A 56,405-nucleotide genomic window follows, 5' to 3' on the forward strand; every position below is an offset into this window, starting at 1 on the left:
ACTCCGGGCCAAGGCCGAACAGGCCGCCACCGAACTCACCGAACGCACCACCGCCGAGACGACCGAACAGCGCGAGGCGACCGAACAGCACGTCGCCGAGCTGCGCGCCCTCGCCGAACGCGAGACCACCGAACTGCGCGAGCTCGCCGAACGGGAGAGCGCCGAACTGCGCGAGCTCGCCGAGCGCGAGACCACCGAGCAGCGCACCGCCGCCGAGGCGTACGCCGCCGACGTCCGGGCCAAGGCCGAACAGGCCGCCACCGAACTCACCGAACGCACCACCGCCGAGACGACCGAACAGCGCGAGGCGACCGAACAGCACGTCGCCGCCCAGCGCGCCGAAGCCGAGGAACTGCTGGAGGGCGCCCGGAGCGCCGCCGAGCAGCGCCAGGCCGAGGCCGCCCGGGACGCCAAGGCCGTCCGGGAGAAGGCCGCCGCCGAGCTGGCGTTCGCCGCCGAGCAGGCCGAGACGGTCCGCGCCGAGGCCGGCCGCGAGCTGTCCGAGGCCCGCGCCACCGCCGACAGCATCCGGGCCGAGGCCACCGCCGTCCTGGAGCAGGCCCGGGTCGACGGCGAGGAGCTGGTCGCCGCCGCCGGTGTCGAGGGCGCCGCCCTGGTCGAGGCCGCCGAGGAGGAGGCCGCCGAGGTCCGCCAGTCGGTGGCCGGCATGCACGAGGCCGCCGCCGAGCAGATCGCCGAGCGGAAGGCCGCCGCCGAGCGGGAGGCCGCCGAGGTCCGCGACCGGGCCGAACAGGCCGCCGCCGAACTGCGCGAGCTGGCCGAGCGCGAGACCGCCGAGCAGCGGGCCCTCGCCGTCGCCGAGACCACCGCCCTGCGCGAACTCGCCGACGCCGAGACCGCCGAGCAGCGGGCCCTCGCCGACCACGAGACCGCCGAACTGCGCGCCCGTACCGACGCCGAGACCACCGCCCTGCGCGACCTGACCGACCGCGAGCTGGCCGCCGAACGCGAGGCCCACGAGGCCGAGTTGGGCCGTCAGCGCGCCGAGGCCCAGGCCTACGACGAGCACCTGCGGGCGGAGGCCGACGCCGTACTGCACGCGGCCCGGGAGGCCGCCGGGCAGTTGCGCGCGGACGCCGAGGCCCAGGCCGCCCGGACGATGGCCGCCGCCGACGAGCGCTCGGCCGGCCTGGTCGCCGACGCCGAGGAGCTGGCCGCCGCCCTGCGCGCCGAGGCCGAGGAGTACGCGTTCGCCACCCGGACCCTCGCCGACGAGTACGACGCCGCCGCCCACGGCCGCGCCGACGCGTACGACGCGGAGACCCGGGAGGCCGCCGAGCAGTTCGACAAGGCCACCCGCGAGCAGGCCAACTCCGTCCTGGAGAAGGCCTTCGCGGACGCCGAGTCGCTCGGCGAGGACGCCCAGACCACCGCACTGGCCACCACCGCCGCCGCCGAGGAGCAGGCGGACGCGATGGTCGCCGCCGCCCGCAAGGAGGCCGACCGGCTGGTCGCCGCCGGCGAGGCGGCCGGCCAGGCCGAGGTGGAGAAGGGCCGGTCCGACGCCGACACGCTGCTCGCCGAGGCCCGCCGGGACTCCACCGCGATCCGCGAGCGCGCCGAGGAGTTGCGCGAGCGCACCGACGCCGAGGTGGAGGCGCTGCACGAGCGCGCCCGCAAGGAGAACGCGGCGGCCATGAAGTCGGCCGGCGAGCGGGTCGACGCCCTGGTGACGGCCGCTCAGGAGCAGCTGACCGAGGCCGAGGAGCAGGCGGTGGCCACCGTCGCCGAGGCCGAGGACCGGGCGGCGGCGCTGGTCGCGGCCGCCGAGGACCGCGCGGGCGAGCTCACCTCGGAGGCGTCCGCGGAGGCCAGCAAGGTCCGGATCTCGGCCGTCCGCAAGGCCGAGGGGCTGCTGAAGGAGGCGGAGACCAAGCTCGCCGACTCCACCAGCCGCGCCGAGGCGCTGATCGTCAAGGCCGAGGCCAAGCTCCAGTCGGCCGAGGCCGAGGCCGAGGAGCGGCTGGAGACCGCCGCCACCGAGGCGGAGAAGCGGCTGCGGGACGCCGACCGCAGCGCGGACGAGCAGGTCGAACTGGCGAAGGCGGAGGCCGAACGGCTGCTCGCCGAAGCGCAGGCCGAGGCGAAGCGGGTCACCGACGAGGGCCGTCGCGAGCTGGACGAACTGGTGCGGCGGCGCAAGGACATCAACACCGAGATCTCCAGGGTGCAGGACGTGCTGTCCGCGCTGGAGGCGTTCGAGGCACCGGCACCGGTCGCCCAGACCAACGGGGGAAGCAGCACCAAGAAGGACGGGGGTGCCAAGGCGGGTGCCGGAATTGGTTCCCCCCGGTCGGGCGGCAATCGTTCCAAGAACGCACCACCCGATTGAGCGGACATTGTCCGCGGGACGACGGCATCTCGCCGTCGACACTCCGGTACCGTGTCAGGATTCCCTCAACCACCTCAGCGGTTTGACGACAGGAAGCCCAGAACCCCATGAGCGACAGTCACTCCCCTCACGGCTTCGACCTGGTGCGCCGTGGGTACGAGCGCGCCCAGGTCGACGAGCGGATCACCAAGCTGGTGGCCGACCGTGACAGTGCCCTGACCCGGATCAGCGCGCTCGAGAAGCGCATCGAGGAACTCCACCTGGAGACCCAGACCGCGCAGGCGGCGGTCACCGAGGCGGAGCCCTCGTACGCCGGTCTCGGCGCCCGGGTCGAGAAGATCCTGCGACTGGCCGAGGAGGAGGCCAAGGACCTGCGCGACGAGGCGCACCGCGCCTCCGAGCAGCACCGCGAGCTCGCCGAGGCCGCTGCCCAGCAGGTCCGCACCGAGGCCGAGAACTACGCCAAGGACCGCAAGGCCAAGGCGGAGGACGAGGGTCTGCGGATCGTCGACAAGGCCAAGAGCGACAGCGCCCAGCTGCGCGCCGAGGCCAACAAGGACGCCCAGAACAAGCGCGAGGAGGCGGACGCCCTCTTCGAGGAGACCCGCACCAAGGCCGCCCAGGCCGCGCTGGAGTTCGAGACCAACCTGGCCAAGCGCCGCGAGCAGTCCGAGCGTGACCTGGCCGCCCGTCAGGCCAAGGCCGAGAAGCGCCTGGCCGAGATCGAGCACCGGGCCGAGCAGCTGCGCCTGGAGGCCGAGAAGCTGCGCACCGACGCCGAGCGCCGCGCCCGCCAGACCGTCGAGACGGCGCAGCGCCAGTCCGAGGACATCGTGGCGGACGCCAACGCCAAGGCCGACCGGATCCGCAGCGAGTCCGAGCGCGAGCTGGCGGCGCTCACCAACCGCCGCGACAGCATCAACGCCCAGCTGACCAACGTCCGCGAGATGCTGGCGACGCTGACCGGCGCGGCCGTGGCCGCCGCCTCGCTGCCGGGCGACGACACCATGGGCGTGCCCGCCCAGCAGTCGCGCTGACGCCGCCGCCGGGCGCCGGCGCCCGGCGGTACGTGCGGTACGTGCGGAACGTGCGGAACGGACGGCACGTGCGGCACGTGCGGAACAGCGGACAGGCCCTCACCCACCAGGGTGAGGGCCTGCCGTCTTTCCACCGTCATCATCTCGGGTGACCTGGGTGAGCGGGCGTCACCTGGGGTAGGCCCCGTCGGGCCGCTGGTGCCCGCTGCTGAGCTGGTTGCCCTCGTCGTCGGAGACGGTGCCGAACCACGAGGTGCACCAGACCGACACCGAGTCCGGCCAGTACTGCACCTCGAACGGGTGGCCGGAGCCGTGGTCGCCGTACGAGGTGACGATGAAGGTCTCGCCGGGGCGCAGCCAGTAGTCCTCGCCGAGCGGTTCCAGGGTCAGTTCGACCAGGCCCTCGCCGCGGTTGGTCACGGGCATCCGGCCGGTCACCTCCAGCGCCGAGAAGTCCCAGCCGGTCGCTTCCTCCCTCATCCCGCCGTCACCCGGGCCAGCAGGTCGCGGACGGCGGTGTTGAACGCCTCCGGTGCCTCCAGGGCGCTCAGATGGCCCGCCCCGGGAATGACGGTCAGTTCGGCGTCCGGCCGGGCCCGGAGCATCGGTTCGGCCTCCTCCGGCGCCACCAGGCCGTCCTGCGCGCCCGCGACGACGGCGGTGGGCACCCGCAGCCCGGCCAGCACGTCCAGCGCGTCCGGCCGGGCCGCCATGGCCCGCTGGGCCCAGGCGACGGCGGCCGGCGACGCGGCCGCGACCAGCGACCGCACCCGCTCCACCAGGTGCAGCGAGTCCGGCCCGAGCTGCCCGGCGGCGACCTCCTCGTCGAGCAGCAGTTGGACGCTGCCCCGGGCGGTGACGGCGGCCGCGATCCGCTCCCGGTTGGCCCGGACGGCGTCGGTGTCGGCGGTGGCGCGGGTGCTGGCCAGCAGCAGTCCGGCCAGCCGGTCCGGGTGGCGGCGGGCGAAGGCCAGCGCCACGTAACCGCCCATGGAGAGCCCGCCGACCACCGCGCGCTCGATCCCGGCCGCGTCCAGCAGCAGGGCGAGGTCGTCGGCGACCAGGTCCAGCGAGGGTTCGTCGGCCCCCAGCTCGGTGCCGCCGAAGCCGCGCTGGTCCGGGGCGAGCACCCGGGCCTCGTCGCCGGTCAGACCGGGCAGCGCGTCCAGTTGGGCGGACCACATCGAGGCGTTCAACGGAAAGGCGTGCAGCAGCACGAGGGGTGTTCCGGTGCCGCTCTCGCGGACCGACACTGCGGAGGGGGGCTGGGTCATGGGCCCACCGTATTCCGGCACGCCCGGCGGGCCCACTCAGCGGGCCGTGATATCCGCTTTGTCCTAGCCTTACCAGGAGTAAGGGAGCGCGAATGATCGAGTTGCACGACCTGACAAAACGTTACGGCAGGACCCTCGCGGTGGACCGGCTCAGCTTCCAGGTCCCCCAGGGCGTGGTCACCGGCTTCCTCGGCCCCAACGGCGCAGGCAAGTCCACCACCATGCGCATGATCCTCGACCTCGACCGCCCCACCAGCGGCCGGGTCACCATCGACGGCAAGCGCTACGGGCAGCTCAGCGAACCGCTCAAGTACATCGGCGCGCTGCTGGAGGCCAAGGCCGTCCACCCCGGCCGCACCGCCCGCGACCACCTGCTCTGGCTCGCCCAGAGCAACCGCATCCCGACCCGCCGGGTGGACGAGGTGCTCAACCTGGTGGGCCTCACCCCGGTCGCCCGCAAGCGGGCCCGCGGCTTCTCGCTCGGCATGGGCCAGCGCCTGGGCATCGCCTCCGCACTGCTCGGCGACCCGGAGATCGTCATGTTCGACGAGCCGGTCAACGGACTGGACCCGGAGGGCATCCTCTGGATCCGCAACCTGATGAAGCGGCTCGCCACCGAGGGCCGGACCGTCTTCGTCTCCTCCCACCTGATGAGCGAGATGGCCGTCACCGCCGACCACCTGGTGGTCATCGGCAAGGGCCGGCTGCTCGCCGACCTGCCGATGCCGGAGTTCATCCGGCGCAACTCCCGCTCCGCCGTCCGGCTGCGCACCCCGCACCCCGAGCGCCTGCTCGACGCCCTGTCCGGCGCCGGGCTCCGGTCCGAACCCGGGCCCGGCGGCTCCTACGAAGTGGTCGACGGCGATCTCGCCCGGCTCGGCGACCTGGCCGCGGCCCACGGCGTCGTCCTGCACGAACTCAGCCCGCAGCAGGCCTCGTTGGAGGAGGCGTTCATGCAGATGACGGCCGACTCGGTGGAGTACCACGCGGGCGACGGCCCGGGCCGGGACGCGGCCGGCGCACCCGGCGTCTGGGGCGCCGGCTGGAAGGCGGACGGCGCCCCGCAGACCGCGGCGGCCCGGCAGGAGGAGAACTGAGATGACGTCCTTCCCGGCGATCCTGCGCTCCGAGTGGACGAAGATCCGCAGCGTCCGCTCGACGATCTGGACGCTCGCGCTGACCTTCGTCGTCACCGTCGGCATCGGCGCGCTGCTGTCCCTGCTCACCAACAGCAACTTCGGCGAGTTCCGGCGGGGCGACCAGTCCGTCTTCGACGCCACCGGCACGGCCTTCTCCGGCATCATGCTCGGCGAGCTCGCCATCATCGTGTTCGGCGTGCTGGCCATCGGCAACGAGTACAGCACCGGCATGATCCGGGTCACCCTGGCCGCCGTCCCGCAGCGCGGCACCCTGCTCACCGGCAAGGCGGTGGTGCTCGGCGCGATGGCCCTGGCGGTCTCGGTGGTGACGGCCTTCGTCACCTTCTTCACCGGCCAGGCGCTGCTCGGCTCGCACTCCACCAGCCTCGACCAACCGCACGTGCTGCGCGCGGTGTTCGGCGCCGCGCTGTACCTGACGATGCTCTGCCTGTTCTCGGCCGGCGTCACCACGATGCTGCACAGCCAGACGCTGGCACTGGGCGTACTGGTCCCGTTCTTCTTCCTGCTCTCGCCGATCCTCTCGGCGGTGCCGAAGGTCAAGACCCTGGCCCACTACTTCCCGGACTACGCGGGCTCGCGGATGCTGCTGGTGTACGAGCAGCACGGCCAGCCGTACGGGCCGTGGGAGGGCTTCGTGATCTGCCTGGCCTGGACGCTCGCCGCCCTGCTCGGCGGCGCGCTGGTGCTCAAGAACCGGGACGCCTGACCGGCTCAGTACCGCGGAGCGCCGCGGCCCCGCAGGACGTTGGAGGCCCGGCGCTCCCGCGCGCCCCAGCAGGCGCGGTGCCAGTGCCGCCGGTCGTCCACGCCCGCGCCGTACATCGGCCAGGCCACCACGTGGCCCATCCCGGGCGGGATCTCCTGGTCGCAGCCCGGGCACCGGTAGTGCCGCCCGGCCGTCCCGGCGACCGTCTGGACCACCCAGTCGTCGCCCTGGTGGCTCTCGGTGCGGCGCAGCGATCCGCCGAGCGGGGAGGCCTGCTCGGCGCTCCCGCCCGGGTCGGCGCTCTTGATCCGGTTGCGGCGCGGCGACACGTCGGACTACCTCTCTTCCGGGATTTCGGGTCGTTCCAGCCTACGGCCGGCCGCCCCTCCGGCAGGCCACTATCACGGCATCGTCCGACGCTCCCGCGTTTTTGCCGAGATCCACCCGATCTTCGACGAAATCCGGGTTTCCGCGTGCCATTGGCACATGACATCGGATACCCACAAGGGGAACAGGCGGGGCCCGCAGACCCTGCGCGCACCCGAGGAGGCCCCACCATGACCAAGACCAGCGCCCGCGCCGAGACCCGTCGGCCCGTCGGAGTCCGGCCGCCCGCCCCCGGGCCGGTGCTGACCTCGCCCATCCCGGTCACGGCCGCGGCGGGCGAGCCGCTGCCCGTGCCGCAGCGGGCGGGCGCGCTCCCGCCGGACACCGCGCCGGTGCGGGTCGGCGCGTTCCTGCTGTCCGCGCAGTTCCCCGGGCAGAGCCACCGCGAGGCGCTGGACCGCACCGTCCGGGCCGCCGTCGAGGCCGAACGCGCGGGCCTGGACAGCGTCTGGCTGGCCGAGCACCACTTCGTCCCGTACGGGGTCTGCCCCAACGCCGCCACGCTGGCCGCGCTGCTGCTCGGCCGCACCCGCCGGATCGGCGTCGGCACGGCGGTCAGCGTGCTCTCCACCGCCCACCCGGTGGCGCTCGGCGAGCAGGCCGCGCTGCTGCACCTCACCTCGGACGGGCGCTTCACGCTCGGGGTGGGCCGCGGCGGCCCCTGGATCGACCTGGACGTGTTCGGCGGCGGCGTGGACGCCTTCGAGAACGGCTTCCCTGAGCGGCTGGACCTGCTGCTGCGCTGGCTGCGCGGCTCCCGGGTCGGCGCGGACGGCCCGCAGTTCGCCTTCCCCGAGGTGGCGGTGGTGCCGCGCGCCACCGAACCGGTGCGCCGGTCCGGACTGGGCAGCTGGCTCGGTCTCGACGAGCGGTCCGGCCCGGTGCGCTTCCCGCGCCAGCGCCAGGACGTCGAGGGCCTCGGCGAGGGCTTCGGTGAGGAACTCGACCCGTCCGGGCGGCCGGTGGCCGGACCGCCGATGGTGGTCGCGTGCACCTCTCCGAGCGGGGTGCGGCTGGCCGCCGAACGCGGCCTGCCGATGCTGCTCGGCATGCACTCCGGCGACGACGACAAGCTGCGCATGCTGGAGCTGTACCGCAGCGCCTGGCTGGCCGCCGGGCGCGGCGAGGAGCAGCTGCGCCGGGTGAACCGCCGGCACGTCGCGGCCGGGGTGGCCCAGGTCGACGACCGCACCTCAGCGGCCCGCGCCACCCTGCTGAACGCCATGCCGGGCTGGTTCGAGTACGGGCTCGGCGCCCACCGCACCGTGGACGGCCGGGAGCGCAAGATGCGCGACCCGCGCGAGTACACCGAACTCCTCTGCGACCTGCACGCGGTGGGCACGCCGCGGCAGTGCGCCGACCGGCTGCTGGCCACCGCCGAGCGGACCGGCATCCGCCGCTTCGCGCTGCTCGCGGAGGGCAGCGGCGACCGCGAGGCGACCCTGCACAACATCGCCCGGCTCGGCTCCGAGGTGCTGCCGCAGCTGGGGTGAGCCCGGGGGTGGAGCGGCCGGGCCCGGTCCGGGCCGCCGCCCCTCCCCCCGCACCGGGGGACGGGGGCGGCCCGACGACCTTCCGGGCCGCTAGGTCCTATCCGGTCGATCGGGCCCGGCAAGGTCGGCCGGACAGGACCTAGGGCCCGGCATCGGCGGTGCTGCCGGGTCAGCAGTCCCGCAGTTCCTCGGACTGGTTGAGCAGCTGCTCCCGGACCGAGGTGAAGCGTGCGTGCCGTGCCTCGTTGGCGTCCGACGGCAGGAAGACCGCCACCCGGTGACAGTTCTGGAAGGCCAGCCGCACCCCGAAGTGCCGCTGCAGGGCCCCCCGGATGGCGTCGCTGGCGAGGGCCCGCAGGAGCTGGCCGCGGGCCTGCTCGCTGGGCGGCGGTACCTGGTTGTCGGCGAAGTCGGTACCGTCGACCTTCGCCTGGGCGACCAGCGAGCTGATCAGGTCCCAGGCGTACGGCAGCGAGACGCGGACGCAGTCGACGAATTCCCGCTCGTCGACCTCGCCCCGCTCGGCCTTTTCCAGCAGGGCCGGTGAGACGTCGAGCGACATGGATTCTCCTCTCGCGGTCCACCCGCGCGGCGCCCGGGTGGTCGTGCGTAGTCCAAGCTCACAGTGAGGGTGGGCGGATCGCGCGTGGTGTCCGGAACGCCGTGGAACGGGCGTTTTTGACACCCCGCGAAGGCGGCGGCACCACGGGACGTGACGTCCCGGACACCGACCGCGCTCGGAACAGCGTGGCAGTCAACGGCGGGACGGGCCGGTCATTCCTGTGGATTGCTTCGGAAATACGCGGCGGTGCACCACATTGGCCGGATCCCGTCGGATCGTTCATCTGAAGTCTCCGTCCCCGTTGACAGCGATCCCGCACGCGTGCCGTCACGTACGGTAGCGACCCCAGGACGTGGGCGCCAGACCGCGACGGGAGGTGAGCGGAATTGCCGAGCCTCCATGTTCGCGGGGTTCCCGGTTTCTTCACCCGGTCGTCGTGGAATCGCATCAACTGGCCCCGGTGGGCTAGCGTGGTCGACCGTGCGTCTCGTAATTGCCCGCTGCTCAGTCGACTATGCCGGTCGGCTCTCCGCCCATCTGCCCTCCGCCACCAGGCTCATCCTGGTCAAGGCCGACGGCAGCGTCAGCATCCACGCCGACGACCGCGCCTACAAGCCGCTCAACTGGATGTCCCCGCCGTGCGCGCTCAAGGAGGCGGACGGGGTCTGGACGGTGGAGAACAAGGCCGGCGAGAAGCTCATCATCACGCTGGAGGAGGTGCTGCACGACTCCTCCCACGAACTCGGGGTGGACCCGGGCCTGATCAAGGACGGCGTCGAGGCACACCTCCAAGAGCTGCTCGCGGACCGGATGGAGGTGCTCGGCGCCGGCTGGTCCCTGATCCGCCGCGAGTACCCCACCGCGATCGGCCCGGTCGACATCCTCTGCCGCGACTCGGACGGTGCCACGGTGGCCGTCGAGATCAAGCGCCGCGGTGAGATCGACGGCGTCGAGCAGCTCACCCGCTACCTCGAACTCCTCAACCGGGACCCACTGTTGGCCCCGGTCAAGGGCATCTTCGCCGCCCAGGAGATCAAGCCCCAGGCCCGCGTGCTGGCCACCGACCGGGGCATCGGCTGCGTGGTGCTGGACTACGACGAGCTGCGCGGCATCGACGACGACAAGCTCAAGCTGTTCTGACCGGTCAGCTCGCGGACGGCGAGGGCGTCGTCGGCGGAGGACTGGACGTCCCGGTCGTGGGGCCCGTCGTGGCGGGCGGCGGTGTGGTCGCGGTCGCCGAGGGCGACGTGGTCGACGGCTTCGGCGGGGGCGGCGTGCTGGCGCCTCCGCCGGGCTGAGTGCCCCCGGAGTTGCCACCGCTGCCGCCGCCGGTGCCGCCGCCGCTGCCACCCTGCGGCGGGCCGGACTGCTGGGCCGGCGGCTGCGACTGTCCCGGTGCGGGCGGCTGCGGCTGCTGCGCCTGCTCGGTGGTCCCCGCGGTCTCGCTCGGCCCACGGCTCGGCTTCTTCGACGCGCTCGGCGAGTGCGAGGCGCCGCTCGCCGACGGCTCCGGGCTGGTCCCGCCCGCCGCCGCACCGACCCCCGCGTCCGTCCCCGGCGCTCCCGTCCCTGACACCCCCGTACCGGTGGCACCGGCCCCGGCGGTCGGGCCACCGACGTGCGGGGACGGGAGCGGCCCGCCCTGCCCGCCGTCGGGGTCGTCGAGCCGGGTGTGCGGGTCGTTGCCCGGGTGCTGCTCCGGACCGGTGGCGCTCATCGCCACCGCTGTCCCGAGCGCCCCGAGCGCGAGGACGGCCGCCGACGCGGCGATCACCCGACGCCTGGTCCCGGAGCGCAGGCTGGACGGCACCTTGGCTATCGCGCGGATGACGGGCCGCCGCACGGGCGCCGGCCCGGGGGACGCCGCGGGCGGCAGCTGCCGCCCGTCGGCACGCAGCAGGTCCAGCATCCGGCCGGCTGCCGCGACGCCGCGCTGCTCGCCGGCGGCGGACCGCAGGGTGAGCGCCGTCTCCAGCTCGGCCATCGCCCGGGACGGCTCCCGGACGCAGAACGCGTGCACGCCCGCCTCGTGGTGGAACCAGGCCTGGTCGGTGCCGGAGCCCGTCCGGCGGGCCGCCTCCAGCCCCAGCTCCAGGACCCTCTCCCAGGCGCCCCAGCGCAGCGCCAGCGCCAGCGCGGGCGCGGCCGCCCGGGCCAGGCGCACGACGGCGTCGTGCCGGCCGGCCGCCCGGTCCGCGACCAGCACGCCGACCACGACCTCCGCCTCGGCCGCGACCTGTTCCAGCGACACCGAGCTGTGCCCGACCCACCAGGCGAAGTGCTGGGCGGCGCCGTCCAGGCAGCCGCGGGCCGGCCAGTGCGGGGCGAGCAGGTCCAGCACCCCGGCGGTCAGCCGGTGGTGCCCGCCGATGGACACCGCCAGCCCGGCGTCGGCGAGTTCGGCGAGGGCGCTCTCGCCCTGGCCGACGTCGATCAGCGCGGGCAGGTGCGGCGCGGTGGGACACTCGCCGCCGAGCGCGACGGCGAGCCTCAGGACGGCCTGGGCGGGCTCACTCAGCCCCTCCGCGAGCCGGACGGCGGGTGAGGCGGTCTCGGCGACGGACGGCAGCGGGACGGTGCGGCGCAGCGCGTTCTCACGGACGGCCGGATCGGGGTCGTGGACGGGCTCCTCGACCGCGCCGAAGACCCCCATCCGGTCCTCCTCGGCGGCGACCAGCGCGTCCACCGCCACGTCCCGCTGGCGCAGCAGCGCGGCGGCCTGGACGAAGCGCAGCGGCAGCCCCTCGGACTCGAACCAGAGGTCGACCGCCCAGGCCTTCTCCTCGACGTCCAGCGGCCGCCCGGCCTGGCGGGCGGCGAGGGCGAGGCAGGCGGAGCGGGAGAGCCCGGCGACCAGGTGGTCCTGCAAGCGGGAGCCGGGTGACGGCGCCGGGCTCCCGGGGGCGGCGGAGATCAGGAAGGCGCAGCCGGGGGCGAGGGCGAGCAGGTCCTCCAGCTCGGCGCCGGACTGCTCCGCGCCGTCGACGACCACGATCGCGCCGACCTCGGCGAGGTGCACGGCCAGCTGGCCAGGGTCGGGCCGGTAGCCGGGGGCGTGGTGGGTGGCCGCGAAGAGGTCCTGGAGCAGGTCGGCGGCGGTGCGGCGGTGCCCGCAGAGCTGGACGACGCCGCCGGGGGCGAGGTCGGCGGCGGCCTCGGCGACGGCCGACAGCAGCGCGCTGCGGCCCGAGCCGGCCTGGCCGACCAGGCGTATCGAGCGGCCCTCGGCGAGCAGGCCGAGGAGTTCGGCGACGTCGGCCTCGCGGTCGAGCAGCGGCAGGTCGGCGGGCCCGGCACCGAGGGCGAGCGGGCCGACCGCGCGGCCGACGCCGCCGACCGGGCCCCGGGCGGGCTCGCTGCGCTCGATCCGGCGCGGGCGGGGCCGCCACTCCTCGGGGCAGGGCCTGACCTCGGAGCCGTCCGGGGCGCCGACGCCGACCAGCAGGGCGCCGGAGACGAGTTCGCCGCCTCGGGTGCGGGCGGCCTCCTGCCGGAACTCCCCGGTTGGCTGTGCCACGTTCTGCTCCGCATCCTGCTCGGCCGCCGGCGTCCCGCGCCGGCCGGCTGACGTCTCGGTCGCGGCCGCGCGCGGGCTGGGGGCAGCTGGCTGGGGCGGCCGTCATCTGACGGGCAGACTCTTGCACATCCGGGCCCGCCCGCGCAGGGGCGGCCCGGTCGGGGGCCGGGCGACGGCCGATCAGAGCCAGGTCGGGGCCCGGACGACGGCTGATCAGAGCCAGGTCGGGGGCCGGACGAAGAGCGGGCGGGGAACGAACGAAGGCAGGGAACGAACGAGCACCGGGGCCGGACGGGGGCAGGAGCGGCCAGGCCCTAGAGGGCGATCCCGTGGGCCTCGGTGACGCCGTCCACGGCCAGGATGCGGTGCAGCTTGGTGGCCACCAGCAGTCGCTGGAGCTGGGCCGGGACGGAGCGCAGCACCAGCCGCCGGCCGATCCGGCCGGCCCTGCGGTGGGTGCCCATGATCACGCCGAGGCCGGTGGCGTCCCAGAACTCCAGCCGGGCGAGGTCGAGCACGAGGTCGCCGAGGCCGCCGTCCACGGCCTGGTGCAGCCGGGCGCGCGCATCGGCGGCGGTGCGCACGTCGAGGCGGCCTTCGATGGCCAGCGCCCTGTGGTCGCCGGTGATGCGCATGCTCTCCTCCTTCGCCTGACCGGTCCGGTACGGGGGTGGTCCGACCCGGCCGTGCCGGGGCGGGGGGTGGGGGTGTCCATCCGGGCGGGCCGTGGCCCCTCGCCCGGGTCCGGTCGCAGCCTCGTCGTGCTGGGCCGGGTCTCCCTCTTCTGACGGCGAACCAGCAGCGCAGGTTGCTGGTTCCGGCCAGATCTGAAGCAACTTCACTCGTCCGAGGGAATATACGCAGTCAGTCTCCACACCTACGCTCGATTACCGCCCAAATCACCCGTCTGCGGCACCTGGCGTGAGGAAACTCACCCGCCCCCGAGCGGGCGGGCCGTACGGTGTTCCGCCGCACGGCCCGCCCGGTCGCCGGGCGTCGTCGTTCACCCGTTCCGGCGGGGGCTCACTTGCCCTCGTACGGGTAGAAGCCGCGGCCGCTCTTGCGGCCGAGGTCGCCGGCGGTGACCATGCGCGCCATGATCTCCGGGGCGGCGAACTTCTCGTCCTGGGTCTCGTCGTAGATGTTGCGGGCGGCGTGCAGCAGGATGTCCACGCCGGTCAGGTCGGCGGTCTCCAGCGGGCCCATCGGGTGGCCGAAGCCGAGGCGGCAGGCGGTGTCGATGTCCTCGGCGGTGGCGACGCCCGACTCGTACAGCTTGGCGGCCTCGACGACCAGCGCGGTGATCAGGCGGGTGGTGACGAAGCCGGCCACGTCCCGGTTGACCACCACGACGTCCTTGCCGACGCCCTCGGCGAAGGCGCGGGCGGCGGCCAGGGTCTCGTCGCTGGTCTTGTAGCCGCGGACCAGCTCGACGAGCTTCATCAGCGGCACCGGCGAGAAGAAGTGCACGCCGACGACCGACTCGGGGCGCCGGGTGGCGGCGGCGATCCGGGTGATCGGGATGGCGGAGGTGTTGGAGGCCAGCACCGCGCCGTCCTTGGCGAGCTTGTCGAGCTCCCGGAAGACGCCCTCCTTGACCTCGAACTGCTCGAACACGGCCTCGACCACGATGTCGGCCTCGGCGACGGCGCCCAGGTCGGTGGTGGTGGTGATCCGGCCCAGCGCGGCCTCGGCGTCCTCGGCGCTCAGCCGGCCCTTGGCGACGAACTTCGCGTAGGAGGCACGGATGCCCGCGAGACCGCGCTGCAGGGCCTCCTCGGTGACGTCCCGCAGCACCACCGGGTGGCCGGCCTGCGCGGACACCTGGGCGATGCCGGCGCCCATCAGGCCGGCACCGATCACGGCGATCTGCTTGCTGGACGCATTGCTCATGGCTGGGTCTCCCGATGCCGTCGCCGCCCTGGGGCGGGCCCTGAAGGCGGCTCAGGGCAGGGGTCACCGCCGGAGAGCCGCGTCGCTCGTTGCCGGGACTCTAATGCCCAATCCGGCCCCGTGGTGTCAATCGGGAGTGTGATCTGCGCCCGACCTGGTCGGGCGACCCAGACCCACCGTGACCAGCCGATCAGACCGGCCGATCGGACCATCTGACCGGACCGGCCGACCGGACCATCAGACGGTCAGACGGTCAGCCCGAGGTCCTGCGCCAGGATCGCCGCCTGCACCCGGTTGCGCAGCCGCAGCTTCGCCAGGATCCGGCTGACGTGCGTCTTGGTGGTCGCCTCCGCCATCTCCAGCCGGGCCGCGATCTCCCCGTTGGACAGCCCGGCCCCGATGCAGGCCAGCACCTCCCGCTCACGCGGGGTCAGTCCGGCCACCGCCTCCCTGGCTTCCGGCCCGACCGCCCGGTCCGGCCGGGCGAAGGCGCCGATCAGCCGCCTGGTCACCGAGGGCGCCAGCATGCCGTCCCCGCGCGCCACCGTCCGGACGCCCTCGACCAGGGTGTCCGCCTCCAGGTCCTTGAGCAGGAACCCGGCCGCGCCGGCCCGCAGCGCGCCGTAGACGTACTCGTCCAGGTCGAAGGTGGTCAGCACCAGCACCTGGCCGGCCCCGGCGGCGACCACCTGCCGGGTCGCCGAGACGCCGTCCAGCCGGGGCATCTGCACGTCCATCAGCACCACGTCGGGCCGCAGCTCCAGCGCCAGCCGGACGGCCTCCTCGCCGTCGGCGGCCTGCCCGACCACCTCGATGTCCGGCTCGGCCCGCAGGATCATCACCAGCGCCGCCCGTACCGCCGCCTGGTCCTCGGCCACCAGCACCCGGATCGTCATGCCCCTGCCCCGCTCTCCCGCCCGCGCGGCAGTACCGCGCGCACGCTCCAGTAGTCGTTCCGCGGCCCCGCCTCGAAGCTGCCGCCGAGCAGCCCGGCCCGCTCCGCCATGCCGACCAGCCCGGCCCGGGCGCCGGGCAGTTCGCGGCCCGGTCCGTGCCGGTACGGGCTGTCGACGGCGATCCGCAGTTCCTCGGGGCCGAACTCCATCCGCACGCTGACCAGTCCGGGCCCGGCGTGCTTGAGCGCGTTGGTCAGCGACTCCTGGACGATCCGGTACGCGGCCAGCCGGACCGGCACCGGGACCTCCCCGCGCTCGCCCCGCTCGGCGAGTTCGAAGTCCAGCCCGACGTCCTGGCCGGCCGCCCGGGCCTTGGCCAGCAGGGCGTCCACGGCGGCCAGGTCGGGCGCCGCGTACGACTCGTCCGCCTCTCCCCCGCCGCTGTCGCGCAGCAGTCCGATCATGCGGCGCATTTCAGCCAAACCCTGGACGCTGCTCTCCCGGATCACCGCCAGCACCTCCACCAGCGGGTCGTCCCCGGCCAGCCGACGGCGCCGGGCGACGGACTGCGCGCCGGTCGCGTGGATCGCGATCGCCGACAGGTGGTTGGCCACCACGTCGTGCAACTCCCGTGCCATCCTCGCGCGTTCGGCGACGACGGCCTCACGCCGGTCCATCTCCGAGAGCAGCGCGGTCTGTTCGGCCCGCAGCCGCTCGCTCACCGCCCGGTCGCGGTGCTTGCGGACCACGTCCCCGGTCCAGACCGGCGCCAGGTAGATCAGCACGGTGAGCACCACCACCGCCACCGCGTTCGAGGCGTCGCTGTAGATCAGCACCAGGGTGGACAGCACCAGCACCGAACCCGTGCCGGTCAGGTGCAGGATCCGGGACATCCTCGGGGTCCCGTAGAGCACCGCCGCGTAGAGCAGGTCGGTGTACATCAGGCTGGTCGCCAGCAGGGCGCCGGTGAAGATGCTGTACCCGAAGGCGAGCCCGCCCAGCGTCGTGGTGAGCACCGGCCTGGTCCGGCGGAACAGCTCCAGCACCGCCATGACCAGCAGCGCCGGCACCACCGCCCCGCGCGGGATCCGCGAGGAGTTGTCGTAGACCTGGAGCGCGATCAGCAGCGCTCCGCCGAACAGACCGAGCAGGGCGATCCCCCGGTCCTCCTGGCGCGGGGTGAGGGTCGGTCTCAGCACACCTCCATCTCACCATCCCCGGGCGCCGCCCGGCTCCGGTCCCCGGAGGAGCCGCCGTACATCGAAAGGTGCAGGCCGGGACGGCACCCGGCGACGACGACGCGGCCACGCCCGCGCGCCAGGCTGGAGGCACCGCCGACCGCCCGGGAGCACAACGTGATCGTCACCCTCATCGTCGCGGCCGAGATCTCCTTCTGGATCCTGCTCGGCCTCGGTCTCACCGCCCGCTACCTGCTGCGGTGGCGCCGCACCAGCACCGCCCTGCTGGTCGGCCTGCCGGTGGTGGACCTCACCCTGTACGTGCTCACCGTGCTCGACCTGCGCGGCGGCGCCGCCGCGAGCTGGACGCACGCCCTCGCGGCGAGCTACGCGGGCTTCTCGATCGGGTACGGGCCCTCCCTGGTCCGCTGGGCCGACCGGCACTTCATGTACCGCTTCGCCGGCGGCCCCAAGCCGCCGCGCTCACCGAAGTACGGCCTGGCGCGGTCCCGGTACGAGTGGCAGATCTGCCGCCGCACGGTGGTCTCGGCCGCGATCACACTGAGCCTGATCACCCTGCTGGTGCCGCTGTCGGGAGGCTCCGCACACTTCGGCACCTTCCTCCAGTGGTACCTCAAGCTGGGCATCGCCGCCGTGGTCAACGTGGTCATCGCCGTCAGCTACACGCTCTGGCCGAAGCAGCCGCCGGCCGGCGAGCAGGACGCGGACGACCCGATCGCCGAGCAGCCCGTCGCCGGCGTCCCGGAGAAGCGGCTCTGAGGGGCTTGCCGGCGGTTCTGAGGGACCGCTAGCGGTTCTCGCCCGGAACCCAGAGCACGTCGCCGCGCTCCTTGTTGGCCGCCCGGGCCAGGATGAACAGCAGGTCGGAGAGCCGGTTGAGGTACTTCGCGGTCAGCGGGTTGACGCTGTCCCCGTACTCCGCGATCGCCGCCCAGGTGGCCCGCTCGGCCCGCCGCACCACCGTGCAGGCCAGGTGCAGGTAGGCCGCGCCGGGCGTACCGCCGGGCAGGATGAAGCTGCGCAGCTTCTCCAACTGCTCCAGGTAGTGGTCGCAGTCCCCCTCCAGCCGGTCGACGTACGACGGCAGCACCCGCAGCGGCGGGTACTTCGGGTCCTCGACCACCGGCGTGGACAGGTCCGCGCCGACGTCGAACAGGTCGTTCTGGATCCGGACGAGCACCGTGACGATGTCCTCGGGCAGCGATCCGGCGGCGACGGCCACGCCGATCGCCGCGTTCGCCTCGTTGGTGTCGGCGTACGCGACCAGGCGGGGATCGGTCTTGGTGGTCCGGCTCATGTCGCCTAGCGCGGTGGTGCCGTCGTCGCCGGTGCGGGTGTAGATGCGCGTCAGATTCACCATGCGGCCAGCGTAGCCGGACGGGTTAGGCGGCGTTAACCCCGAACCCGGCGATCGCCGCTACGCGACGTTGACCTCCCCCAGCCTCCGGCCGGGGGTACCCCCACCCCGAGGGTCCCGCCGCTACGCGACGTTGACCCTCTGCCCGGGCGGGGCGGCCTCCAGCCAGGCGAGGAAGCCGGTGAGCGCGTCCTCGCTCATCGCCAGCTCCAGCGGCTCCCCGTTGTGCAGGCAGCGCAGCACCACCGAGCCGGAGAGCAGGGCGAGCTCCTCCTGGCCCTCCGGGTAGCGCCGGCCGAGCACCTCGATCTCCCGGCGCGGCAGCACCCTGCGCGGGCGCGGGGCGTACGAGAAGACCCGGAACCACTCGATCGAGTCACCGCTGTAGCGGCCGATACCAAAAACCCACCCCTTGCCGTCGGTCTGGGGGACCGGGGCCGAGGTGGGTTTGCCGTTCTCGTCGAGGTCGGGCTGCGTCGAGGCGTCGGCGGGCATTTTGAGTCGGTAACTGCAGTCGAACGTGCCGCCGACCCGCTGGATCAGGCGGCGTCGTACCGCGAACGCCACCAGGCCGATCACACCCAGCGCCACGACCGCCGCACACACCACAAGCGCGAGGACCATGCTCACCTACCTCCTCGCTACCCGCGTTCCCCGTATCGGTCGTATCAAGCGACCGCGTTGACCTACCAACTACGACGACAGTCCCGGGGTCACGCTCACGCGTCCCCGGGACCGTCGGTCGACCCCGCTGAACCAGGGTCTTGGCGCACTCAGACGTGGGCCTTGAGGCCGCGCGCCGCGAACAGGCGGACCTCGGCGCGCCGCTCGGCGTGCTCGTCCAGGCCCGACTTGGCCTTCTCCAGCGCGCGCTCGGCACGGGCGACGTCGATCTCGTCCGCCAGCTCGGCGATCTCCGCGAGCAGAGACAGCTTGTTGTCGGCGAAGGAGATGAAGCCTCCGTGCACCGCGGCGATCACGGTGCCGCCGTCCGCCGTGCGAATGGTGACCGGACCGGTCTCCAGCACGCTCAGCACCGGGGTGTGACCCGGCATGATGCCGGTGTCGCCGGAGGCCGTACGGGCGACGACGATGGTGGCCGCACCGGACCACACCTTGCGGTCGGCTGCGACCAGCTCGACGTGCAGCTCAGCCAACGTGGGCTCCTAGGCTCATGCAACCCCCGATTACTCGGGAGTTTCGGTAAGAATAACGGCCGCGCGCCTCCGGCATGAAACCGGCGGCACGGATTTGACCGGAATCACAGCCGATGCGACGCGAGGGGTGGTCCCGGGCTCGGGGCCACCCCTCACGGTCACTCAGCTGCTACCGGCCGCGACTACTTCTTCGCCAGCTCGGCGGCGTTCTTCTCGAGGTCCTCGATGCCACCGCACATGAAGAAGGCCTGCTCCGGGATGGAGTCGTACTTGCCGTCCGCGATCGCGTTGAAGGCCTCGATGGTCTCCGACAGCGGCACGGTCGAACCCTCGACACCGGTGAACTGCTTCGCCACGTAGGTGTTCTGCGAGAGGAAGCGCTCGATGCGACGGGCACGGTGGACCGTGACCTTGTCCTCCTCGGACAGCTCGTCGATACCGAGGATCGCGATGATGTCCTGGAGGTCCTTGTACTTCTGCAGGATCCCCTTGATACGGAGGGCCGTGTCGTAGTGGGTCTGCGCGATGTACCGCGGGTCGAGGATGCGGGACGTGGAGTCCAGCGGGTCGACGGCCGGGTAGATGCCCTTCTCCGAGATCGGGCGCGACAGAACGGTCGTCGCGTCCAGGTGGGCGAAGGTGGTGGCCGGGGCCGGGTCGGTCAGGTCGTCCGCGGGGACGTAGATCGCCTGCATCGAGGTGATCGAGTGACCGCGGGTCGAGGTGATGCGCTCCTGGAGGAGGCCCATCTCGTCGGCCAGGTTCGGCTGGTAGCCCACCGCGGAGGGCATGCGGCCGAGCAGGGTCGACACCTCGGAACCGGCCTGGGTGAACCGGAAGATGTTGTCGATGAAGAGGAGCACGTCCTGCTTCTCGACGTCACGGAAGTACTCCGCCATGGTCAGCGCGGAGAGCGCGACGCGCAGACGGGTGCCCGGCGGCTCGTCCATCTGGCCGAAGACCAGCGCGGTCTTGTCCAGAACGCCCGAGTCGACCATCTCGTCGATGAGGTCGTTGCCCTCACGGGTGCGCTCGCCGACGCCGGCGAACACCGACACACCACCGAAGTTCTCGGCGACGCGGTAGATCATCTCCTGGATCAGAACGGTCTTGCCGACACCGGCACCACCGAACAGACCGATCTTGCCACCCTGGACGTACGGGGTGAGGAGGTCGATGACCTTGATGCCGGTCTCGAACATCTCGGTCTTGGACTCGAGGTCCTTGAACTCCGGCGCCTTGCGGTGGATCGGCCAGCGGACCTCGACCTGCTGGTCGAACTCCTTCTGGTCCACGTTCAGCACGTCGCCGAGGGCGTTGAAGACCTTGCCCTTGGTGATCTGGCCGACGGGCACCGAGATGGCGGCACCGGTGTCGGTGACCTGGGTGCCACGGACCAGACCGTCGGTCGGCTGCATCGAGATGCCGCGGACCATGCCGTCGCCCAGGTGCTGGGCGACCTCGAGGGTCAGGGTCTTCTTGCCCGAGCCGTCGGGGTTCTCCGCCTCGACGTGCAGGGCGTTGAACATGTTCGGAATAGCGTCGACGGGGAACTCCACGTCGACGACCGGGCCGATGACCCGCGCGACGCGGCCCGTCGCCGTGGTCGGCTCAACAGTGGTGGTCATTCTCATTCGCTCCCGCGGCTAGCGTCGGCGAGGGCGTTGGCACCGCCGACGATCTCGCTGATTTCCTGGGTGATCTCGGCCTGACGGGCCGAGTTGGCAAGCCGCGTGAGCGACTTGATGAGCTCGCCGGCGTTGTCCGTCGCGCTCTTCATCGCGCGTCGGCGGGCGGCGTGCTCGGAGGCGGCCGACTGCAGCAGCGCGTTGTAGATCCGGCTCTCGACGTACCGCGGCAGCAGCGCGTCCAGCACGCCCTCCGCCGACGGCTCGAAGTCGTACAGCGGGAAGATCTCCGCCTTGGCCGGCTGGTCGTCGCTGAGCTGGACCTCGTCCAGCTTCAGCGGCAGCAGCCGGGCCCCGACCGCGTTCTGCGTCAGCATCGACACGAACTTGGTCGAGATCAGGTGGAGCTCGTCCACGCCGCCCGTCTCGGCCGTGAAGGCCTCGATCAGGTCGGCCGCCACGGTCTTCGCGTCCCCGTAGGTCGGCTTGTCCGAGAAGCCCGTCCACGACTCCGCGATCTCGAAGCCGCGGAACGTGTAGTACGAGACGCCCTTGCGACCGACGATGTACGTCACCACGTCCTTGCCCTCGGCCCGCAGACGCTCGCTGAGCGACTGCGCGGCCTTGATGGCGTTGGTCGAGTAACCGCCCGCCAGGCCGCGGTCCGCCGTGATCAGCAGGACGGCGGCGCGCGAGGCGCTCGGGTTCTCGGTGGTGAGCGGGTGCTTGGCGTTGGACCGGGTGGCCACCGCCGTCACCGCACGGGTGAGCTCATCGGCGTACGGAGTGGAGGCGGCCACCGCGCGCTGCGCCTTGACGATGCGCGACGCGGAGATCATCTCCATCGCCTTGGTGATCTTCTTCGTCGCGGTGACAGAGCGGATCCGGCGCTTGTAGACCCGAAGCTGTGCTCCCATGGGTCGTTACGTCCTTTCCCTCGCTACCGGACTCAGGCCTGCTCGGAGAGCAGCTTGCCGTCAGCGGTCTGGTAGCCCTGCTTGAACGCGTCGATGGCGCTGGTCAGCGCGTCGACGGTGCCCTCGGCGAGCAGACCGGTCTCGACGATGCCCGCGAGCAGGTCCTTGTGCTGGAGGCGCACGTGGTCCAGGAACTCGCGCTCGAAGCGGCGGATCTCGGCGACCGGGACGTCGTCCAGCTTGCCGGTGGTGCCGGCCCAGATGGAGACGACCTGCTCCTCGACCGGGAACGGCTGGTACTGGCCCTGCTTCAGCAGCTCGACCATGCGCGCACCGCGCTCCAGCTGGGCCTTGGAGGCCGCGTCCAGGTCGGAACCGAAGGCGGCGAAGGCCTCCAGCTCGCGGTACTGGGCGAGGTCCAGACGCAGACGGCCGGCGACCGAACGCATGGCCTTGATCTGGGCGGAGCCACCGACGCGGGAGACCGAGATACCGACGTTCACGGCCGGGCGGATGCCGGCGTTGAACAGGTCGGACTCCAGGAAGCACTGGCCGTCGGTGATGGAGATGACGTTGGTCGGGATGTACGCCGAGACGTCGTTGGCCTTGGTCTCGATGATCGGCAGACCGGTCATCGAGCCGCCGCCCAGGGCGTCGTTCAGCTTGGCGCAACGCTCCAGCAGGCGGGAGTGCAGGTAGAAGACGTCGCCCGGGTAGGCCTCGCGGCCCGGCGGACGGCGCAGCAGCAGCGACACGGAGCGGTAGGCCTCGGCCTGCTTCGACAGGTCGTCGAAGATGATCAGGACGTGCTTGCCGTCGTACATCCACTCCTGGCCGATGGCCGAACCGGTGTACGGGGCGAGGTACTTGAAGCCGGCCGGGTCGGAGGCGGGAGCAGCCACGATGGTGGTGTACTCCAGCGCGCCGGCCTCCTCCAGGGCGCCGCGGACGGACGCGATGGTGGAGCCCTTCTGGCCCACGGCGACGTAGATGCAGCGGACCTGCTTCTCCGGGTCGCCCGAGCGCCAGTTGTCGCGCTGGTTGATGATCGTGTCGACGGCCACCGCGGTCTTGCCGGTCTGGCGGTCACCGATGATCAGCTGACGCTGGCCACGGCCGATCGGGGTCATCGAGTCGATGGCCTTGATGCCGGTCTGCAGCGGCTGCTTGACCGACTTGCGGGCCATGACGCCGGGGGCCTGCAGCTCCAGGGCGCGGCGGCCGCTGGAGGCGATGTCGCCCAGACCGTCGATCGGGTTGCCCAGCGGGTCCACGACGCGGCCGAGGTAGCCGTCGCCGACCGGAACCGAGAGGACCTCGCCGGTGCGGCGCACGGTCTGGCCCTCTTCGATGCCACCGAACTCACCGAGGATGACGACACCGATCTCGCGGGTGTCGAGGTTCAGCGCGAGGCCGAGCGTGCCGTCCTCGAACCTCAGCAGCTCGTTCGCCATGACCGAGGGCAGGCCCTCGACATGCGCGATGCCGTCCGCCGCGTCAGTGACCGTGCCGACCTCTTCCACAGAAGCGGCGTCCGGCTGGTACGACTGGACAAAGTCGGCCAGCGCGTCCCGGATCTCCTCCGGACGGATCGTAAGCTCCGCCATCAGGCTTCCCTGCTCTCCTAGTTTGCGATCCTCGGCCCGCCATTGAGGGCCGCAAGTATTCGACTCTCGGCCGGGTCTGCCGAACCGGCCGTCCGATGTGCCGGCTCCTTGGGGAGCCGGTTTCCCGACCGAGGGTCGGATGTGCTGCTGCTTCGGTGTGCTCAGCCTTCGAGCGACTGGCGAGCGCCTTCGAGGCGGCTCGACACGGTGCCGTCGATGATCTCGTCGCCGACCTGCACCCGGACACCGCCGACGACCTCGGGGTCGACGTCGATGTTCAGGTGGACCTGGCGGCCGTACATCCGGCCCAGAGCACCGGACAGGCGCTCCTTCTGGGTGTCCGACAGCGGCACCGCGGTGGTGACCAGGGCCACCACGCGGCCGCGGCGCGCGGCGGCGAGCTTCGAGTAGGACTCCAGGCCCTGCTCCAGGCTACGGCCACGCGGCGCGTTGACGATGGCCGTGACCAGCCGGACGGTGCCCGCGTGGGCGCGGCCACCGAGCAGCTTCTTGATCAGCGCGGCCTTCGCGGCGGTGCCGGCCTTCGGCTCGGTCAGCGCGGCGCGCAGCTCGTGCGAGCCGCCCACCACCCGGCTGAACCGGAACAGCTCGTCCTCGACGTCGTCCAGGGCGCCTGCCCTGTCCGCCGCGATGACCTCGGCGTACGCGGCCAGCTCCTCGGTCCCGTCCACCAGGTCGCGCGAGCCCGACCAGCGGGAGCGGACCAGACCGGAGACGAGGTCGACGGTCTCGCCGGAGACCTGACCGGTCAGCAGCGAGGAGACCAGCTGGGCCTTGTCCTGACCCGACCGGGACGGGTCGGTCAGGACACGGCGCAGCGACACCTCACGGTCCAGCACGGCCGTGACGGCGGTGAGCTCCTCGGCGAGCTTGGCCGCGTCCACCGAGGTGGAGTCGGTCAGGCTCTCCAGGTTCTGCCGGCCGGCGGCGAGGGCCTCGCGGCTGGCGCCGATCACTTGGCCGCACCCTGAGCAACGGCGGCCTTGGCCTCCAGCTCGTCCAGGAAACGGTCGATCACGCCGCTCTGCCGAGCGCTGTCCTCGAGGGACTCGCCCACGATGCGGGAAGCCAGCTGGGAGGCCAGCGAACCCACGTCCTGGCGCAGGACGGCAGTCGCCTGCTTCTTGTCGGCCTCGATCTGCGCGTGGCCGGCGGCGACGATGGCCTCGCGCTGACGCTGGCCCTCCTCGCGCATCTCGGTGAGCTGGGCAGCGCCCTGCTCGCGAGCCTGCTCGACGATGCGGGCAGCCTCGTGACGCGCCTCGGCGAGCTCGGCGCGGTACTGCTCAAGCAGGGCCTGGGCCTCCGCCTGAGCGGCCTCGGCGCGCTCCATGCCGCCCTCGATGGCGTCCCGACGCTCCGACAGCACCTTCTCGATGCTGGGGAGGAGCTTCTTGCCGAGGAGACCGAAGACGATGAAGAAGCAGAGCAGGCCGATGATGATCTCGGGCCACGCGGGGAGGAGAGGGTTCATCTTCTCCTCGGCCGCGAGCGTAACCGCGATGCTCATATCTGGACCTTCCTCGAATGGGTCTGCGGCAGGATTACTTGTTGCCGAAGACGAACGGCATGACGATGCCGATGAGGGCGAGCGCCTCGGTCAGCGCGAAGCCGATGAACATGTTGGAGCGGATCAGGCCGGCAGCCTCGGGCTGACGGGCCATGGCCTGGACACCGTTGCCGAAGATCAGACCGACGCCGATGCCGGGGCCGATCGCGGCGAGGCCGTAGCCGATGGAGGCGACGGAACCGTAGACGTTGCCCTCAGCGAGGATGCTCATTGACGTTGTCCTTTGCAGGGGTGGTGAACCGGTGGTGATTGGCCACCGGGCAATCCGGAGAGGTTGGTTCAGGGAGGGCCGAAGCCCCCTGGCTCAGTGCGCCTCTTCGAGGGCACCGGCGATGTAGCTGCTGGCCAGCATCACGAAGATGTAGGCCTGCAGGAACTGGACCAGCAGCTCGAAGGCGGTCAGCGCGACGGCGACGATGAACGAGGCCGAGCCGTAGAGCGCACCCAGGGTCGGGCTGAGCAGGTACCAGGAGGCGATGGAGAACATCACGATCAGCAGGTGGCCGGCGAACATGTTCGCGAAGGCTCGGACCGCGAGCGTGAAGGGGCGCACGAAGATGTTCGAGAAGAACTCGATCGGCACCAGGATGAACATGACCCAGCCGGGGATGCCCGAGGGCCAGCAGAGGTTCTTCAGACCGCCGACGAAGCCGTGCTTCTTGAAGGTCAGCGTCATGTAGGTGATCCACACGACCGCAGCGAGGCCGGCCGGGAACGCGATCGCCGCCGAGACGGGGAACTGCGCGAAGGGGATGATCGACATGATGTTCATCAGCCAGATGAAGAAGAACATCGAGACGAGCATCGGGACGTACTTCTCGCCCTTCTTGCCGATCGTCTCCAGCACGATGGAGCGCTTGACGAAGTCGTAGCCGATCTCGCCGACGAGCTGCAGCTTGCCGGGGACCAGGCGCGGCTTGGCGAAGGCGGCCCAGAAGAAGACGACGACCAGCAGCGCAACGATGACCGACAGCAGCATCGGCTTGTTGAACTCGATACTGCCGATCGAGAAGATCGGCTTGAACTGGAACTCGTTCAGACCCGGGGCCGGGAAGCCGCAGCCAGCGTCCCCGAAGTGGCAACTGCCTGAGGCGAGGAACGTGAGCTGATCAGCACTCACCACGGACTCCTTCGTCGTGACGCATGGTTACGGCAACCTCGGTGTGTCGGCGTGGCCTGCGGCCACGGAGCGGCACTGGAACTTGATGGGTTTCTCGCGGATCCCGCGCGCCGGTGCGCCGCACCACAGCGGGATCATCGAAGACTGCGCGGATCCGGGGGGCGATCCGTCCGCTGTTCGGACAGACCTGGCCGCTTCCCGTGCTCCGTTGTTGCGACGGACGATAGCAGTCCGTCAGTGCGGCATAAACACCGCCCCCCTCGTTGGGGGGACAGCCAGGGCTCGTCACTGTTGACGCCCCGAGTCGGAGGGCTTGTCGCCCTTGTTTTCGGAGGCGTCGGGGTCGACGTAGAAGGTCTTGGCCTTCAGCGCACCGCGCACCTGGAACCCCGTCCAGATCAGCGCGCAGCCGAGCAGGGTGAAGGCGAAGGCCTGCCGGTTGAAGAGCTCGGTGTTCTTGAAGACCGCCAGCACGATGCCGACCAGCAGGATCTGCGTGGTGTACACGAGCAGCGCCGCGGCCATCATGATGTGCGGGTTCGACCTGGTCAGCCGGTCGAGCGCGACCTGGCCGAAGCTGAAGAAGGCCATCACCAGGAGTGCGCCGAAGAGGGCGCCGAGCAGCCCCTTCCCACCGGCGACGGCGAACGAGATCGCCATGGCGATGATCCCGGCGGCCGCAGTGGGAATCGCGGCGCCTCGGAGGATCCGGGCGTCGGTGGACGGCATGTCGGCAGCTCCGGCGGCATGTCGATGTGACGGGGGACGGGGCACAGAAGGTGGTGGGTGACACCGGACCGAGAGGCCGCCGCCCGGGCCGCCCGCTGGAGCGGCGGGCCCGTCGAGGGAGACCGACCAGGGACGGAAGTCCTCCACCTGTCAGGTCTTTCGGCGTGTTCTCGGTACTCGTGAACGGTATCACAAACTATTTGATGAGAGCTTTACCATGAATGTGTGGCACCTGTCACACCGACGGCGCAACGGTGCAGCCGAACAGGTGAGGCCATTTGACGGAACATCAACTGCCTTGCTACCGGCGGCCGGTGGCCCGGCCGTGGTCGTCGAGCGCGGAGGCTCCCCGGTCGGCTTCACCAAGAAGTTGCTTGTCCTTTGCCGACAGTTCAGCCATGGGGGCGGACGGACGGCGCCGGTAGCGCGGCGGGACGAAGGCCTGCACCGCCTTCGGCGCGCGCGGCCGGAACTGCGGCGTCAGCAGCACCACCAGGCCGACCAGGCAGAGCCCGGCGAGCGTCAGCACCACCGTGCGGCCGGTGTTGGTGACCGAGAAGGCCACCGTGCCGAAGGCGATCAGCGCGGCCCAGAAGTACATGATCAGCACCGCGCGGCTGTGCGAGTGCCCGACCTGGAGCAGCCGGTGGTGCAGGTGGCGCTTGTCCGCGGCGAACGGCGACTGGCCGGCCCAGGTGCGGCGCACCACCGCGAGCAGCAGGTCCGCCAGCGGCAGCGCGATGACCGTCAGCGGCAGCAGCAGCGGGATGTAGATCGGCACCAGGGCGTGCACGGTCGCGGTCTGCGAACCGGTCTCGCTGCTGATCAGGTCCGGGTCGACGCGGCCGGTGATGGAGATCGCGGCCACGGCCAGCATCAGGCCCAGCATCATCGAGCCGGAGTCGCCCATGAAGATCCGCGCGGGGTGCATGTTGTGCGCCAGGAAGCCCAGGCACATGCCGATCAGCAGCACGCTGAACAGCACCGCAGGCGCCGCGTCGGTGATCGTGTAGCCGTACCAGAGCCGGTAGCTGTACAGGAAGAACGCCATCGCGGCGATGCAGACCATGCCGCCCGCCAGGCCGTCCAGGCCGTCGATGAAGTTCACCGCGTTGACCATGACGACGACCAGGGTGACCGAGATGACCATGCCCTGGGTGGGGCTCACCGCGACCGCGCCGACACCGGGCACCGGGAGGGTGATCACCGTGACGCCCTGCCAGACCATCACACCGGCGGCGATCATCTGGCCGCCGAGCTTCACCAGCGCGTCCACGCCCCACTTGTCGTCGAGCACCCCGAGCAGCCACATGATCCCGGCGCCGGACAGCAGCGCGCGGATGTCGGTGCCCTGGGAGAACACCTTGCTCAGGTTGTCCAGCTGGGAGGCGACCAGGATGCCCGCGCACAGCCCGCCGAACATGGCGATCCCGCCGAGCCGCGGTGTCGGCTCGCGGTGCACGTCCCGGGCGCGGACCGGCGGCATGGCGCCCGCCGCGATGGCGAACTTCCGGACCGGGCCGGTCAACAGGTAGGTGACGGCGGCGGTGCAGAACAGCACCAGCAGATACTCACGCACCACCGGCCTCCTGCGTCACTGTCCAACGGGGAGGTACCGAAGGTACTCCCCTGCGTTCCCGGGGTTCGAGGTGCGTCGCCACGCCCCACACCTTATTGAGTCGGACGCTCAAGGCACGCATCGCGGTTCGCTCTCCCGGGTAGGAGATCCGAATATCCGTCGACGACGCTCTTGTTCACCGCCGGTCGGCGAAGGACAGGGCCAGCTCCCGGACCCGGTTCGCCACCCGCGCGCCCGTGCCCCCGGCGAGCACCTGGGCGATCAGCCCGGCGAGCTCAGCGAGTTCCGCCTCGCCCATCCCCTGGCTGGTCACCGTGCCGGTGCCCAGCCTGATCCCGGAGGCCTCGGCCGCCGGCGCCGGGTCGTAGGGCAGCGCGCACTTGCCGAGCAGCAGTCCGGCCACGGCGCAGCGCCGCTCGGCCTCCGCGCCGGTGACGCCCAGCGGGCTCACGTCCGCCGTCACCAGGTGGGTGTCGGTGCCGCCGGTCAGCGGGCGCATCCCGGCCGCCGCGAGCCCTGTCGCCAGCACCCGCGCCCCGTCCACCGTCCGCTGCGCGTACGCCCGGTAGCCGGGCGTCGCCGCCTCGGCCAGCGCCACCGCCTTGCCGGCCACCTCGTTCATCGCCGCCCCGCCCTGGCTGAACGGGAACACCGCCCGGTCGATCCGCTCGGCCAGCTCCGCGGTGGACAGCAGCAGGCCCCCGCGCGGGCCGCGCAGCAGCTTGTGGGTGGCCGCCACGGTGACGTCCGCGTACGGCACCGGGGAGGGCGCCACCCCGGCGGCGACCAGGCCGGCGGTCTGGGCGACCGAGGCGATCAGGTAGGCGTCCACCTCGTCGGCGATCTCCCGGAAGGCGGCCCAGTCCGGGTGCCGGGGGTGCGAGATCGAGCCCGCCACGATCGCCTTCGGGCGGTGCTCGCGGGCCAGGTCGCGCACCTGGTCGAGGTCGATCAGGCCGTCGGCCTCGCGCACCCCGTACCCCGTGAAGGCGAACCAGCGGCCGGAGAAGTTCGCCCGCGAGCCGCAGCTGAGGTGGCCGCCGTGCTCCAGCGACATCGCCAGCACCCCGTCGCCGGGCCGCAGCAGCGCCGCGTACGCCGCCAGCATCGCCGAAGTCGCCGACCGGGGCTGGACGTTGGCGTGCGGGGCGGCGAACAGCTCACGGGCCCGGTCGATCGCCAGCAGCTCGGCGGCGTCCGCGAGGGCGCAGCCGGTGTGGTGCCGGCGGCCCGGGTAGCCCTCGGCGTACTTGTCGATCAGCGGCCCGGTCAGCGCCGCCAGGACGGCCGGGGAGGTCAGGTTCTCCCCCGCCAGCAGCTGGACCGTCTCGGCCCGCCGCTCGGCCTCGGCCGCCAGCAGGTCGGCCACCTGCGGATCGGCCCGGTGCAGCGCCTCGGAGGCCCACGGGCGCCCTCTGGTCGCGGTCGGGCCGGTCGGGGCGTCGGTGACGGTCATGGCGGGGCTCCGGGGCGGCGTGGGGGCGCCTCCCGGCATGGGGGCCGGGAAGGGTGGGTTCCTCCAGCGTAGGACCGGCCGGGCCGGGCGGCTCGTCGGCGCGGGGCCATTCGGCGCTCGGCCGCCGCGGGCCGTCCCCGGGCCGCCGGGGGGCCTTCGGGCCGCTCGCGGCGCGGGCGGTCAGCGCAGCGCGGGCACGCCGGTGAGCGCGGTGACCACCGGGTCGACCGCGTGGAATATCTCCTCGCCGCAGTTGCGGAACATGCCGATCGGGGCCCCGTACGGGTCGTCCAGTTCGTCGGACTCCGGGGTGGCGGCGAGCAGCCAGCCGCGCAGCGCGGCGGCCGCCCGGACCAGGGCGCGGGCGCGCTCGGTGACGTCGGCGCCGCGGCGCGGGTCGGGCAGGGTGCCCGGGTCTATCGTCCGCACCAGGCGGGTGAACTCCTTCAGGGTGAAGGTGCGCAGCCCCGCCTCGTGGCCCATCGAGATGACCTGGGCGCGGTGGTCCAGGGTCGCGGTGAGCACCAGGTCGGCCTCGACCACGTGCTCGTCCAGCAGCTCGCGGCCGGTGAAGCCGCCGCTGTCGGCGCCGTACTCGTCCAGGACGGTCGCGGCGTGGTCCTCCATCGGCGCGCCCACGTGGCCCCAGGTGCCGGCGCTCTCCACCAGGATCCGGCCGGCCACCCGGGGGCTGAGCCGGGTGTCCAGCTCACGCCGGGTGAGCCGCTCGGCGATCGGCGAGCGGCAGATGTTGCCGGTACAGACGAACAGGATCCGGAAGTGGTCCAGCGGCCTGGGACCCACGCTCAGGTACGGCGCTATGCCGGGCCCGGCATGGAGCGAGGCGATGGGCGTCAACTGCCGGCCTCCAGGTCGGGGACGACCTCCCTCAGCTGCTCGACGCTGATCGCGCCCGCCCGCAGCAGGACCGGGGCCTTGCCCGTGACGTCGACGATGGACGAGGCGGTCGCGTGGTCCGCCTGTCCGCCGTCCAGGTAGACCGAGATGGCGTCGCCGAGCTGCGCCTGCGCCTCGTCGCAGGTGGCCGGGGACGGGCCGCCGGTCTTGTTGGCGCTGGAGACGGCGAGCGGGCCGGTGGCGTTCAGCAGCTCGATGGCGACCGGGTGCAGCGGCATCCGGACGGCGACGGTGCCGCGGGTCTCGCCGAGGTCCCAGCGCAGCGAGGGCTGGTGCTTGGCGACCAAGGTGAGCCCGCCCGGCCAGAACGCGTCGACCAGCTCCCAGGCCTGCTCGGAGAAGTCGGTGACCAGGCCGTGCAGGGTGGTCGGCGAGCCGACCAGCACGGGCGAGGGCATGTTGCGGCCGCGGCCCTTGGCGGCCAGCAGGTCGCCGACGGCCTCCGGCGAGAAGGCGTCCGCGCCGACCCCGTACAGGGTGTCGGTGGGCAGCACGACGAGTTCGCCCCGGCGAATGGCCGAGGCGGCCTCGCGCAGGCCGGTGGCGCGGTCCCCGGCGTCGGCACAGTCGTAACGGCGGCTCATCGGTGCGGTCCCCTTCCGGAATGGCTCATCACAGCGTTCACAGCACGGTCTTCACGGCGCGGCCGGGCGAGCGGCGGTACCGCGGCCCGGCCGGTCACGACGACGCCCCTCGGGTGGGCGTACGGCACTCGACCGCTCACAACGACGCCCTGCGGGCTGTCGTACTGTGCTCGATCGTTCACAACGACGCCCTGCGGGCTGTTGTACTGTGCTCGACCCTTCACAACGACGCCCTGCGGGCTGTTGTGAAGCGCGGTCGGTTGTTCAGGTCGCGGTGGTCGGCGGTGTCCGTCCAGCCGCGTTCCTCGTTGAAGATCCACGGGACCTGCCCGCCCTGCTGGTCGGCGTGCTCGATCACCACCGCGCCGCCGGGGCGCAGCAGCCGGGCGGCCACCCGCTCGATGCCGCGGATGGTGTCCAAGCCGTCCTCGCCGGAGAACAGCGACATCTGCGGGTCGTGGTCGCGGGCCTCCGGGGCGACGTACTCCCACTCGGTGAGCGGGATGTACGGCGGGTTGGAGATCACCAGGTCGAAGCGGCCGTCCCAGGAGCGGTCGTCGGCGAAGGCCCGGGTGGCGTCACCGGCGTGCAGGGTGACCCGGGCGCGGTCGGGGCTGGCCTCGATGTTGCGCCGGGTGTACTGCAGCGCGCCCTCGTCGAGTTCGAAGGCGTGCACGGTCGAGCGCGGCAGCTCCTGGGCCAGGGCGAGCGCGATGGCGCCGGAGCCGGAGCACAGGTCGACGACCAGCGGCTCGGCCACGTCCATGTCGCGGACGGCGTCTATGGCCCACTCGACGACCGTCTCGGTCTCCGGCCGGGGTACGAACACCCCGGGGCCGACCTCCAGTTCGAGGTAGCGGAAGAACGCCCGCCCGGTGATGTGCTGGAGCGGTTCGCGCGCCTCGCGGCGGGAGACGGCCTCCCAGTAGCGGGCGTCGAAGTCGGCGTCCTTCACCGAGTGCAGCTGGCTGCGCTTGACGTTGTGGACGTAGGCGGCGAGTTCCTCCGCGTCGAAGCGCGGCGACGGCACGCCGGCCGCGGCCAACCGCTGGGTGGCCTGGGCCACCTCGGCGAGCAGCAGGTTCATCCGTACGACCTCTTGTTTCTGCGCTCCGGCTCGCGCCGTCGCTCGGGCTGGGCGCGCCGGTCTCAGTTCTGTTGGGCCGAGGCGAGCTTGGCCGCCGCGTCCGCGTCGACGCAGGACTGGATCACCGCGTTCAGTTCGCCGTCCAGGACCTGGTCCAGGTTGTACGACTTGAACCCCGTGCGGTGGTCCGAGATGCGGTTCTCCGGGTAGTTGTACGTCCGGATCCGCTCGGAGCGGTCCACCGTACGGACCTGGCTGCGACGCGCGTCCGAGGCCTCGCGCTCGGCCTCCTCCTGCGCGGCGGCCAACAGGCGCGACCGCAGGATGCGCATCGCCTGCTCCTTGTTCTGCAGCTGGCTCTTCTCGTTCTGGCAGGACGCCACGATACCGGTCGGCAGGTGGGTGATCCGGACCGCGGAGTCGGTGGTGTTGACCGACTGGCCGCCGGGGCCGGACGAGCGGTAGACGTCGATCCGCAGGTCGTTGGCGACGATCTCGACCTCGACCTCCTCCGCCTCGGGGGTGACCAGCACGCCCGCCGCGGAGGTGTGGATGCGGCCCTGGGACTCGGTGGCGGGGACGCGCTGCACGCGGTGCACGCCGCCCTCGTACTTCAGCCGGGCCCAGACGCCCTGCCCGGGCTCGGCGTTGCCCTTGGTCTTCACGGCCACCGAGACGTCCTTGTAGCCGCCGAGGTCGGACTCGTTGGCGTCGATGATCTCGGTCTTCCAGCCGATCCGCTCGGCGAAGCGCAGGTACATCCGGAGCAGGTCGCCGGCGAACAGCGCGGACTCCTCGCCGCCCTCACCCGCCTTGATCTCCAGGATGACGTCCTTGTCGTCGCTCGGGTCGCGCGGCACGAGCAGCAGCCGCAGCTCCTCGGTCAGCCCCTCGCGGCGCTGCTCGCCCTCCTTCACCTCGGCGAGGAACTCCGGTTCCTCGGCGGCGAGTTCGCGCGCGGCCTCGATGTCCTCGCCGGCCTGTCGCCACTGCCGGTAGACCCGGGTGATCGGGGTCAGCTCGGCGTACCGCTTGGCCAGCTTGCGAGCGTTGGCCTGGTCGGCGTGGACGGACGGGTCGGCCAGCCTCTTCTCGAGGTCGGCGTGCTCGACGAGGAGCTCTTCGACTGCCTCGAACATGGAGTGGGCCTTCTTCCCGTGAGAACCGTTGGAAGCCGGTGAGGACCGGCCGGTCGTGCGAACCGCTGGAGGGGGTGCTGGGGGATGCGAACGGCGCCGGCCCCCAGCGCCCCCGGAACGAGTACGGGGGCACCGGGAACCGGCGCCGTGGGAGCGCTAGGCCTTCGCGCTGTGCTGCTTGCCGAAGCGGGCCTCGAAGCGGGCCACGCGGCCACCGGTGTCGAGGATCTTCTGCTTGCCGGTGTAGAACGGGTGGCACTGCGAGCAGACCTCGGCGCGGATCTCGCCACTGGTCTCGGTCGAGCGGGTCGTGAACTCGGCGCCGCAGGTGCAGGTCACACGGGTGACCACGTACTCGGGGTGAACGTTGGGCTTCAAGGGGTTCTCCTAGGTTTCGGGAGGGCACCGGGTCGGCGGCTGGAGCGCCGCACGTGAACCGGGACCGACGGACCAGTCTGCCAGGACCGGCCGCATCTTCCCAAACCGGGTCGTGTTCCGGGATATTCCGGGCACCGCTCAGCGCCTGGCGGGAGCCTTCGCCGGGGCCGTGGGGGCGGCCGTGGGGGCGGCCTGGGCGGGGTTCTCGGGCTGCGCCGAGACGATCGCCTGCGGGACCGGCTGGTCGGCCTTGAGGGCCGCCCAGAGCTGGTCCGCCTGCGGCTGCTGCTCGACCACCCGGTTGGGGTCACCGGGGGCGGTCATCACCGGCAGGGTCACCATGCCGAGCTGGTCCGGCCCGATCCCCTTGAGCTCCTGGACGAGCCCCACCAGGGCGTTCACCGAACCCAGCGCGGAGTCGGTGGTGATGCTGCGGGTCATGGTGTCGCCGATCGACCAGAGCTTGACCGGGTTGGAGAACAGCCCGATCCCGCCGGCCTGCTGGAGCAGCGACTTCACCATCTGCTTCTGGAGTTCGATCCGGCCGAGGTCGCTGCCGTCGCCGACGCCGTGCCGGGTGCGGACGAAGGCCAGCGACTGCTGCCCGTCGAGGTGGTGCTCGCCCGGCGGCAGGTCGAGCCCGCTGTCCTTGTCGTGGATGGCCACCGCGGTGCTCACGGTGGCCCCGCCTATCGCGTCCACGACGCGGGCGAAGCCGGCGAAGTCGATCTGCACGTAGTGGTCCATCCGCAGCCCGGTGAGCTGCTCGGTGGTCTTGACCGCGCAGGCCGCGCCGCCGGCCTCGAAGGCGCTGTTGTACATCGCGCGCTTGGCGCCGGCCACCGCCTTGCCGGCGGCGTCGGTGCAGTCGGGCCGGGTGACCAGGGTGTCGCGCGGGATCGAGACGACCTCGGCGTGCGAGTGGTCCTGGTTGACGTGCAGCACCATCGCGGTGTCCGAGCGGGCGGTGTCGCCGGTGTCGCCGCCGGCCAGGTCGCCGTTCTCGCCGTTGCGCGAGTCGGAGCCCAGCACCAGGACGTTGAACGAGCCGTCGGTGGCGGCCGGCGGGCGGGCGTCGCCGAGGCGGGCGTTGATGTCGACGCTCTTGATGTTGCCGTTGAGTTCGACGTACGCGTACCCGGCCGCTCCGGCGCCGAGGACGACGAGCGCGGCGAACGTGCAGGCGGCCGCCCGCAGGATCTTGCGGCGGCGGGTCAGGACCCTCTTGTGCTCGGCCATACGGTCCAGAGTAAAACGGACAAGATGATCAAAAAGCCTCATGATGTCCCAACTCTGGAACAAAGCCGAGTGGACGCACCGAACCCCGGACCGCTCGCGCGGTCCGGGGTTCGGTGGGCGACAACCGTCCGGCTACGGTCAGTCGTTGGAGCCGGGGGTGGTCTTGGCGATCTGCATCAGGAACTCGGCGTTGCTCTTGGTCTGCTTCATCTTGTCCAGGAGCAGCTCGATCGCCTGCTGCGAGTCGAGCGCGTGCAGCACCCGGCGCAGCTTCCAGACGATGGCCAACTCCTCGCTGCCGAGCAGGATCTCCTCCTTGCGGGTGCTGGAGGCGTCCACGTCGACGGCCGGGAAGATGCGCTTGTCCGAGAGCTTCCGGTCGAGCTTGAGCTCCATGTTGCCGGTGCCCTTGAACTCCTCGAAGATCACCTCGTCCATGCGCGAGCCGGTCTCGACCAGCGCGGTGGCCAGGATGGTCAGCGAGCCGCCGTTCTCGATGTTGCGCGCGGCGCCGAAGAACTTCTTCGGCGGGTACAGCGCGGTCGAGTCGACACCACCGGACAGGATGCGGCCGGAGGCCGGCGCCGCCAGGTTGTAGGCGCGGCCGAGGCGGGTGATCGAGTCCAGCAGGATGACCACGTCGTGGCCCAGCTCCACCAGGCGCTTGGCGCGCTCGATGGCCAGCTCGGCGACGGTGGTGTGGTCCTCGGCCGGGCGGTCGAAGGTCGAGGAGATGACCTCGCCCTTCACCGACCGCTGCATGTCGGTGACCTCTTCCGGACGCTCGTCGACCAGGACGACCATCAGGTGGCACTCGGGGTTGTTGTGGGTGATCGCGTTGGCGACCGCCTGCAGCACCATCGTCTTGCCGGTCTTCGGCGGCGCGACGATCAGACCGCGCTGGCCCTTGCCGATCGGCGACACCAGGTCGATGATCCGGGTGGTCAGGATGCCCGCGTCGGTCTCCAGACGCAGCCGGTCCTGCGGGTAGAGCGGGGTGAGCTTGTTGAACTCGGGGCGGCCGCGGCCGCTCTCCGGGTCCATGCCGTTGACGGAGTCCAGCCGCACCATGGCGTTGAACTTCTCGCGGCGCTCGCCGTCCTTGGGCTGACGCACCGCGCCGGTGATGGCGTCGCCCTTGCGCAGGCCGTTCTTGCGGACCTGGGCGAGCGAGACGTAGACGTCGTTCTGGCCCGGCAGGTAGCCGGAGGTGCGCACGAACGCGTAGTTGTCGAGGATGTCGAGGATGCCCGCGACCGGGATCAGGACGTCGTCCTCGCCGACCTGCGGCTCGGCGGGGCCGGCCTCGAAGCCCTCGCGGCGGGCGCCACGGCCCCGGCGGTCGCGGTAGCGGCCACGGCGGCCACGGCGGCCGTCACCGAACTCGTCGTCGTCGTAGCCGCCCTGCTGGACCTGCGGCTGCTGGGTCTGCTGGCCGCCCTGGCGGGCCTGCTGGCCGTCGCCCTGACCGGCCTGCTGCTGGCCGCCGCCCTGCTGGGGCTGGCGGTCGGTGCGCTCGCGGCGGTTGCGGCGGTCGCGGCGCGACTCGCGGGAGTCGCCGTCCTGGGCCTCGCCGCCGTCCTGGCGCTCGGCGCGCTCGGGGCGGTCGGCCCGCTCCGGGCGGTCGCCGCGGTCCCGGCGGTCCCGGCGGTCGCGACGGGTCTCGGTGCGGCCCTCCTCGCGGCCCTCGAAGGCGCGGGTCTCGGCCTGGCGGGTCTCGGCCTGCTTGGGCTCGGCCACCGCAACGGCGGCGTCGGCCGTGGCGTCGGCGGTCGGGGCACCGGCGGCCGAGGTGGCGCGGCGGCGGGTGCGCTCGGCACGGGCGGGCGCGGCGGTCTCGGCGGCGGCCTGGACCGGGATCTCGATCTGGGCCTGCGACTCGGCGGCGGCCGGGGCCGCGGCGGCGGTAGCGGCAGCGGCGGCGGCCTTGGTGCGGCGGGCCGGCTTCTCGGCCGGCGCCTCGGCGGCGTCCGCCTTGGCGGCGGTGCGCTTGGCGGCGGCCGGAGCACCACCGGCGGCGAGCAGCGGGTCTCCGCCGCTCTTCTCCTTGATGGTCTCGATCAGCTGGCTCTTGCGCATGCGTCCGGTACCGGTGATGCCCAGGTCCCCGGCGAGCTTCTGCAGCTCGGCCAGGACCATGCCGTCCAGGCCGGCGGCGGCGGTACGGCGGCGCCGCGCCGGGGCCGCGGGGGCGGCGGCTGCGTCCGACGCCTCGGCGTCCGGGCGCGCGCCCATCAGATCGGTGGAGTCGCTCACTAAGGGTCCTTCCCTGGAGCGGACGTCGGCCTGTCTGGCTCGGCGACCGGTTGTGCTGTCCTGACCGACGCTCGACTGCGTCGGTCCGAGGCGGTGATCCCCCGAAAGGCGGAAGCCGGTCGAGGGAGAGCTGCGAGGTGCGGTGCGTGAAGCACGGTGGTGCTGAGTGGCGCGGCGGGCCGGTCGGTCGTGTGCCGACCGGGCGTACCCCCACGCTTGCCTGCGAATCCCGGGCCCCCGTCGCGTGACGGTGGACCGCGCTCCGCCCGTCCTGGCCTCAAGGTGGGAGGCCGCGGGTGGGAGTCAGGTGCCGTCACGGCTTCGGGATGCGGCCGCGTGTCGCGCAGGCAGGCTGCGTACGCGCTGCGGTGGGCTCCCGGAGAATCGTCGCCCCGTGCATCGCCGCGACTCCACGGCAGTGGAGTGCTGGGATCGGGACGCGGCGCACCGAGCCCCGGAGGGCACCTGGTGCAGCAATGAGGTTAACACTACCGACCCCCTCAGACATTCCCCAGCCTTGCGCTTGCCAATCGTGTCCGGACGGCCCGGCTCTCAGGTGGCCGGGCCGGGCCGGACGAGCAGCCCGGACGGGCCGTTCAGCCGTCCAGCGGGAGCACGGTGACCCCGATCCGGTCGAGCTCCAGGCGGTGCGCGGCGAACGCCGGGTCGCCGCCGTGGCCGTGGTGCCCGGCGAAGGAGAGCACCTTGTCGGCGCCCGCCTCGTCGGTGAGCGCGAGGACGGTCGGGCCGGCCCCGGAGATCACCGCGGGGACGCCCTCCGCGCGCAGCGCGCCCACCAGGGCGGCGCTGTCGGGCATGGCGGAGGAGCGGTAGTCCTGGTGCAGGCGGTCCTCGGTGGCGGCGAGCAGCAGCTCGGGCCGCCTGGTCAGCGCCTCGACCAGCAGCGCGGCGCGGCCGGCGTTGACGGCGGCGTCGGTCAGCGGCACGGTCTTCGGCAGCAGGCCGCGGGCGGTCTCGGTGAGCACCTCGTCAGCGGGGACGAACACCACCGGGACGACCCGGTCGGAGGGCTCCAGGCTGACCGCCTTGGCCGACTCCTCGTCCGTCCAGGCGATGGTGAAGTTGCCGCGCAGGCAGGCCGCGACGTTGTCGGGGTGGCCCTCCAGCTCGGAGGCGAGGGCCAGCAGCGCGTCGTCGTCCAGCGCGGACGGGCCGCCGATGGTGACCGCGCGGGCGGCCACGATGCCGGCGCAGATCGCGGCCGAGGAGGAGCCGAGGCCGCGGCCGTGCGGTATCCGGTTGGCACAGACCACTTCGAGGCCGCGCGGCTGGCCGCCGAGGCGGTCGAAGGCGGCGCGCATCGAGCGGACCAGCAGGTGGCGCTCGTCGCGGGGCAGCGTGTCGGCACCCTCGCCGGCGATGTCGATGGAGAGCCCGGAGTCGGCGACCCGGACGACCACGTCGTCGTACAGGCCCAGCGCGAGGCCGAAGGCGTCGAAGCCCGGGCCGAGGTTGGCACTGGTCGCGGGAACCCGGACCCGGACGGCGGCGGCACGGAACGCGGGACCGGCCATGCGGTGGACTCTCCTGGGGAAATCGGGCGGCGCGGATCGCGTCGTCGGTGCGAAGGCGGGGAATGGACCACAGGCCCCGGCGGGGCGGGCGGTCACGGTCGTTGGCGCGGCCTGGAGAAGGCCGGACCCGGGGCATGTGCCACACGGCCGAACCCAGAGTATCGAAGAGAGGTTCCCCAGTGGTACACCCCGTGGTCCTCCGATCTGGTGTGTTGCCGCTTCTGGCCGGAATGCGTACCGGAATCGGATCGGAATGCGCGGCGTAATTGACACAAAAGTGTCACCGGAGAACATCGACGGGCCGACCCCCGAAAGGGTCGGCCCGTCGAGGCGTCGGGCGCCCGTGGAGCCCGACGACAGGTCAGTCGAGCAGGCCCAGGCGCTGCGCCGCCGCCTCCGGGTCGATCGGGACGATCTGCGGCTGCGGCGCGCCGGCCACCGCCCAGTCCGGGTCCTTGAGGCCGTTGCCGGTCACGGTGCAGACGATGCGCTGGCCCGGGTCGACCAGGCCGGCCTCCGCCTTGGCCAGCAGGCCGGCCACCGAGGCGGCCGAGGCGGGCTCCACGAAGACGCCCTCCTGCGCGGCCAACAGCCGGTAGGCGGAAAGGATCTGACGGTCCGTCACCTTGTCGATGAGGCCGCCCGACTCGTCCCGCGCGGCGAGCGCGAAGTCCCAGGAGGCCGGGTTGCCGATCCGGATCGCGGTGGCGATGGTCTGCGGCTTGAGCACCGGCGCGCCGTCCACGATCGGGGCCGAGCCGGAGGCCTGGAAGCCCCACATCCGCGGGGTGCGCGTGGCCAGGCCGTCGGCGGAGTACTCGCGGTAGCCCTTCCAGTACGCGGTGATGTTGCCCGCGTTGCCGACCGGCAGGACGTGGATGTCCGGGGCGTCGCCGAGCATGTCGACGATCTCGAAGGCCGCGGTCTTCTGGCCCTCGATCCGCACCGGGTTCACCGAGTTGACCAGCGCCACCGGGTACTTCTCGGACAGCTCACGCGCGAGGGTGAGGCAGTCGTCGAAGTTCCCGTCCACCTGGAGGATCTTGGCGCCGTGCACCAGCGCCTGGCCCATCTTGCCGAGGGCGATCTTGCCCTGCGGGACGAGCACCGCGCAGACCATCCCGGCCCGCACCGCGTACGCGGCGGCGGAGGCCGAGGTGTTGCCGGTGGAGGCGCAGATGACGGCCTGCGCCCCCTCCTCCTTGGCCTTGGAGATGGCCATCGTCATCCCGCGGTCCTTGAAGGAGCCGGTCGGGTTGGCACCCTCGACCTTGAGGTAGACCTCGCAGCCGGTGCGCTCGGACAGCACCTGGGCGGGGACCAGCGGCGTGCCGCCCTCCAGCAGGGTGACCACCGGGGTGGCCGCGGTGACCGGCAGGCGGTCCCGGTACTCCTCGATCAGGCCGCGCCACTGGTGGGTGTGCGCGCCTCGGACGACGTTCTCGGCAACGGCGTTCATGGCTGTTCCTTACTCCCCTTCGACCCGCATGATGCTGGCCACGTCCCGCACGCTGTCCAGCGCGCGGAGCTTGTCGACCGTCGCCGACAGCGCGGCGTCGGTGGCACGGTGAGTGACCACGACGAGCGAGGCGTCGCCGTCGCGGCCCTGCTGGCGCACGGTGTCGATGGAGACGCCGTGCTCCGCGAAGACGGACGCGACCTGGGCGAGGACACCCGCACGGTCGTCCACGTCCAGGCTGACGTGGTAGCGGGTGACCACCTCGTCCATCGGCTTGGCGGGCAGCTGCGTGTACACCGAGTCACCGGGACCGGTGGCACCGGCCAGCTTGTTGCGACAGACCGCGACCAGGTCGCCGAGCACCGCGGAGGCGGTCGGCGAGCCGCCCGCGCCCGGGCCGTAGAACATCAGCCGGCCGGCCGCCTCGGCCTCGACGAACACCGCGTTGTACGCCTCGCGGACGGAGGCCAGCGGGTGCGACAGCGGGATCATCGCCGGGTGGACCCGCGCGGTGACGGACTCGCCGTCCGCCGCCCGCTCGCAGATCGCGAGCAGCTTGACCACGCAGCCCATCTCCTTGGCGGAGGCGATGTCGGCGGCCGTCACCTCGGTGATGCCCTCGCGGTAGACGTCCGCCGCGGTGACCTTGGTGTGGAAGGCGATGCCGGCCAGGATCGCGGCCTTGGCGGCGGCGTCGAAGCCCTCGACGTCGGCCGTCGGGTCGGCCTCGGCGTAGCCCAGCGCGGTGGCCTCCTCCAGCGCCTCCGAGTAGCCGGCGCCGGTGGTGTCCATCTTGTCGAGGATGAAGTTGGTGGTGCCGTTGACGATGCCCAGCACCCGGTTGACCTTGTCCCCCGCGAGGGACTCGCGCAGCGGGCGCAGCAGCGGGATCGCGCCCGCCACCGCGGCCTCGTAGTACAGGTCCACCCCGGCCGCGGCGGCCGCGGCGTGCAGTTCGGTGCCGTCCTTGGCGAGCAGCGCCTTGTTGGCGCTGACCACCGAGGCGCCCCGCTGGAACGCCGACAGGATGAGGTGTTTGGACGGCTCGATGCCGCCCACGACCTCGACCACCACGTCGATGTCGCCCCGGTTGACCAGGGCCTCGGCGTCGGTGGTGATCAGGTGCTCAGGCACGCCCGGGCGCACCCGGCCGGCCCGGCGGACCGCGATCCCCGCGAGCTCGACCGGGGCACCGATGCGCGCGGCGAGGTCGTCGGCCGTCGTCGTCATGATGCGCGCCACCTCGGAGCCCACCACACCACAACCCAGCAACGCCACCTTCAGCGGGCGCGTACGCATCATCCGACTCCGCTCTGCATTCTTCGTGCTTCGGTAATTCCGGCGGGATTCTGGGGGCCGCCGGGAACTTCGGTCCGTACCAGTCTCGGGGACTTCCCGCACGGATCTACGGTCGTTCCATGATCTGAGACAAGGATTTCGTCATCCGATATCGAGACGCAGGAGATCCTCCTCCGTCTCGCGCCGGACGATCACCCGCGCGGCGCCATCCTTGACGGCCAGCACGGGAGGCTTCAGGGCGTGGTTGTAATTGCTCGCCATCGAGCGGCAGTACGCGCCGGTTGCGGGCACCGCGATCAGGTCGCCCGGGGCCAGGTCGGCCGGCAGGAAGGCGTCCCGGACCACGATGTCGCCTGACTCGCAGTGCTTGCCGACCACCCGCACCAGCATCGGCTCGGCGTCGCTGCGGCGCGACACCAGGGCCACCGAGTACTCGGCGTCGTACAGCGCGGTCCGGATGTTGTCGGACATCCCGCCGTCCACGCTGACGTAGGTGCGCAGGCCCTCCAGCGGCTTGACGGTGCCGACCTCGTACAGCGTGAACGCCGTCGGGCCGACGATCGCCCGGCCCGGCTCCACGCTCAGCCGGGGGGTGTTCAGGTTCGCGGCGGCGCACTCGCGGCGCACGATGTCGGCCAGCGCGGCCGCGATCTCGGCCGGCTCGCGCGGGTCGTCCTCGCTGGTGTACGCGATGCCCAGGCCGCCGCCCAGGTCGATCTCGGGCAGCTCGACGCCGTGCTCGTCGCGGATCTCGGCCAGCAGGCCGACCACCCGGCGGGCGGCCACCTCGAAACCGGCGGTGTCGAAGATCTGCGAGCCGATGTGCGAGTGGATGCCGCGCAGCTCCAGGCCCTCGTGCCCGAGCACCCGGCGCACCGCCTCGGCGGCCGAGCCGCCCTCCCGTCGCCCACCACCACCCTCGACCGAGCCGCTTCGCGGCGCAGCCAGACTCAGGGACAGCCCGAACTTCTGGTCCTCGTGCGCCGTGGCGATGAACTCGTGGGTGTGCGCCTCGACGCCGACGGTGATCCGGATCAGCACCTGCTGGCGGACGCCCTGGCGGGCCGTGATCGCGGCCAGCCGCTCGATCTCCTCGTAGGAGTCGACCACGATGCGCCCGACACCGGTCTTCACCGCGTGTTCGAGCTCGTCCGCCGTCTTGTTGTTGCCGTGCAGCGCGATCCGCTGCGGCGGCATCCCGGCGGCCAGCGCCACCGTCAGCTCGCCGGAGCTGCACACGTCGAGGTTCAGGCCCTCCTCGTGCAGCCAGCGCACGATCGCCTTGGAGAGGAACGCCTTGCCGGCGTAGAAGACGTCCGCCTCGGTGCCGAAGGCGTCGCGCCAGGCCCGCGCCCGGGCCCGGAAGTCGTCCTCGTCGAGCACGTAGGCCGGCGTGCCGAACTCGGCCGCCAGGGACTTGACGTCGATCCCGCCGACGGTGGCCACGCCCTCGGCGTCGCGGGCGACGGTGCGCGACCAGACCTTGGGGTCGAGCGCGTTCAGGTCGGCCGGCGGGGCGGCGTAGTGGCCCTCGGGCAGCACGTCACCGTGACGGGGGCCTGCGGGGTGTGCGGAGCGAGACATGTCCTGCTTCCTTGACCTATGGCGAGGGGCGGCGACGGTCTCCGTTGACCGTCAGCCGCCCCCGCTGCGCACTTGGGGGTGGTGCCTACATCCGCTCGGGCGCCGTGACGCCCAGGAGCGTCAGGCCGTTGGCCATCACCGTTCGCGTGGCCTCGACCAGCCAGAGCCGGGCGCGGTGCGTGTCCGTGAGCTCCTCGTCGCCCTTGGGCAGGAACATGCAGTTCTCGTACAGGCGGTGGTACTTGCCCGCCAGGTCCTCCAGGTAGCGGGCGACCCGGTGCGGCTCGCGCAGCTCGCCGGCCGTGGCCAGGATCCGCGGGAACTCGCCGAGGGCACCGAGGATGTCGTTCTCCCACACGGTGGCGAGCAGCTCGGGCTTGAAGTCCTCCGCCGCGCCCTTGTCGACGCCGAGCTGCGCGGCCTTGCGGGCCACGCCGCACATCCGGGTGTGCGCGTACTGGACGTAGTAGACCGGGTTCTCGTTGGACTGGCTGGTCAGCACGTTGATGTCGAGCGTGATGGTGGAGTCCGTGGGGGACCGCGTCAGGGTGTAGCGGGCGGCGTCCACGCCGATCCACTCGATCACGTCGTCGATCGTGATGATGTTGCCGGCCCGCTTGGACATGCGGACCTCTTCGCCGTCGCGAAGCATCTTCACGAACTGGCCGATCTTGACCTCGATGTTGCGGTTCATGTCGTCGCCCGCGCAGGCCACGATGGCCTTCAGCCGGTTGACGTAGCCGTGGTGGTCGGCGCCCAGCATGTAGACGGAGACCTCGGCACCGCGGTCCCGCTTCGACAGGTAGTACGCGGCGTCGGCGGCGAAGTAGGTGGTCTCGCCGTCGGCCTTGACCAGGACGCGGTCCTTGTCGTCGCCGAAGTCGGTGGTGCGCAGGAAGACCGCGCCGTCCTGCTCGAAGACGTGGCCCTGCTCGCGCAGCCGGTCCATGGCCTTCTCGACCGCGCCGGATTCGTGCAGCGTCTTCTCGGAGAACCAGACGTCGAAGTGGGTGCCGAACTCCTGCATCGAGCGCTGGATCTCGGCCACCATGAGCTTGAGGCCCTCGGTGCGGAAGGCCTCCAGCTGCTCGGCGTCGGGCAGGTCGAGCACGCCCGGGACGCCGTCGGTGATCGCCTTGGCGATGTCGCCGATGTACTCGCCCACGTAGCCGTCGGCGGGGACGGGCTGACCGTTCGCGGCGGCCTTCAGCGAGCCGGCGAACTTGGAGATCTGCACGCCGGCGTCGTTCAGGTAGTACTCGGTGGTGACGTCGGCGCCGCTGGCCCGCAGCACGCGCGCCAGCGAGTCGCCGACGGCGGCCCAGCGGACGCCGCCGATGTGGATCGGGCCGGTCGGGTTGGCGGAGACGAACTCCAGGTTGATCTTCAGGCCCTTGAGCGCCTCGTTGCGCCCGTAGGCCTCGCCCGTCTCGACGATGGTGCGCGCCAGCGCGCCCTGGGTCGCGGCGTCCATGGTGATGTTCAGGAAGCCCGGCCCGGCGATGTCGACCTTGGCGACGCCGGTGATCCCTCGCAGGCGGTCGGCCAGCAGTTCCGCCACGGCTCGCGGCGGGCGGCCGGCCGCCTTGGCGAGCTGGAGGGCCACGTTGATCGCGTAGTCGCCGTGGTCCCTGTTCTTGGGTCGCTCGACCGTCACGTGCTCGGGCACGGCGACGGTCAGCTCGCCCGCCTCGACGGCGGCGCTCACTGCGGCCTGGACTGCCTGGGAAAGCTCTGCGGGTGTCACGACGCCAAGCGTAGGCGAGACGGGGTGCCCGCCCGCCACCCGGTTTGCCGGTCGGGACGCCCGCGAGCCCTCCCGTCAGCGGTGTCAGCCTCGATCGGTCCGCTCTGTTCGCTCAGGGCGAAACCCGCCCGGCTGTCCTCCCAGGGCCATCAGCCGCCGCACCAGCGCCACCAGATCGGCCGGGTCGAAGGGCTTGCCGAGGTAGCCGTCCACCCCGACGGCCTCCCCCAGGTCCAGATCGGCCGGGGTGCAGGCACTCACGATCGCGATCGGCAGCCGGCTGGTCCCCGGGGTCGCGCGCAGCCGGGCCGCCGTCCGCAGGCCGTCCAGGCGCGGCATCATCACGTCCAGCGTCACCACGTCCGGCTTCACCCGGCGGACCACCTCCAGGCACTCGGCGCCGTCGGCGGCGGTCACCACCTCGAAGCCCTCGAGCTCCAGGTTGACCCTGATCAGCTGGCGGATCACCTCGCTGTCGTCCACCACGAGGACCCGCCCGGACACTCCCGACACCTCACCGAGGGTATCGGCGCCCCCGCCGCCCCGTCCGGCCTTTGGGCACTTCCACCGACCCCCGCCGCCCGCCGCCGGCGCACCCCGCACCCGCTCCGGCACCCCCGCCGCAAACCCGTGCACGGACCACGCCCGGAGCCTGGTAGTGTTCTTCACGTCGGAGGCCGAAACGCCGACGACACCGAGCAGGCCCCCGTAGCTCAGGGGATAGAGCACCGCCCTCCGGAGGCGGGTGCGTAGGTTCGAATCCTACCGGGGGCACTTCGCAAGGAGTGCAACTGAGGCCCAGATCAGTGGAGTTGATCCACGGATCTGGGCCTTCGTCATGTCCGGGCCCGGTTGGCGGCGCGCGGTGCCGGCCCGGCCGGGCTCAGGACGAGGTGCCCTCGACCTGGGAGACCAGCCCGGCGATGGTGTGGTCGAAGTAGGCGCTGTAGGACACGTCGTCGGTGTCGCCGCCCTGCTGGTAGCCGCCGATGGCGCCGACCACGTCGCCGGTGGCGACGTTGATCCAGGGGCCGCCGCTGGTGCCGGACGGGTAGGCGGGGCAGTCGATGACGCGCTGGTAGGTGCTCTGCCGGCCGGTGGTGTTGGTGCACAGGATGGGCTCCTCGGCGTCGCCGGGGTAGCCGTAGAGGCGGACGGTCGCGCCGAAGGGCTCGTCGGCGCCGAGCCGGTTGCCGCCGACCACGTCCTCGACGTTGCGGCCGTTGCTCGGGGCCGTCTCCAGGACGGCGAAGTCCTCGTCCTGGTCGCCCTTCTGGGACCAGCCGGTGGTGGTGTGGACCGCGGTGACCTGCCAGCTGCCGTACGGGGCGGAGCCGTCGCGGTAGCCGGGGACGAAGGTGACGCCGCCGGCGCTGCTGAGGCAGTGCGCGGCGGTCAGCAGCAGGTTGCCGCCGGGGCTGTGCAGCACGCTGGCGGTGCAGAAGTGGTTTCCGGCCGCCACGGTGCCGCTGAACAGCGCGCCCACGGTGGCCGCTTCGGGGGTGGCGGCGGCGGTGGCGGTGGTGCCGAGGACGGCGCCGCGGGTGTCGGGGGTGGCCGGCGCGGAGGGCGTCGGGGTGGCCGCCGGGGCGCTGCCGGGGTCGGCGCTCGCACTGTCGGTCGGGCTGTCGGCCGGGCTGTCGGCCGGGGCGGCGGAGGGGCTGTCGGTCGGAGCGGGGGCGTCGACCGGTGCGGGTGCGGCGGGCGCCTCGGACGCGGGCCCGGTCGCCGCCGGCGCGACGGCGGCCCGGGAGCTGCGGGCCGCCTTCCCGGCGGCCGTCGCGTCGGACAGGCTCAGCCCGTGCGTACCGGTGACCACGGCGGCCACCACCACCGCCGAGAGCGCGGTGAACAGGGTCGGCCCCAGAAGGCTGCGGCGGCGGCGCGACGTCGGGCGGCGGTGCTGACCCATGTCTGTCTCTCCTGCCAGTGATCGACGGTTTCCCGGGGGCTGCGTGCGATCAACGACTATGCCGTTTCAGCCTGGAAAGGTCGTTACCGGTGGCTGGGATATCCATGAGAAAAACCTCACCCGTCGGCGAGTAAGCGGTCCAGCGCGCTCCCCAGCTCCTCGGCCCCGACGAAGGCGGTGTGCGTCCCGGCGACGGTGCAGGTGAAGGCACCCGCGACCGAGCCGGCCCGGGCGCACTCCAGCGGCGGGCGGCCCCGGAACCAGGCGGCGAGGAAGCCCGCGACGAAGGCGTCCCCGGCGCCGTTGGTGTCCACCACCGGGCGGCCCGGGTCGACGGCCGGGAGGTGGTGCACCTCGTCGTCGTCCCGGGTGAGCAGGTAGCAGCCGTCGGCGCCCGCGGTGGCGGTGACGACACCGGCGCGGCCCTCGGCGAGGATCGCGCGCATCACCTGCTCGTGCCGGCCGCGGCAGCCGGCCACCGAGAGGAACACCAGGTCCGAGCCGAGCGCGTAGTCGCGGTGGTGCGGGTTGGTGCCGTCCCAGTCGTGCAGGTCGGTGGAGGTGGTGCGGCCGAGCCGGTGGAGGTCGGCGTACATGTCCCGGTTGACGCCGGTGATGGAGAGGTGGACGTGCCGGCTGCGCCGCGCGTACGGCAGGTAGAACTCGGGCGGCAGCCGCAGGTCGGCGGGGTGGCGGCCGTCGAAGAAGGAGAACCGGCGGCCGGCGGCGTCCACCAGGTTGACCCCGCGCGGGGTGCCGTGCGGGCTCACCAGGTGCGCGAAGTGCAGGCCGTGGCGCTCGTAGGAGGCGCGGACCAGGGCGCCCTGCGGGTCGTCGCCGAGGAAGTCGAGGAAGGCGGTGCGCAGGCCGAGGTGGTGGGCGCCGAGGGCGACGCCGTTGCCGGTGTGGCCGACGTAGTCGCGGACGGGTCCGACGAACAGCGAGTCGCCGGGCGGGACCTCCAGCCGGTCCACCCGGACGATGGTGTCGACGCCGGAGCCGCCGACGACGAGCAGGTCGAACTCGGGCAGCACGACGGCGCCTCCTCGGTTCCTGGACGGTGGCCAGGAGTCAAGCAGGCGCCGGAGGTTGACTGCAAGGTCTTGCTGAAAATTTCAGGGTTCTCGTCGGGGCTCCGCCGGGACGGCCGTGTGGGCCTGCGCCCCGCCCGGGACGACGGTCGTCACAGCGGGCGCCGGCCGGTGGTCGATCACCCGGAAGGCGATCAGCGCGGCCAGCAGCAGGACGCCCGTCGACACCCAGGTGGCGACCACGTAGCCGTGCACCGTGCCCTGGGCCCGTACCGCCGGCGACGAGGCGATCCGGGTGGCCAGGAACGACGCGGTGGCACTGGCCGCGACCGTGTTCAGCAGCGCCGTGCCGAACGAACCGCCCACCTGCTGGGCCGAGTTGATGGTGGCCGAGGCCGCGCCCGCCTCGTGCGGGGAGACCCCGAGGGTGGCCAGGTTCATCGACGGCATGAAGACCAGGCCCATGCCGGAGCCGAGCAGCAGCTCGGCGGGCAGCACCGTGCCGGCCCACGGGCTGTCGACCGTCATCCGGGTCAGCCAGGCCATGCCGGCCGCGGCGAGCAGCAGCCCGGGGCAGACCAGGTTCCGGGTCGGCACCCTGGTCATCAGCCGGGCCGCGAAGCCGGTCGAACTGAGCACGATGGCGGCCGTCATGGGCAGGAAGGAGACGCCCGACAGCACCGGCGAGAAGTGCTTGATGACCTGGAGGTAGTAGGTGAGGAAGAGGAACAGGCCGAACATGCCGATCATGGCCAGGCCGACCGAGAGGGCGGCGCCGCCGCGGTTGCGGTCGGCGACGATGTGCAGCGGCAGCAGCGGGTGCGCGGTGCGCCTCTCGACCAGGACGAACACCGCGAGCAGCGCCAGACCGACGGCCAGCGAACCGAGCACCAGCCCGTCGCCCCAGGTCCGGGTGACGGCCTCGGACGTGCCGAAGACGATCGCCAGCAGGCCGCCGCAGCCGAGCAGCGCGCCGGGCAGGTCGAGCCGGACCCGGCGCCCCCCGGCGGCGTTGTCGCGCTCCAGGAGGCCGGTGGCCGCGAGGGCCGCGGCGGCGGCGATCGGGACGTTGACGAACAGGCACCAGCGCCAGTCCAGGTACTCGGTCAGCAGCCCGCCCAGGATCAGGCCGAGTGCGGAGCCGCCGGCGGCGATCGCGCCGAAGACGCCGAAGGCCGTACTGCGCTCCCTGGGGTCCGTGAAGGTGGTGGAGAGCAGCCCCAGGGCCGAGGGGGCGAGCAGGGCGCTGAACCCGCCCTGGAGGGCGCGGGCGCCGAAGAGCATGGCGGAGCCGTCCGCCGAGCCGCCGAGGGCGGAGGCGGCGGCGAAGCCCAGCAGGCCGACGGTGAAGACGCGTTTGCGGCCGAAGAGGTCGCCCAGCCGTCCGCCGAGCAGCAGCAGGCCGCCGAAGGCGAGCGTGTAGGCGGTGATCACCCACTGCCGGTCGGCGTCGGAGATGCCCAGGTCCCGCTGCGCCGACGGCAGCGCGATGTTCACGATGGTGACGTCGAGGACGATCATGAGCTGGGCGATGGCGATGACCACCAGCACCCACCAGCGGCGGCTGTCCGCGTTCTCATGACCGGTGGCGGTTTGCGCAGACACTGGTCAGCCTTCCGGAGGGGTACGGAGGGGTCACGCAGTCGGGGATGTCACGCAGTCGCCTTCAAGCGAAGCTCCCGCACGGGCGGATGGCAAGGAAAAACCTCGCCAAATCGACCTTTTCGGGCCAAAGGACCAGCGGCCCCGGGGCTCGCGGACGAGGCCCGGGGCCGGCGGCCGCCCTACAGCGCGGACAGCTCCTCGACCAGGTCGTCCAGCCCCAGCGAGCCCTGCGAGAGCGCCGCCATGTGCCAGGCCTTGAGGTCGAACTCCTCGCCGCGCGCCTCGTGCGCCGCCCGCGCCGCCGCCCGGCCGCGCAGCCAGGCGCGCTCGCCCAGCTTGTAGCCGATCGCCTGGCCGGGCATGCCCAGGTAGCGGACCAGTTCGCTGTCCAGGTAGTCGGGGGTCAGGCCGCAGTACCGGCCGAAGAACTCCCGGGCCGCCTCCGGGCTGACCGGCTCGCCCGGCAGGTACGGGGAGTCGGCCGGGAAGTCCAGGCCCGCGTGCATGCCGATGTCGACGATCACCCGCAGCGCGCGCATCATCTGCGCGTTGAGGTAGCCGAGGCGGTGTCCCGGGTCGGTGAGGTAGCCGAGCTCGTCCATCAGGCGCTCGGCGTACAGCGCCCAGCCCTCCAGGTTGGCGCTCACCCCACCCAGGCTGACCTGGTAGGTGGAGAGCCGGTCCGCGACGTAGTTCCACTGCGCGAGCTGCAGGTGGTGGCCCGGGACGCCCTCGTGGTACCAGGTGGAGACCAGGTCCCAGACCGGGAAGCGCTCCCGGCCGAGCGCCGGCAGCCAGGTCCGCCCGGGGCGGCTGAAGTCCAGCGAGGGCGCGCTGTAGTACGGCGCGGCCGCGCTGCCGGGCGGGGCGATCCTCGACTCGACCCGGGTGATCGGCTCGGCCAGGTCGAAGTGGGTGCCCTGGAGGTCCCGGACCGCCTGGTCCATCAGCTCCTGGAGGTACACGCGGGTGGCCTCGGCGCCCTCCACGGCCGGGCCGTCCGCCTCCAGCCACTTCATCGCCGCCATCGGGCCGGCGCCCGGACGTACCTTCTCGGCCTCGGCCTCCATCTGCGCGAGCAGGTCGTGGAACTCGCCCCAGGCCCACGTGTAGGCCTCGTCCAGGTCCAGGTCGGAGCCGGTCCAGAAGCGGACGAAGCGGCGGTAGCGCTCGCGGCCGGTGGTGTCGGGGGTGTCCGCGGCGGCCGGGCCGTAGACGTCGCGCAGCCAGTCGCGCAGGGCGGCCAGCGCCTCCCCGGCGGCCAGCGCGGGCCCGGACAGCTCGGCGCGCAGGCCCTCCGGCGCGCCCTGGACGAACTCGCCGAACCAGCCGCCGGGTACGTCCCCCTCCAGCCACTCGCCGAGCTGCCCGACCACGGTGGCCACCTGGCGCGGGCCGGACAGCAGGCCGCGCTCGATGCCGGCGGCCAGCGTCTCCCGGTACTGCGCCAGCGCGAGCGGGACGCGGGCCAGCCGGCGGCCGACCACCTGCCACTCGGCCTCGGTGTCGGTCCCCATCAGGGTGAAGACGTCCCGGACCTCGTGCACCGGGGAGCCCAGGTTGCGCACCGCGCGGAAGTTCTCCCCGGCCTCGTGGACGGCGAGGGAGGCGGTCAGCCGCTCGCGCAGCAGCCGGGCGCAGCGGCGCTCCGCCTCGTCCTGCGCGGCGTCGGAGCGTTCGGCCTCGGCAAGGGCCGCCAGGGTGCGGCGGCCGAGGTCGGCGATCGCCTCGGCACCGGCCGGCGAGAGGTCGGGCAGCCGGTCGTCCTCGGGGCTGAACCCCAGGTAGACCGCGGTCAGCGGGTCGAGTTCGGCCAGGGCCCGGACGTAACCGTCGGCGATGCGACGCGGGGTGGTGGCGTCGGAGGTGATCAGTTCTTCAACCATTCGGACATCATGGCGTGGCGAGGGCCGATTGCAAGCCTTTACCGGGCGATCGGTGACATGCACCGGCCGACCGCCGCCGGGCGGGCCCGGACAAACACACGTTCGGGAAACCGCCGCGCGCGACAGGATCCGATCGGGCCCACGCCCATTACGCTGACCGCCATGGAAGCCCGCCCCACCACGGCAACCGACCAGGTGCCCGCCCCGGCCGCACCCGGCCCCCGCCCGCGCCGCACCGGCTACCGGCGACTGCCGGTGCAGCAGCGTCGTGAACAGCTGATCGCGGTCGCCCTGGAACTGTTCGCCGCCCGGCCGCCCGAGGAGGTGGGCCTGGACGACGTCGCCGAGGCCGCCGGAGCCTCCCGCCCGCTGGTCTACCGCTACTTCGCGGGCGGCAAGCAGCAGTTGTACGAGGCCGCGCTGCGCAGCGCGGCCGACGAGCTGACCAGCCGCTTCGCCGTCCCGCTGGCCGGGACCCCGTCCGAGCAGCTGGCGGCCGTCCTGGACGGCTACTTCGCCTTCGTGGCCGAGCACGACGCCGGCTACTCGGCGCTGCTGCGCGGCGGTTCGGTGGTGGAGACGGCCCGCACCTCGGCGATCGTCGACGACGTCCGGCGGGCGGCGCTCAAGCGGACCCTGCGGCACCTCGGCGTGCGGGAGGCCGGGCCCCGGCTGACGCTGCTGGTGCGCTCGTGGATCGCGGTGGTCGAGGGCGCGTCGCTGACCTGGCTGGACGAGGGGCGCACGCTGCCGGTGGGCGAGCTGCGCGACTGGCTGGTGGACCAGTTCACGGCGATGGCGGCGGCGACCGCGCTGCACGACCCGCAGACCGCGCAGGTGCTGGCCCTGCTGCTCGCGCTGGAGGGGCCGCAGGCGTCGCGGGCCGAGCGGCTGCGCGAGGTGCTGGCGGCCCGGTGACCCGACCCCCGTGCCCGGGGTCGGGGCGGCCGGTGCCGCGCCGGCGGGGCGTTACGCCGTGCCGAGCACCTGCCGCTGGCGGCCGAGGCCCTCGATCTCGATCTCGACGATGTCGCCCGGGGCCAGGAACGGCGTACCGGGGTGGCCCAGGGTGACGCCGGCCGGGGTGCCGGTGACGATCACGTCGCCCGGCTCCAGGACCATGAACTGGCTGACGTAGCGGACCAGTTCGAGAACCGGAAAGATCATCTCGCCGGTGTTGCCGTCCTGCCGCAGCTCGCCGTTGACCCACAGCCGCAGCGGCAGCTGCTGCGGGTCGGTCACCTCGTCCGCGGTGACCAGCCAGGGCCCCAGCGGGGTGAAGGTCTCCGCCGACTTGCCCTTGTCCCACTGGCCGCCGCGCTCGAACTGGAAGGCCCGTTCGGTGACGTCGTTGGCGATCGTGTAGCCGGCGATCACCGCCGCGGCCTCCTCGTGCCCGGCCAGGTAGCGGGCGGTGCGGCCGATCACGAGGGCCAGCTCGGCCTCGTAGTCGGTCTTCTCGCCGCCGCGCGGCACCAGCACCTCGTCGTACGGGCCGACCACGGTACAGCTCGGCTTGAGGAAGATCACCGGCTCGTCCGGGGCCGCGACCCCGGCCTCGGCGGCGTGGTCGCGGTAGTTGAGCCCGATGCCGACCACCTTGCCCGGACGGGCGACCGGCGCGCCCACCCGCTGCCCGGCGAGGTCCACCCGGGGCAGCGCCCCGGCGGCCACGTCCCGCGCCAGGGCGGCGGCGTCCAGCCCGGCCAGGAAGGCCCCGTCGATGTCCCGGGCACGCCCGGAGAGGTCGTACCCGATGCCGTCCTGGCCCAGCACGACCGGGCGCTCGGCGCCCGGGGGTCCGACGCGGAGGAGCTTCATCGATCCGTCACCAGCCTTTTCGTCGTAGCTCGCCGGGGCGGCCGAAGACACCGCGCCCGACTCCGGCAACGAGGTATATCAACGCCACCGGTCGGTGAACCAGACAGTCCCGATGGGCGGATTCCTATCAATTCCCACAGTCGCCGCAGGCGCCGAATCAGCGGCCCGCACGGTTGACAGCCTCCCGTCCGTACGGCGCCGAGGGCCCTCAGCCGCCCTGCGGGCCGCCGCCGAGCAGGCCGGCCAGGCTCAGCGCCCGCGGCCGGCCCGGCCCGCTCCGGGCGGCCTCCCGGTGCCAGCGGTCCAGGTCGCGCAGCGCGTCGGCCCGGACGTCCGGTTCGGCGGCCGGCTCCGCGGCCAGCTCGCGCAGCAGCGCGACGGCGGCGCCCGGGCTGCCGTCCTGGGCCAGCCAGAGGGCCAGGTCGTGGCAGGTGCGCAGGGTGCGCGGGTCGGCCGGGCCGCAGATCCGGGCGAGGTCGGGGATGAGCGCGGTGAGCATCTCGACGGCCTCCCCGGGGGCGCCCTGCGCGCCGCGCCGCCAGGCCTGGTCGGCCCGGCGGCGCAGCTGCTCCGGGCTGGGGTCGTCCGGGCGGAGCACCCCCGGCCGGATCCGGCGCAGCCGTTCCAGCACCTCGGCGGCGGTGGCCGGCCGGTCCGCGGGCCGTTTGGCGAGCAGCCCGGCGACCAGGTCGGCCAGCGCCGGATCGGTGCTGCGCACCCGGGGCGGGGTCTCCTCCAGGTGCTTGTACATGTACTCGGCGGCCGAGGAGGCGCGGAACGGGCGCCGCCCGGTGCAGAGTTCGTACAGCATGACGCCGAGCGCGTAGAGGTCGGCCCGGCCGTCCACGGCGGCGCCGGACCAGCACTCGGGCGCCAGGTACGGGACGGTGCCGACCACGCTGCCGGTGGAGGTGAGCACCGCGGACTGGGTGAGCAGCCGGGCGATGCCGAAGTCCAGCACCTTGGCCTTGCCGCCCGCGTCGACCATCACGTTCTCGGGCTTGATGTCGCGGTGGACGACGCCCGAGCGGTGCGCGGCGTCCAGTGCCTTGCAGACCTGGCGCATCCACTTCAGCGCGGCCTCCTGGTCCGGGGCGCCGTCCTTGAGGATGTCGGACAGGGCCCGGCCGCGGACGAGTTCCAGCACCAGGTAGTGGGTCCCCCCGGCGGCGGTCGCGACCAGGCCGTAGTCGTACACGGTCACGATGTGCGGATTGGAGAGACCGCCGGCCGTGCGGGCCTCGCGGACGAACCGCCCGACGGCCTCCCGGTCGGCGGCGTGCTCCGCCAGCAGCAGCTTGACCGCGACCTCGCGGTCGAGCCGCCGGTCGGTCGCCTTCCAGACCACACCGAAGCCGCCCCTGCCCAGCCACTCGTCCAGCCGGTACCGGCCGTCGAGCACCTCCCCCTGCTGCATGTCCTCCCCCAAGTCCGCCGTGTCCGGGCGGTGTTCGCCGCCGGAGGGGTCACCATAGCGGCGGGGGGCGGCGAACGGGTGAACGGACGGGCCCTACTGCTTGGGCAACCCGGGCGGGTTGACCTCGGAGGTCGGCACGGCCTCGTTGTCCAGGCCCCAGCGCTTGAGCACCTGGCCGTAGCTGCCGTTCCTGATCACCTCGTTCAGCGCCTCGTTGAGCGCCCGGACCAGCCCGTTGCCCTTGCGGGTGGTCGCGGCGATCTTGCCGAGGACGTCCGCGCCGCCGCCCGAGTAGGTGCCGACGATCTCGGTCTCGCCGGTCTGCGCGACGTGGAAGGCCAGGCTGGGATTGGGGCCGACGTAGGCGTCGATCCGGCCGGAGGAGAGCGCCAGGTAGAACTCGGTGCCCTGGAAGTACTTGATGTCGATCGGCTTGAGGCCGTTCCTGGTGTTCTCCTCGCTCCAGGAGATCAGCAGCTTCTCCTGGTTGGTGCCGGAGGAGACGCCGACCGACCTGCCCGCCAGGTCCTTGGCACCGGCGACCTTGAGGCCGCTGCCCTTCCTGGCCTCGAAGCCGAGGACGTCCAGCCGGTAGGTGGCGAAGTCGTACTTCTCCTTGCGCGCCTCGGTGACGGTGATGTTGGAGAGGCCGACGTCGTACTTGCCGCTGTCCAGGCCGACGAAGATGTTCTCCCAGGAGACCGGGTTGAACTCGACCTTGAGGCCGAGCACGTTGCCGACCAGGGCGGCGATGTCCGGCTCGACGCCGATGATGGTCCTGTCGTCGTTGGCGTAGAAGTCCAGCGGCGGGGTGGTGCCGAGGGAGTCGACGACGGCCAGCGTCCCCCTCCGCCTGATCTCCTCCGGGACGAGCGCCGCGATCGCGTCGACCTTGGCCGTGGTCACCCGGTTCTGCTCGGCCGTCAGGTTCACCACGGCGCCGTTCGGCGCGGTGCTGCCCTTGGCCGGGGCGAGTTCCGCCGTGGCTCCCGAGGACGCGCCGCCGCAGGCGGTCAGGGCGAGGGCGGCGGCGAGGGCGGCGGCGGCGGTCACCAGGGCGCGACGGGGTAGGGGCATGGCGGAACTCCTGCTCGGTGAAGGGGGTTTCGGTGCAGTGGGGAGGGCTGGAGCACCTCGGCTCAGGGCACCTCGGTTCAGAGCACCTCGGCTCAGAGCACCTTGGCGAGGAAGGCCCGGGTGCGTTCGTGCCGGGGGCGGTCCAGGACTTCGGCCGGCGGGCCCTGCTCGACCACCACGCCGCCGTCCATGAAGACGACGGTGTCGGCGACCTCGCGGGCGAAGCCGATCTCGTGGGTGACCACGATCATGGTGGTGCCGGTCCGGGCGAGGTCCTTGATGACGTCCAGCACCTCGCCGACCAGCTCCGGGTCGAGCGCCGAGGTGGGCTCGTCGAACAGCAGCACCTTCGGCTCCAGGGCCAGCGCCCGGGCGATCGCCACCCGCTGCTGCTGGCCGCCGGAGAGCTGCCGGGGGTACGCGGCGGCCTTGTCGGCCAGCCCGACCCGCTCCAGCAACGCCAGCGCCGTCGCCCTGGCCTCGGCCCTGGGGCGGCGCAGCGCGGCGATCGGCGCCTCGACCAGGTTCTCCAGCACGGTGAGGTGCGGGAACAGGTTGAAGTTCTGGAACACGAAGCCGATGTGGGTGCGCTGGCGCAGCACCTCGCGCTCCTTGAGCTCGTACAGCCGGTCGCCGGAGCGCCGGTAGCCGATCAGCTCGCCGTCGATGGCGACGTAGCCGCCGTCGAGCTTCTCCAGGTGGTTGATCGCGCGCAGCAGCGTGGACTTGCCGGAGCCGGACGGGCCGAGCACCACGGTGACCGAGCCGACCGGGACGTCCAGGTCGACGCCGCGCAGCACCTCCAGTGGCCCG

Annotated in this window: 50 protein-coding genes, 1 tRNA gene and 1 pseudogene (1 of these 52 cut by a window edge); 9 read left to right on the plus strand and 43 right to left on the minus strand. The window is 72.5% G+C overall.

The features are described from left to right. Together ACIP37_RS16845 and ACIP37_RS16850 are read left to right on the plus strand one after the other, a co-directional pair. A pseudogene (locus ACIP37_RS16845) lies at window positions 1-2,353 on the plus strand (hypothetical protein); the annotation flags it as partial. 107 nt (window positions 2,354-2,460) lie between these two features. Then, window positions 2,461-3,390: a hypothetical protein gene (locus tag ACIP37_RS16850; protein WP_063347784.1), complete on the plus strand. Its 930-nt coding sequence runs from the start codon at window positions 2,461-2,463 to the stop codon at window positions 3,388-3,390. 168 nt (window positions 3,391-3,558) lie between these two features. Here the strand turns inward: ACIP37_RS16850 and ACIP37_RS16855 are convergent, their stop codons facing one another. After that, window positions 3,559-3,870: a hypothetical protein gene (locus tag ACIP37_RS16855; protein ID WP_363582022.1), complete on the minus strand. Its 312-nt coding sequence runs from the start codon at window positions 3,868-3,870 to the stop codon at window positions 3,559-3,561. Beyond that, window positions 3,867-4,664, minus strand: coding sequence for an alpha/beta hydrolase (locus tag ACIP37_RS16860; RefSeq protein WP_363582020.1), 798 nt, complete (start codon window positions 4,662-4,664; stop codon window positions 3,867-3,869). Before ACIP37_RS16860 ends, ACIP37_RS16855 begins: the two co-directional genes overlap by 4 nt. 92 nt (window positions 4,665-4,756) lie before the next feature. Here ACIP37_RS16860 and ACIP37_RS16865 point away from each other — a divergent pair, with 92 nt between their 5' ends. Together ACIP37_RS16865 and ACIP37_RS16870 are read left to right on the plus strand one after the other, a co-directional pair. Then, on the plus strand, window positions 4,757-5,761 hold the full coding sequence (locus tag ACIP37_RS16865; RefSeq protein ID WP_363582018.1) for an ABC transporter ATP-binding protein: 1,005 nt from the start codon (window positions 4,757-4,759) through the stop codon (window positions 5,759-5,761). A gap of 1 nt (window position 5,762) precedes the next feature. Then, window positions 5,763-6,530, plus strand: a complete 768-nt coding sequence (locus ACIP37_RS16870) for an ABC transporter permease subunit (RefSeq protein WP_363582015.1) — start codon at window positions 5,763-5,765, stop codon at window positions 6,528-6,530. Window positions 6,531-6,535: 5 nt separating this feature from the next. Here the strand turns inward: ACIP37_RS16870 and ACIP37_RS16875 are convergent, their stop codons facing one another. Then, a complete protein-coding gene (locus ACIP37_RS16875; RefSeq protein WP_363582013.1) occupies window positions 6,536-6,859 on the minus strand; it encodes an ATP/GTP-binding protein in 324 nt (107 codons plus the stop codon). Between the two features lie 390 nt (window positions 6,860-7,249). Here ACIP37_RS16875 and ACIP37_RS16880 point away from each other — a divergent pair, with 390 nt between their 5' ends. Further along, window positions 7,250-8,410, plus strand: coding sequence for an LLM class flavin-dependent oxidoreductase (locus ACIP37_RS16880; RefSeq protein ID WP_400806492.1), 1,161 nt, complete (start codon window positions 7,250-7,252; stop codon window positions 8,408-8,410). Between the two features lie 169 nt (window positions 8,411-8,579). Here ACIP37_RS16880 and ACIP37_RS16885 read toward each other — a convergent pair whose 3' ends face one another. Next, complete coding sequence (locus ACIP37_RS16885; protein WP_063347790.1) at window positions 8,580-8,972, minus strand: SCO5389 family protein; 393 nt, start codon at window positions 8,970-8,972, stop codon at window positions 8,580-8,582. 480 nt (window positions 8,973-9,452) lie between these two features. Between ACIP37_RS16885 and nucS the strand changes: the two genes are divergently transcribed. Then, the gene (nucS, locus tag ACIP37_RS16890) at window positions 9,453-10,112 is read left to right on the plus strand and encodes an endonuclease NucS (RefSeq protein WP_280676005.1); all 660 of its coding nucleotides are present in this window, start codon (window positions 9,453-9,455) and stop codon (window positions 10,110-10,112) included. 4 nt (window positions 10,113-10,116) lie between these two features. On the opposite strand, the gene ACIP37_RS16895 is transcribed toward nucS, so the two are convergent. From ACIP37_RS16895 to ACIP37_RS16915, 5 genes are all read right to left on the minus strand, one after another. After that, on the minus strand, window positions 10,117-12,489 hold the full coding sequence (locus ACIP37_RS16895) for an ATP-binding protein (RefSeq protein WP_400806350.1): 2,373 nt from the start codon (window positions 12,487-12,489) through the stop codon (window positions 10,117-10,119). Between the two features lie 314 nt (window positions 12,490-12,803). Beyond that, window positions 12,804-13,124: an STAS domain-containing protein gene (locus ACIP37_RS16900; RefSeq protein ID WP_363582008.1), complete on the minus strand. Its 321-nt coding sequence runs from the start codon at window positions 13,122-13,124 to the stop codon at window positions 12,804-12,806. A gap of 388 nt (window positions 13,125-13,512) precedes the next feature. Next, window positions 13,513-14,382, minus strand: a complete 870-nt coding sequence (locus ACIP37_RS16905) for a 3-hydroxyacyl-CoA dehydrogenase family protein (protein WP_350879591.1) — start codon at window positions 14,380-14,382, stop codon at window positions 13,513-13,515. A 245-nt stretch (window positions 14,383-14,627) separates the two neighbouring features. Then, a complete protein-coding gene (locus ACIP37_RS16910; RefSeq protein ID WP_350879592.1) occupies window positions 14,628-15,278 on the minus strand; it encodes a response regulator transcription factor in 651 nt (216 codons plus the stop codon). Continuing rightward, window positions 15,275-16,477: a histidine kinase gene (locus ACIP37_RS16915; protein WP_363628710.1), complete on the minus strand. Its 1,203-nt coding sequence runs from the start codon at window positions 16,475-16,477 to the stop codon at window positions 15,275-15,277. Before ACIP37_RS16915 ends, ACIP37_RS16910 begins: the two co-directional genes overlap by 4 nt. 156 nt (window positions 16,478-16,633) lie before the next feature. Between ACIP37_RS16915 and ACIP37_RS16920 the strand changes: the two genes are divergently transcribed. Then, complete coding sequence (locus ACIP37_RS16920) at window positions 16,634-17,236, plus strand: hypothetical protein (RefSeq protein WP_363619300.1); 603 nt, start codon at window positions 16,634-16,636, stop codon at window positions 17,234-17,236. A 28-nt stretch (window positions 17,237-17,264) separates the two neighbouring features. On the opposite strand, the gene ACIP37_RS16925 is transcribed toward ACIP37_RS16920, so the two are convergent. The 26 genes from ACIP37_RS16925 to ACIP37_RS17050 all read right to left on the minus strand — a co-directional run bounded on the left by ACIP37_RS16925 (window position 17,265) and on the right by ACIP37_RS17050 (window position 45,347). Continuing rightward, window positions 17,265-17,837 (minus strand): cob(I)yrinic acid a,c-diamide adenosyltransferase, encoded by a 573-nt coding sequence (locus ACIP37_RS16925; protein WP_363582002.1) that lies wholly within the window; start codon window positions 17,835-17,837, stop codon window positions 17,265-17,267. Between the two features lie 120 nt (window positions 17,838-17,957). Next, on the minus strand, window positions 17,958-18,458 hold the full coding sequence (locus tag ACIP37_RS16930; RefSeq protein WP_063347798.1) for a DUF2550 domain-containing protein: 501 nt from the start codon (window positions 18,456-18,458) through the stop codon (window positions 17,958-17,960). A gap of 149 nt (window positions 18,459-18,607) precedes the next feature. Continuing rightward, window positions 18,608-18,991: a F0F1 ATP synthase subunit epsilon gene (locus ACIP37_RS16935; protein ID WP_363582000.1), complete on the minus strand. Its 384-nt coding sequence runs from the start codon at window positions 18,989-18,991 to the stop codon at window positions 18,608-18,610. 182 nt (window positions 18,992-19,173) lie between these two features. Further along, window positions 19,174-20,619 carry a F0F1 ATP synthase subunit beta gene (gene atpD / locus ACIP37_RS16940; RefSeq protein ID WP_363581998.1) on the minus strand — a complete coding sequence of 482 codons (1,446 nt, stop codon included), beginning with the start codon at window positions 20,617-20,619 and terminating at the stop codon, window positions 19,174-19,176. A gap of 2 nt (window positions 20,620-20,621) precedes the next feature. Further along, window positions 20,622-21,536: a F0F1 ATP synthase subunit gamma gene (locus ACIP37_RS16945; protein WP_363581996.1), complete on the minus strand. Its 915-nt coding sequence runs from the start codon at window positions 21,534-21,536 to the stop codon at window positions 20,622-20,624. Window positions 21,537-21,568: 32 nt separating this feature from the next. Next, window positions 21,569-23,143, minus strand: a complete 1,575-nt coding sequence (atpA, locus tag ACIP37_RS16950) for a F0F1 ATP synthase subunit alpha (RefSeq protein ID WP_363581994.1) — start codon at window positions 23,141-23,143, stop codon at window positions 21,569-21,571. A 161-nt stretch (window positions 23,144-23,304) separates the two neighbouring features. Then, a complete protein-coding gene (locus ACIP37_RS16955; RefSeq protein WP_363581992.1) occupies window positions 23,305-24,120 on the minus strand; it encodes a F0F1 ATP synthase subunit delta in 816 nt (271 codons plus the stop codon). Further along, window positions 24,117-24,674: a F0F1 ATP synthase subunit B gene (locus ACIP37_RS16960; protein WP_363581990.1), complete on the minus strand. Its 558-nt coding sequence runs from the start codon at window positions 24,672-24,674 to the stop codon at window positions 24,117-24,119. Before ACIP37_RS16960 ends, ACIP37_RS16955 begins: the two co-directional genes overlap by 4 nt. Window positions 24,675-24,708: 34 nt before the next feature. Then, the gene (gene atpE, locus ACIP37_RS16965; RefSeq protein WP_350879602.1) at window positions 24,709-24,945 is read right to left on the minus strand and encodes an ATP synthase F0 subunit C; all 237 of its coding nucleotides are present in this window, start codon (window positions 24,943-24,945) and stop codon (window positions 24,709-24,711) included. A 93-nt stretch (window positions 24,946-25,038) separates the two neighbouring features. Beyond that, window positions 25,039-25,854 (minus strand): F0F1 ATP synthase subunit A, encoded by an 816-nt coding sequence (gene atpB, locus ACIP37_RS16970; protein WP_350879603.1) that lies wholly within the window; start codon window positions 25,852-25,854, stop codon window positions 25,039-25,041. A gap of 285 nt (window positions 25,855-26,139) precedes the next feature. Continuing rightward, window positions 26,140-26,583 (minus strand): hypothetical protein, encoded by a 444-nt coding sequence (locus ACIP37_RS16975; protein WP_371517123.1) that lies wholly within the window; start codon window positions 26,581-26,583, stop codon window positions 26,140-26,142. Between the two features lie 301 nt (window positions 26,584-26,884). After that, entirely contained in the window at window positions 26,885-28,162 is a 1,278-nt protein-coding gene (locus ACIP37_RS16980) for an MraY family glycosyltransferase (RefSeq protein WP_363581986.1), read from the minus strand. A gap of 175 nt (window positions 28,163-28,337) precedes the next feature. Then, window positions 28,338-29,618, minus strand: coding sequence for a serine hydroxymethyltransferase (glyA, locus tag ACIP37_RS16985; RefSeq protein WP_363581984.1), 1,281 nt, complete (start codon window positions 29,616-29,618; stop codon window positions 28,338-28,340). A 180-nt stretch (window positions 29,619-29,798) separates the two neighbouring features. After that, complete coding sequence (locus ACIP37_RS16990; RefSeq protein WP_363372045.1) at window positions 29,799-30,440, minus strand: protein-tyrosine-phosphatase; 642 nt, start codon at window positions 30,438-30,440, stop codon at window positions 29,799-29,801. 32 nt (window positions 30,441-30,472) lie between these two features. Further along, window positions 30,473-31,120 (minus strand): L-threonylcarbamoyladenylate synthase, encoded by a 648-nt coding sequence (locus ACIP37_RS16995; protein ID WP_400844044.1) that lies wholly within the window; start codon window positions 31,118-31,120, stop codon window positions 30,473-30,475. Between the two features lie 220 nt (window positions 31,121-31,340). After that, window positions 31,341-32,207: a peptide chain release factor N(5)-glutamine methyltransferase gene (gene prmC / locus ACIP37_RS17000; RefSeq protein ID WP_063347810.1), complete on the minus strand. Its 867-nt coding sequence runs from the start codon at window positions 32,205-32,207 to the stop codon at window positions 31,341-31,343. 62 nt (window positions 32,208-32,269) lie between these two features. Then, the gene (gene prfA, locus ACIP37_RS17005) at window positions 32,270-33,346 is read right to left on the minus strand and encodes a peptide chain release factor 1 (protein ID WP_363581982.1); all 1,077 of its coding nucleotides are present in this window, start codon (window positions 33,344-33,346) and stop codon (window positions 32,270-32,272) included. A gap of 156 nt (window positions 33,347-33,502) precedes the next feature. Further along, the gene (gene rpmE, locus ACIP37_RS17010) at window positions 33,503-33,724 is read right to left on the minus strand and encodes a 50S ribosomal protein L31 (protein ID WP_030057539.1); all 222 of its coding nucleotides are present in this window, start codon (window positions 33,722-33,724) and stop codon (window positions 33,503-33,505) included. Between the two features lie 138 nt (window positions 33,725-33,862). Then, window positions 33,863-34,963: an LCP family protein gene (locus ACIP37_RS17015; RefSeq protein ID WP_400806363.1), complete on the minus strand. Its 1,101-nt coding sequence runs from the start codon at window positions 34,961-34,963 to the stop codon at window positions 33,863-33,865. Between the two features lie 138 nt (window positions 34,964-35,101). Next, window positions 35,102-37,219, minus strand: a complete 2,118-nt coding sequence (rho, locus tag ACIP37_RS17020) for a transcription termination factor Rho (protein WP_363581978.1) — start codon at window positions 37,217-37,219, stop codon at window positions 35,102-35,104. 596 nt (window positions 37,220-37,815) lie between these two features. Further along, window positions 37,816-38,754, minus strand: a complete 939-nt coding sequence (gene thrB / locus ACIP37_RS17025) for a homoserine kinase (protein ID WP_400844047.1) — start codon at window positions 38,752-38,754, stop codon at window positions 37,816-37,818. Window positions 38,755-39,115: 361 nt separating this feature from the next. Then, window positions 39,116-40,213: a threonine synthase gene (thrC, locus tag ACIP37_RS17030; RefSeq protein WP_063347816.1), complete on the minus strand. Its 1,098-nt coding sequence runs from the start codon at window positions 40,211-40,213 to the stop codon at window positions 39,116-39,118. A gap of 9 nt (window positions 40,214-40,222) precedes the next feature. After that, window positions 40,223-41,515, minus strand: coding sequence for a homoserine dehydrogenase (locus tag ACIP37_RS17035; protein WP_363581974.1), 1,293 nt, complete (start codon window positions 41,513-41,515; stop codon window positions 40,223-40,225). A 138-nt stretch (window positions 41,516-41,653) separates the two neighbouring features. After that, window positions 41,654-43,096, minus strand: coding sequence for a diaminopimelate decarboxylase (lysA, locus tag ACIP37_RS17040; protein WP_363581972.1), 1,443 nt, complete (start codon window positions 43,094-43,096; stop codon window positions 41,654-41,656). A gap of 85 nt (window positions 43,097-43,181) precedes the next feature. Next, complete coding sequence (gene argS / locus ACIP37_RS17045; protein ID WP_363581970.1) at window positions 43,182-44,843, minus strand: arginine--tRNA ligase; 1,662 nt, start codon at window positions 44,841-44,843, stop codon at window positions 43,182-43,184. A gap of 84 nt (window positions 44,844-44,927) precedes the next feature. Further along, window positions 44,928-45,347 (minus strand): response regulator, encoded by a 420-nt coding sequence (locus ACIP37_RS17050; RefSeq protein WP_363582150.1) that lies wholly within the window; start codon window positions 45,345-45,347, stop codon window positions 44,928-44,930. 198 nt (window positions 45,348-45,545) lie between these two features. On the opposite strand from ACIP37_RS17050, the gene ACIP37_RS17055 reads away from it, so the two are divergent. Further along, window positions 45,546-45,617: transfer RNA gene (locus ACIP37_RS17055), tRNA-Arg, on the plus strand. Window positions 45,618-45,726: 109 nt separating this feature from the next. Here the strand turns inward: ACIP37_RS17055 and ACIP37_RS17060 are convergent. The 4 genes from ACIP37_RS17060 to ACIP37_RS17075 all read right to left on the minus strand — a co-directional run bounded on the left by ACIP37_RS17060 (window position 45,727) and on the right by ACIP37_RS17075 (window position 51,277). Next, window positions 45,727-46,755: a serine protease gene (locus ACIP37_RS17060; protein WP_363581968.1), complete on the minus strand. Its 1,029-nt coding sequence runs from the start codon at window positions 46,753-46,755 to the stop codon at window positions 45,727-45,729. A 116-nt stretch (window positions 46,756-46,871) separates the two neighbouring features. After that, on the minus strand, window positions 46,872-47,789 hold the full coding sequence (locus tag ACIP37_RS17065; RefSeq protein ID WP_400806372.1) for a carbohydrate kinase family protein: 918 nt from the start codon (window positions 47,787-47,789) through the stop codon (window positions 46,872-46,874). A gap of 81 nt (window positions 47,790-47,870) precedes the next feature. After that, entirely contained in the window at window positions 47,871-49,391 is a 1,521-nt protein-coding gene (locus tag ACIP37_RS17070) for an MFS transporter (protein ID WP_400806373.1), read from the minus strand. 179 nt (window positions 49,392-49,570) lie between these two features. After that, window positions 49,571-51,277 (minus strand): DUF885 domain-containing protein, encoded by a 1,707-nt coding sequence (locus ACIP37_RS17075; protein ID WP_363581966.1) that lies wholly within the window; start codon window positions 51,275-51,277, stop codon window positions 49,571-49,573. Between the two features lie 162 nt (window positions 51,278-51,439). On the opposite strand from ACIP37_RS17075, the gene ACIP37_RS17080 reads away from it, so the two are divergent. Further along, window positions 51,440-52,195 (plus strand): TetR/AcrR family transcriptional regulator, encoded by a 756-nt coding sequence (locus tag ACIP37_RS17080; RefSeq protein ID WP_363581964.1) that lies wholly within the window; start codon window positions 51,440-51,442, stop codon window positions 52,193-52,195. Between the two features lie 51 nt (window positions 52,196-52,246). Here ACIP37_RS17080 and ACIP37_RS17085 read toward each other — a convergent pair whose 3' ends face one another. The 4 genes from ACIP37_RS17085 to ACIP37_RS17100 form a co-directional block, all read right to left on the minus strand. After that, window positions 52,247-53,098 (minus strand): fumarylacetoacetate hydrolase family protein, encoded by an 852-nt coding sequence (locus ACIP37_RS17085; RefSeq protein ID WP_363581962.1) that lies wholly within the window; start codon window positions 53,096-53,098, stop codon window positions 52,247-52,249. A gap of 208 nt (window positions 53,099-53,306) precedes the next feature. Continuing rightward, on the minus strand, window positions 53,307-54,515 hold the full coding sequence (locus tag ACIP37_RS17090) for a serine/threonine-protein kinase (RefSeq protein ID WP_363628703.1): 1,209 nt from the start codon (window positions 54,513-54,515) through the stop codon (window positions 53,307-53,309). Window positions 54,516-54,608: 93 nt separating this feature from the next. Beyond that, the gene (locus tag ACIP37_RS17095) at window positions 54,609-55,592 is read right to left on the minus strand and encodes an ABC transporter substrate-binding protein (protein WP_363581958.1); all 984 of its coding nucleotides are present in this window, start codon (window positions 55,590-55,592) and stop codon (window positions 54,609-54,611) included. Between the two features lie 92 nt (window positions 55,593-55,684). After that, window positions 55,685-56,405 carry the 3' portion of an amino acid ABC transporter ATP-binding protein gene (locus ACIP37_RS17100; protein WP_400806379.1) on the minus strand. 71 nt of this gene lie beyond the right edge of the window, so only the last 721 of its 792 coding nucleotides appear in the window; its start codon lies beyond the right edge, outside the window; its stop codon occupies window positions 55,685-55,687.

Source organism: Kitasatospora sp. NPDC088861 (assembly GCF_044750105.1).
Taxonomy (GTDB): domain Bacteria; phylum Actinomycetota; class Actinomycetes; order Streptomycetales; family Streptomycetaceae; genus Kitasatospora.

What these genes read in the sequence shown, in the direction of transcription:
- ACIP37_RS17075 (WP_363581966.1), bottom strand. Translation starts at nt 51,277, where the DNA reads ATGGTTGAAGAACTGATCACCTCCGACGCCACCACCCCGCGTCGCATC.
- ACIP37_RS16860 (WP_363582020.1), bottom strand. Translation starts at nt 4,664, where the DNA reads ATGACCCAGCCCCCCTCCGCAGTGTCGGTCCGCGAGAGCGGCACCGGA.
- thrC (WP_063347816.1), bottom strand. Translation starts at nt 40,213, where the DNA reads ATGAACGCCGTTGCCGAGAACGTCGTCCGAGGCGCGCACACCCACCAG.
- glyA (WP_363581984.1), bottom strand. Translation starts at nt 29,618, where the DNA reads ATGACCGTCACCGACGCCCCGACCGGCCCGACCGCGACCAGAGGGCGC.
- ACIP37_RS17080 (WP_363581964.1), top strand. Translation starts at nt 51,440, where the DNA reads ATGGAAGCCCGCCCCACCACGGCAACCGACCAGGTGCCCGCCCCGGCC.
- ACIP37_RS17095 (WP_363581958.1), bottom strand. Translation starts at nt 55,592, where the DNA reads ATGCCCCTACCCCGTCGCGCCCTGGTGACCGCCGCCGCCGCCCTCGCC.
- atpA (WP_363581994.1), bottom strand. Translation starts at nt 23,143, where the DNA reads ATGGCGGAGCTTACGATCCGTCCGGAGGAGATCCGGGACGCGCTGGCC.
- ACIP37_RS16925 (WP_363582002.1), bottom strand. Translation starts at nt 17,837, where the DNA reads ATGGTGAATCTGACGCGCATCTACACCCGCACCGGCGACGACGGCACC.
- ACIP37_RS16905 (WP_350879591.1), bottom strand. Translation starts at nt 14,382, where the DNA reads ATGAGCAATGCGTCCAGCAAGCAGATCGCCGTGATCGGTGCCGGCCTG.
- prfA (WP_363581982.1), bottom strand. Translation starts at nt 33,346, where the DNA reads ATGTTCGAGGCAGTCGAAGAGCTCCTCGTCGAGCACGCCGACCTCGAG.
- ACIP37_RS16995 (WP_400844044.1), bottom strand. Translation starts at nt 31,120, where the DNA reads ATGAGCCGCCGTTACGACTGTGCCGACGCCGGGGACCGCGCCACCGGC.
- thrB (WP_400844047.1), bottom strand. Translation starts at nt 38,754, where the DNA reads ATGGCCGGTCCCGCGTTCCGTGCCGCCGCCGTCCGGGTCCGGGTTCCC.
- ACIP37_RS17090 (WP_363628703.1), bottom strand. Translation starts at nt 54,515, where the DNA reads ATGCAGCAGGGGGAGGTGCTCGACGGCCGGTACCGGCTGGACGAGTGG.
- ACIP37_RS17015 (WP_400806363.1), bottom strand. Translation starts at nt 34,963, where the DNA reads ATGGCCGAGCACAAGAGGGTCCTGACCCGCCGCCGCAAGATCCTGCGG.
- ACIP37_RS16945 (WP_363581996.1), bottom strand. Translation starts at nt 21,536, where the DNA reads ATGGGAGCACAGCTTCGGGTCTACAAGCGCCGGATCCGCTCTGTCACC.
- atpD (WP_363581998.1), bottom strand. Translation starts at nt 20,619, where the DNA reads ATGACCACCACTGTTGAGCCGACCACGGCGACGGGCCGCGTCGCGCGG.
- ACIP37_RS17035 (WP_363581974.1), bottom strand. Translation starts at nt 41,515, where the DNA reads ATGATGCGTACGCGCCCGCTGAAGGTGGCGTTGCTGGGTTGTGGTGTG.
- ACIP37_RS16975 (WP_371517123.1), bottom strand. Translation starts at nt 26,583, where the DNA reads ATGCCGTCCACCGACGCCCGGATCCTCCGAGGCGCCGCGATTCCCACT.
- lysA (WP_363581972.1), bottom strand. Translation starts at nt 43,096, where the DNA reads ATGTCTCGCTCCGCACACCCCGCAGGCCCCCGTCACGGTGACGTGCTG.
- ACIP37_RS16850 (WP_063347784.1), top strand. Translation starts at nt 2,461, where the DNA reads ATGAGCGACAGTCACTCCCCTCACGGCTTCGACCTGGTGCGCCGTGGG.
- ACIP37_RS16885 (WP_063347790.1), bottom strand. Translation starts at nt 8,972, where the DNA reads ATGTCGCTCGACGTCTCACCGGCCCTGCTGGAAAAGGCCGAGCGGGGC.
- ACIP37_RS16910 (WP_350879592.1), bottom strand. Translation starts at nt 15,278, where the DNA reads ATGACGATCCGGGTGCTGGTGGCCGAGGACCAGGCGGCGGTACGGGCG.
- ACIP37_RS17060 (WP_363581968.1), bottom strand. Translation starts at nt 46,755, where the DNA reads ATGGGTCAGCACCGCCGCCCGACGTCGCGCCGCCGCCGCAGCCTTCTG.
- ACIP37_RS16960 (WP_363581990.1), bottom strand. Translation starts at nt 24,674, where the DNA reads ATGAGCATCGCGGTTACGCTCGCGGCCGAGGAGAAGATGAACCCTCTC.
- ACIP37_RS16855 (WP_363582022.1), bottom strand. Translation starts at nt 3,870, where the DNA reads ATGAGGGAGGAAGCGACCGGCTGGGACTTCTCGGCGCTGGAGGTGACC.
- ACIP37_RS17085 (WP_363581962.1), bottom strand. Translation starts at nt 53,098, where the DNA reads ATGAAGCTCCTCCGCGTCGGACCCCCGGGCGCCGAGCGCCCGGTCGTG.
- ACIP37_RS16865 (WP_363582018.1), top strand. Translation starts at nt 4,757, where the DNA reads ATGATCGAGTTGCACGACCTGACAAAACGTTACGGCAGGACCCTCGCG.
- ACIP37_RS16900 (WP_363582008.1), bottom strand. Translation starts at nt 13,124, where the DNA reads ATGCGCATCACCGGCGACCACAGGGCGCTGGCCATCGAAGGCCGCCTC.
- prmC (WP_063347810.1), bottom strand. Translation starts at nt 32,207, where the DNA reads ATGAACCTGCTGCTCGCCGAGGTGGCCCAGGCCACCCAGCGGTTGGCC.
- ACIP37_RS16870 (WP_363582015.1), top strand. Translation starts at nt 5,763, where the DNA reads ATGACGTCCTTCCCGGCGATCCTGCGCTCCGAGTGGACGAAGATCCGC.
- ACIP37_RS16930 (WP_063347798.1), bottom strand. Translation starts at nt 18,458, where the DNA reads ATGGTCCTCGCGCTTGTGGTGTGTGCGGCGGTCGTGGCGCTGGGTGTG.
- atpE (WP_350879602.1), bottom strand. Translation starts at nt 24,945, where the DNA reads ATGAGCATCCTCGCTGAGGGCAACGTCTACGGTTCCGTCGCCTCCATC.